This window comes from Pseudomonas sp. URMO17WK12:I6 (assembly GCF_003253625.1).
In the GTDB taxonomy this organism is placed as follows: domain Bacteria; phylum Pseudomonadota; class Gammaproteobacteria; order Pseudomonadales; family Pseudomonadaceae; genus Aquipseudomonas.
On sequence record NZ_QKYZ01000025.1, the window covers coordinates 1 to 57,435 of the forward strand.

A 57,435-nucleotide genomic window follows, 5' to 3' on the forward strand; every position below is an offset into this window, starting at 1 on the left:
CGAGCGTTAGCTCGCCTGCCGCTTTTGATCTTGATTCACCCGCCCCTTCGGGAGGCTGAGTGGAGGTGTTCATCTGGGGATTGGCGCGCAGCGCCGTTCGACGCAGTCGAACACATCGCATGTAGGTTGAAGCGAAGCCAACCGTAGGGCGATGCCCCCAGATGGATACCGGAGCGAAGGAACCCCGAGCCTTAGCGAGGGGCCGGACGCTTGGGGCGAGCGTTTTTTGCTTCCTTTTTTAGGCGCTTGTAAAAAAGGGAGTCGCCGTAAGGGCGAAACCATAAGCCGCCGTTACCGCAGAAATGGATATGTACACCACCAACAAGAACATGGTCGGCCCGAAGGCCGCCAAGATCAAACCGGTTCTTTTTTCACTCTGAACCAAGCCGCATACAACGCCGGCAAGAACAGTAACGTCAACGCCGTCGCCACAATCAGCCCGCCCATGATCGCCACCGCCATCGGCCCGAAAAACACACTGCGCGATAATGGAATCATCGCCAGCACCGCCGCCAGCGCGGTCAACACAATCGGCCGGAAACGTCGCACCGTCGCCTCGATGATCGCCTGCCAGGGCTTGAGCCCGGCAGCAATGTCCTGCTCGATCTGATCCACCAGAATCACCGAGTTACGCATGATCATCCCGGACAGCGCGATGGTCCCGAGCATGGCGACGAAACCGAACGGCTGACGGAACACCATCAAGAACAGCGTCACCCCGATCAACCCCAGCGGCGCTGTCAGAAACACCATGGCAGTGCGTGAGAAACTGCGCAGTTGCAGCATCAGCAACGTCAGCACCACCACGATGAACAGCGGCACGCCGGCCTTCACCGAGTTCTGCCCACGGGCCGAGTCTTCCACCGTACCGCCGACTTCCAGCAGATAGCCGTCCGGCAGTTCGGCGCGGATCGGATCGAGGGTCGGCATGATTTGCTGCACCAGTGTCGCCGGTTGTTCCTTGCCGTAGATGTCGGCGCGAACCGTCACGTTGGGCAGGCGGTTACGGTGCCAGATGATGCCTTCTTCAAAGCCGTATTCCAGCGTGGCAATCTGCGACAGCGCCACGCTGCGACCGTTGTCGGTCGGCACGGCCAGGCTCGGCAGCAATGCCAGTTCAGTGCGCTCATGCACCGTGCCGCGCAGCAGGATCTCGATCAATTCGTTGTCTTCGCGGTACTGACTGACACTGGAGCCGGTCAGCGAGCTTCGCAGGAACCCCGAGAGGTTCGCCGTGCTCACGCCCAGCGCCCGCGCGCGATCCTGATCGACGTTCAGGTACACGACTTTGCTCGGCTCTTCCCAATCCAGATGCACGTTGGCCACGTGTGGGTTCTCGCGAACCTTGGCCGCGACTTTACGTGCCAGGGCGCGGACGTCCGCAATGTTCTCACCGGTGACCCGGAACTGCACCGGATAGCCAACCGGCGGGCCGTTTTCCAGACGCGTGACCCGCGAGCGCAGGGCCGGGAATTGTTCATTGAGGGTTTCGATCAGCCAAGTGCGCAGGGCTTCGCGGTCTTCGATGGTTTTGGCCAGGACAACAAATTGCGCAAAGCTTGCAGCCGGAAGTTGCTGGTCCAGCGGCAGGTAGAAACGCGGCGAACCGGTGCCGACATAAGCCACATAGTTGTCGATCCCGGCGTGATCCTTGAGCAGGCCTTCGAGACGCTTGACCTCCTCGGCGGTGTTGCTCAGGGAGGCACCTTCGGCGAGTTTCAGATCAACCATCAATTCCAGTCGCCCCGATGCCGGGAAGAACTGCTGCGGCACGAAACGGAACAGCACCACGGACGCGACGAACATCACGATGGTCAGCACGATCACCGTTTTGCGTCGGCGCACGCACCACTCCACCAGCCGTCTGACGCGCTGATAGAACGGCGTGCCGTAAGGGTCGGGTTGGCCGTCGCCGGCGCCGTGTTTGGCGGCGTGAATTTTTGCCAGGTCCGGCAGAAGTTTCTCCCCCAGATAAGGCACAAAAACCACGGCGGCCACCCACGACGCCAGTAGCGCAATGGTCACCACCTGGAAGATCGAGCGGGTGTACTCGCCGGTGCCCGATTGCGCGGTGGCGATCGGCAGGAAACCGGCGGCGGTGATCAACGTACCGGTGAGCATCGGGAACGCGGTGCTGGTCCAGGCATAGCTGGCGGCCTTGATCCGGTCGAAGCCCTGCTCCATTTTGATCGCCATCATTTCCACGGCGATGATCGCATCATCCACCAGCAAGCCCAGCGCCAGCACCAGCGCGCCGAGGGAAATCTTGTGCAGGCCTATCCCTAAGTAATACATGCAGGCGAACGTCATCGCCAACACCAGCGGTATCGCCAGCGCTACGACCATGCCGGTGCGCACGCCGAGGGAGAAGAAGCTCACCAGCAACACAATCGCCAGGGCCTCCACCAGCACCTGAACGAACTCGCCCACACCGGTTTTCACCGCGGCGGGTTGATCGGAGACTTTGCGCAACTGCATGCCGGCCGGCAGGTTTTGCTGAATCCGGGCGAACTCGATTTCCAGCGCCTTGCCCAATACCAGAATATCGCCACCGTCCTTCATGGCCACCGCCAGACCGATGGCGTCTTCAGCCATGAAGCGCATGCGCGGCGCCGGTGGATCGTTGAAGCCACGACGAACGTCCGCCACATCACCGATGCGGAACGTGCGATCTGCAACGCGAATCGGGAAGTTCTTGATCTCGTCGACCGTCTGAAAATTCCCCGAGACCCGTAGCTGCAAACGCTCGCTGGTGGTTTCGAAGAAGCCGGCGGTGGACATCGCGTTCTGTTCTTCAAGTGCCTGCTGCACCGCCGCCAGCGGCACCCCGAGGGTGGCCAGTTTAACGTTGGAGAGTTCGATCCAGACCTTCTCGTCCTGCAACCCGAGCAGGTCGACCTTGCCCACATCCTTGACCCGTTGCAGCTGGATCTGGATGCGGTCGGCGTAATCCTTGAGCACTGCGTAATCAAAGCCCTCGCCGGTCAGGGCGTAGATGTTGCCGAACGTGGTGCCGAATTCATCGTTGAAAAACGGGCCCTGGATTCCCGGTGGCAGGGTCTGGCGAATATCGCCGATCTTCTTGCGGACCTGATACCAGAGGTCCGGGATATCCACCGAATGCATGGAATCGCGCGCCATGAACGTCACCTGGGACTCGCCCGGGCGGGAGAACGAGGTGATCCGTTCGTACTCCCCGGTTTCCATCAGTTTCTTTTCAATACGCTCGGTGACCTGGCGCGCCACTTCTTCGGCCGTGGCCCCCGGCCAGTTGGTACGAATTACCATGGCCTTGAAGGTGAACGGCGGGTCTTCGCTTTGGCCAAGCTTGGTGTAGGACAACGCCCCGACCACAGCCAGCAGGAGCATCAGGAACAGTACGATCTGGCGGTTACGCAGCGCCCATTCGGATAGATTGAAACCCATCGGGGATTACTCCTTGTGCGCCAGATTGACCACGCGATTGGAGCGATCCACCGGGCGCACTTGCTGCCCGTCGTGAAGCACATGAACACCGGCCGCCACCACCCAGTCGCTGGCGTTCAGTCCCTCGAGCACCGGCACGGTTTTCTCGCCAAATGCACCGACCCGCACCGGGACTTTTTTCAAGGTGTTGTTGGCGCCGACCACCCACACGTAGGTGGCGCCGTTTTCTGCGGTGAGGGCCGACAGCGGCACTGACAACGGCACCACTTCGGCAGTCTGGATGAACACCCGGGCGCTCTGGCCGAGTTCGGCGGGAACCTTGCCGGCGGTAAAAGCGATACGGGCGGCAAAAGTGCGGGATTTAGGATCGGCGGCAGGCGACAACTCACGGATCTGCCCAGGGAAACGCTGATCGGGTTGGGTCCAGAGCTCCACCGAGACCGGCTGACCGACCTTGAAGCGGCCGAAGCTCTGCTCCGGCAGGCTGATCAATACTTCGCGCTCGCCATCGGTGGCCAGGGTAAACACGGTTTGCCCGGCCGCCACCACTTGCCCGACTTCAACCGCACGCTTGGCCACCACGCCATCCTGCGGCGCACGCAGCACCGCGTAACTGGCCTGATTGGTCGAAACGTTGAATTCGGCTTTGATTTGCTTGAGGCGGGCCTCACCGGAGCGGTAGAGGTTTTCCGCGTTGTCGTACTGCGAACGGCTGACCATCTGCCGCTCCATCAGGGTCTTGTAGCGATCACGCTCGGCGCGCACCAGGTTCAGATTGGCTTCGGCAGCCGCGACCTGGGCACGGGTGGCTTCCAGTTGCAGGCGCACGTCCTGAGGATCGAGTTCCGCCAGGGGTTGGTCAGCCTTGACCCGCTGCCCTTCTTCGACCAGTCGTCGGCTGACTTTGCCGCCAATCCGGAAGGCAAGGTCCGGCTCATAACGCGCGCGAACTTCGCCGGGATAGCTTTCCATTCCCTGGGCCGAGGGCTCTGGCTGTACCACCATGGCCGGGCGCACGCTGACCGGAGGGGCTTCTTCATGGCCACATGCCGACAATAAAAAAGCCAGACTGACCGGCAACGCGAGGGGCAAGGCAAAGCGCAGCATGGTGAACGACCTTTCGCTAATGGTGCTTGGAATAATTATACTGACCAGTATGTTATTAATAGCAAACTCACCAGTCCAGTATTAAAAGCGAAGAATGTCAGACAATCTTTCCACCCCCAGCGGTCCGGGCCGTCCCAAGGATCTGGCCAAGCGCCGGGCAATCCTCGACGCGGCGAAAATCCTGTTTTTGAGTAAGGGATACGCCAACACCAGCATGGATGCCGTAGCGACTGAGGCCGGCGTGTCGAAGCTGACGGTCTACAGCCATTTCAACGACAAGGAGACGCTGTTCTCTTCCGCTGTCGTGGCCAAATGCGAGGAGCAATTGCCTCCGCTGGTTTTTGAATTGCCGGACGGCGTCGCCGTGGAAACCGTGCTGCTGAACATCGCACACGGCTTTCATCAACTGATCAACAGCGACGAATCGGTGAACCTGCACCGGCTGATGATGACGCTGGGCAGCCAGGACCCGAAACTCGCACAGATCTTCTTCGAGGCCGGGCCGGAACGCGTGCTGCACGGCATGGAGCGTTTGCTGAGCAAGATCGATCAGAGTGGCGTGTTGAGCATCGATAAACCGCGCAATGCCGCCGAACACTTCTTCTGCCTGCTCAAGGGCGCGGGGAATTTCCGCTTGCTGTATGGCTGTGGCGAACCGGTAACCGGGGATGCGGCCGAAGCCCATGTGCAGGAAGTGGTGGGATTGTTTATGCGGGCGTATCGGCCGGAGTCGGCCTGATAGATATTTGGCGTGATGATCGTTCCCACGCTGCGTGGGAACGATCAGTGAAGGCGACTCGATCTTAAGGCTTGAGCGCTTTCTTCGGATAAATGTCATACCGGCTGGACTTGCCGTCCAGCGCATGGCTTGGCTTCGGCCCATCGATGCACGGCGCCTTGCGCGGGCGTTTGACCACCACCCGGTGGCTGGCCAGGGCCAAGGCCGCTGCGAGCAGGGCCGGCGCATCCGGATCATCGCCGACCAGCGGCCGGAACAGACGCATTTCCTTCTTCACCAACGCGGTTTTCTCACGATGGGGAAACATCGGGTCGAGGTAGATCACCTGCGGCGGTTCGCCTTCCCAGTTGCGCATCACCTCGATCGAATTGCCCTTGAGCAAACGCATCCGCGCCACGATCGGCGCTACGTCGAAATCTTCCGCGCCGCGTGCCAGACCATCTTCAAGCAAGGCGCCGATCAGCGGCTGGCGCTCGATCAGGCTCATCTCGCAGCCCAGGCTGGCCAGCACGAACGCGTCCTTGCCCAGCCCGGCCGTGGCGTCCAGCACCCGTGGCCGCACGCCCTGGGCGATGCCGACCGCCTTGGCGATCATCTGACCGCTGCCGCCGCCGTACAACCGACGATGGGCCGCGCCACCCTCGACGAAGTCGACCCGCACCGGCCCCGGTGCATCCGGCCCCAGTTGTTGCAGTTGCAAACCCTGCTCGCCCACCTGCAGGGCAAACTCGCCGTCATCCACCTGCAACGGCAAACCCAGGCGCTCGGCCCATTGCTCGGCCTGTGGCTGGAACGTCGCGCCCAAGGCTTCGACATGGATGCGGCAGGCCGCAGGTTGCTCAATCATGGGAAAACACGCTCAAAAAATTAATGATCGGCAAAAACGGCCGATAACCAAACTATCGAGCATTTTGCCAGAGCTGAGCGTCGACCGAGAAAAATGTCAGGCATTCAACGCACATCGATAGGTTACATCTCGCCCCACGGCGATTTTGGCCTGCGAAATTCCCAAGCACTGAGCGGCGTCAGTCACCTGTGGCAGGATTTTTTTGCCCAGGCCCTGGCCGATCAGTCGGGCGATGTGGTGCCGGCGTCACTCAACTTTCCGCCGGTCGATCTCGACAGCCCGGTCGAACCGACCGTCGGCAGCGAGCTGCTGGCGCACATCATTTCCCAGCGCGAATGTGATGTGAAAGAAACCGAAGTCCGTCCGCCGGAGCCATTGTTCCTGCCAATTGCCGAGTTCGAAATGGACCTGGCCGATAAACCGTTCCCACCGTTCCCGCCGGAAGAAATCGTCGCGCAACAGAAACAGCAGGACTTCGAAAGCGGCTGGGTTCGCCCGATCGTGCTCACCGCCGGTCAACCGCTGCCCGAGCCTGGTGCCGCGCCGCAACCGCGTCCGCTGCACTTGCCAATCGCCGAGTTCGAACTCGACCTGCTGGACAAACCGTTCCCGCCGTTCTCACCGCAAGAACTGGTGGAACAACAGAAACAACTCGATTTCGATAACGGCTGGGCGCGCCCGATCGTTCTGCAAAACCTGCGCATCGCCGCATAACCCCTCAGCGGCGCAGCCATCACGGCCCGACCTCGTCAGCCTTTGAAGAATTGATTGGCCTTCTGGAACGGCATCGACCGGGAAGTGAAGCCAAAGGTCCCGTGTTGCTGGATTTCCTCGGCCGCGCGCAAGAACTCGCCATACGCTGCCAAAGCCAGGGCCGAACCGACGCTGATGCGCTTGACGCCCATTTCGCTCAACTGCGCAACCGTCAGCTTGAGCCCGCCGGACATCAACACATTCACCGGTTTCGGTGCCACGGCGCGAACCACCGCCAAGACCTCTTCGGCATTGCGCAGGCCTGGGGCGTAAAGCACGTCCGCGCCGGCCTCGGCGAATGCCCGCAAACGGCGAATGGTGTCGTCGAGGTCAGGATTGCCGTGCAAATAGTTCTCGGCACGCGCCGTCAACGTGAAGGGGAAAGGCAAACTGCGCGCTGCTGCGACAGCGGCTTCGATACGCGCCACGGCATGCTCGAAGCAGTAGATCGGACCGTCTTCACGCCCGGTGGCATCCTCGATCGAACCGCCTACGGCACCGGCCTGAGCGGCCCGCAGAATACTTTGGGCGCACTCGGCAGGAGCGTCGGCAAAGCCGTTTTCGAGATCCACCGCGACCGGCAAATCAGTGGCCGCAACAATCGCCTCAACGTTTGCCAGGGTATCGTCGAGCGTCAGCCCGCCATCAGGACGGCCCCGGGAAAAGGCATAACCGGCGCTGGTGGTTGCCAGTGCCTCGAAGCCCAGGCTGGCAAGCATTTTCGCTGAGCCGGCGTCCCAGGGGTTGGGAATGACAAAGGCGCCCTCGCGTTCGTGCAGTGCTTTGAACGCCTGGGCTCGAAGGGTTTGCGCATCCATTGGCAGACTCCTGAAAAAGGGAAAACCCGCTTCAGAGCAAACCAAGTTGCTCGGCGGCGGGTTCTCTGTATAGCTCAGGCAGCGGCGGCAGGCCAGGCAAACGCTGCATCAGTTGTGCGTGAAAACGTTGTGCCAGTTTCGCCGCCAGCAGGTTATCGGCGGTGTGCAGAAAGATATACGGCGTGCGGCCCTCTTCGATCCAGACGGCGATTTTCTCGACCCATGGCACCAGGAACGGATCGTTGGCTTCAAGTTCGGGGTGGCCGATGAAACGCACCTGTGGAAACTGAGTGAACGCCGCAGGGCGAGGCGGCACCCTGGGCTTTTTCGATTGGGCGTGGAGTACCGAAGGATTGGTCGAGGTGCAGCTGAACAGCGCGCGCGGATCGAGGCAGATGCGCTCGACGCCACGATCCAGCAGCAGGCGATTGAGCATTCGCTCGGCATCGCCCTTGGCAAAGAACTCGTCATGCCGCACTTCGACCGCCAAGGGCCGGTCCACCGCATCAATAAAACCGGCCAGCTCCGACAGTCGTTGCGGGGTAAAGCTTTTGGACAATTGCAGCCACAATGGCGAAACCCGCTCCCCCAGAGGGCTGAGCAATTGCAGGAAAGTTTCTGTGGCGGTCAATTGTTCGCGCAGGTCACCGCTGTGGCTGATGTCGCCGGGGAATTTGGCGGTGAAGCGAAAGTGTTCGGGCATGGTCTCGGCCCAGCGCTGCACGGTGGCGGCAGCCGGGCTCGCGTAGAAGGTCGTATTGCCTTCCACGGCGTTGAACACTTGAGAATAAAGATCAAGAAACTCGGCGGGCCTGGCGTCCTGTGGATACAAGTAGTCGCGCCAGGCGTTTTCGCTCCAGGACGGGCAGCCGAGGTAATAAGGCAGCATCAGATGTACAGGTCGAGACCCAGCACATCCGCATCCCAGTCGACAAAAGTGGCCGTGCTCAGGTAACTGGCCAGTGCCATCGCCACGCTTTTGCTCATGGCGCGGTGATAAATCATGTCTTGTTGACGCGCGGGAAGATTGCTCAGGCGTTGCGCGGAGGCTTTGGCGGCGCGGGCGGCCAATTGCTCTTCGGTAGGGAATTCCAGCTCGCCGTCGATATCGACGGAGTCATCCTCAGACACATGGCCTTTACGAGGCTTGCGCTTGATTGGGTAGGACTGGGAGGAAACGCCGTCTATACGCATAAGTGCATGCTCGGTATCGATGATGGCAGTTTAGTGGCGCATTACCCACTTCGCAAACCGCCGAGTGATAACTAGAACACAGAAAAGCGAAAAGGTTTAAAAGCGGCGGGCAGAAACTGATGATTAGCTGCGGTTGGAACACTTTGTGGCGAGGGAGCTTGCTCCCGCTGGGCTGCGAAGCTGCCCCCCACGCGCAGTCAGATACATCGCGCCGTCAGGTTCTACGGCTGCTCCGCAGCCGAACGGGAGCAAGCTCCCTCGCCACAGGACAACCGGGATCAACGCGCTTTCGGCGTCGCGACTTTATCGCGCAGATACACCGGCTGCGCCTGATCGGCCACGATCGCTTCACCGCGTTCCCAGGCGAAACGCGCCAGGGTCAGCAGATCCTCGGCGTGGGGCAGCATGCTCGCGTCCTGGCCGCTCAGGTTCACTGCAATACGCTCGGCATAACCCCAACCGGTGCCCGCGCCGAACCACTCGCCGCTGGCATCGACCGGCAACGCGGCGGCTTCCGGTGGCAATACCGCTTCGTTGCCCACCAGCCGCATCTCCCCCGCCGTTTCGCGGTAGCAGCCCCAATACACCTCATCCATACGCGCATCGATGGCTGCCGCGACCTGGCTGACGCCGTGTTCGCGATAAGCCCGCTGGGCGAGCACCGCGAGGTTGGAGACCGGCAACACCGGACGGTCCAGCGCAAACGCCAGCCCTTGCACCACGCCAATGGCGATCCGCACACCGGTAAACGCGCCCGGCCCACGACCGAACGCAATGGCGTCGACCGCTTGCAGCGTGGTCCCGGCATCGGCCAGCAGTTGCTGAATCATCGGCAACAGCTTCTGCGCATGCAGGCGCGGGATCACCTCGTAATGGCTCGTGACCTTGCCGTCATGCAGCAAGGCAACGGAGCAAGCTTCAGTCGCGGTGTCCAGGGCCAGCAAGGTGCTCATCGATGTATCCGTAAGAGAGATCAGAAAAAGTGCGCCAGTATAAACAACTACGGCCCGCAAGCGGGCCGTAGAAGATGAAGCCGATCAGACTTTTCAGCTCAGTGCTTCAAGCACCTTGCCGGTAATCGTCTCAACCGAGCCAACACCAGGAATATGGCTGTACTTCGGCTTGCCCTGAGCAGCGGCCAGGCCTTGGTAGAACTCCACCAGAGGTTTGGTCTGGGAGTGGTAGACCGACAGGCGATGACGCACGGTTTCTTCGGTGTCGTCCTTGCGCTGCACCAGCTCTTCACCGGTGATGTCGTCTTTACCGGCGATTTTCGGCGGGTTGTACACGGTGTGGTACACGCGGCCGCTGGCCTCGTGAACGCGACGACCGGCGATACGCTGAACGATCTCTTCGTCATCGACGGCGATTTCGACCACGTTGTCCAGTTCCACGCCAGCTTCTACCAACGCTTCAGCTTGCGGAATGGTGCGCGGGAAACCGTCGAACAGGAAACCGTTGGCACAGTCAGGCTGCGCGATACGGTCCTTGACCAAAGCGATAATCAGATCGTCGGAGACCAGACCACCGGCATCCATGATGCTTTTGGCTTTGATGCCCAGCTCGGTGCCGGCTTTTACAGCAGCACGCAGCATGTCACCGGTAGAGATTTGCGGAATGCCGAACTTTTCGGTGATGAACTTAGCCTGAGTACCTTTACCGGCCCCGGGAGCTCCCAGCAGAATGACGCGCATTAGATGTGCTCCTCAATTTTTTATTTAGAATTACTTAAACAAAACAAAGGATTCGCCTCGTAGGGCCAATCTCAAAAAATAGGGTCGTGACCGCCCAAACGGCCAAAGGCTGATCAAGATACACAGCAGGCCCTGCCCACACAAGCCGCCGAAAGTCGGAGAAACCTGCGCAGGACGTGCCCTTTCGAAGGGGTACCCCAAGTCGCAACCCCGTCATTAACTGTCGCCTGACAGACCTTCTCAACCGCTCGCCGACAGGCACTCGACGCTCGCGCCAGGTGCCTGTTCCCTATGACGAAAACCTTAGCCGGTATTTCGCAAACCGGCGGCAATCCCCGCCACAGACACCAGCAACGCCTGTTCTACCGGGCTGCCCTGCGCTTCATCCTGCTGCCGCGAACGGGCCAACAGTTCGGCCTGCAATAGATGCAGCGGGTCGAGGTAGGTGTTGCGCAGGCGGATGAATTCAAGGGTGTCTGGGCTATGTGCCAGTAGCTGGGACTGACCCGTCAGCCCCAGGACCACCGCACAGGCCTGCGACAATAGGTCGCGTAAATGCGCACCCAAAGGGAGCAGATCCGGCTCGACCAGACGCTCGTCGTAAGACTGGGCGATATCGGCGTCGGCCTTGGCCAGCACCATTTCCAGCATATCGATGCGGGTGCGGAAGAACGGCCATTGCTCGCGCATCTGCCCCAGCAGCTCCCCTTCGCCGCGCTCCAGCGCCTTGCTCAGCGCCGTTTCCCAGCCGAGCCAGGCCGGCAACATCAGGCGCGTCTGGGTCCAGCCGAAAATCCACGGAATGGCGCGCAGGCTTTCGATGCCGCCGGCGCGGCGCTTGGCCGGGCGGCTGCCCAACGGTAAGCGCCCCAACTCCTGCTCCGGGGTGGACTGGCGGAAATACTCGACGAACTGCGGATTTTCCCGCACCACGGCGCGGTAAGCCTTGACCCCATCGGCGGCCAGTTCGTCCATCAAATGGCGCCAGGCAGGCGTAGGAGGTGGTGGCGGCAGCAAGGTCGCTTCCAGCACCGCCGCCAGGTACAGATTGAGGTTTTGCTCGGCGATGTCCGGCAGGCCGAATTTGAAACGAATCATTTCCCCCTGCTCGGTGGTGCGGAAACGCCCTGCCACCGACCCCGGCGGCTGCGACAGAATCGCCGCGTGCGCCGGGCCACCACCTCGGCCCACGGTGCCGCCACGGCCGTGGAACAACAGCAGCTCCACTTGTTGCTCCCGGCAAATATCCACCAGACGCTCCTGCGCCCGATACTGCGCCCAGGCCGCCGCCGTAGTGCCGGCGTCCTTGGCCGAGTCGGAATAACCGATCATCACTTCCTGCGGCCCTTGCAGGCGCGAGCGATAACCCGGCAGCAACAACAGTTTTTCGATCACCGGGCCGGCGTTATCGAGGTCGGCGAGGGTTTCGAACAGCGGCACCACACGCATCGGCCGCAATACGCCGGATTCCTTGAGCAGCAACTGCACGGCCAGCACGTCGGAAGCAGCGCCAGCCATGGAAATCACATACGAGCCGAGGGAAGCCCCCGGAGCGGCAGCGATTTCCCGGCACGTCGCCAGCACTTCGGCGGTGTCGGCAGACGGCTTGAAGTAGGCCGGCAGCAACGGCCGGCGATTGTTCAGTTCGCGCATCAGGAAGGCGATGCGCTCCTCTTCGCTCCAGTCTTCATAACGACCCAGGCCGAGGTAATCGGTGATTTCGGTCATGGCCGCGGTGTGGCGCGACGAGTCCTGTCGCACATCGAGGCGCACCAGAAACAGCCCGAACGTCACCGCTCGGCGCAGGCAGTCGAGCAACGGGCCATCGGCGATAACGCCCATGCCGCATTCATGCAGCGAGTGGTAACACAGCTCCAACGGGTCCAGCAGGTCGCGGTTGTTTTGCAGCACATCGGCGGACGCCGGCGTGGTGGCCGTCAGGGAGGCCTGGGCCCAATTACGGGTTGCGCGCAGGCGCTCACGCAGCTGTTTGAGTACCGCGCGGTAAGGCTCGGCGCTGTCGCCAGCCTTGGCTTTCAGGGCGTCGCTGGCCTGTTGCATCGACAATTCGGCGGCGAGGTGATCGACATCGCGCACATACAAATCGGCAGCCATCCAGCGAGCCAGCAACAATACTTCGCGGGTCACGGCGGCGGTGACGTTGGGGTTACCGTCGCGGTCGCCGCCCATCCACGAGGCGAAGCGAATCGGCGCGGCCTCCAGCGGCAGGTGCAGGCCGGTGGCGGCATGTAGGGCCTGGTCGGCCTTGCGCAAATAGTTGGGAATCGCCTGCCACAGCGAATGCTCGATCACCGCAAAGCCCCACTTGGCTTCGTCTACAGGTGTCGGGCGGGTGCGGCGGATTTCTTCGGTGTGCCAGGCTTCGGCGATCAGGCGCTGCAAGGTGGTCTTGATCTGCTCGCGCTCGGCGCCGGTCAGGTCGCGATGATCCAGGGCCGCCAATTGCGCGGCGATCGCGTCGTATTTCTGGATCAGTGTGCGTCGCGCCACTTCGGTGGGGTGCGCCGTCAATACCAGCTCGATGTCCACCCGCCCCAATTGCCGGGCCAAGGATTCGGCGTCATGCCCCGCAGCCAACAGGCGAGTGAGCAGCTCCGGCAACACCCGGGCCTCGAACGGCGCGGGTTGTGACTCTTCGCGGCGGTGAATCAGCTGATATTGCTCGGCGATATTGGCCAGGTTGAGGAACTGGTTGAACGCCCGCGCCACCGGCAGCAATTCGTCCTCGCTCAACTGGTTGAGGCTGGCGCTGAGTTCGGCATCCATCGAACCGCGACGGTCGGCCTTGGCGCCTTTGCGGATTTGCTCGATCTTGTCGATAAAGCCATCCCCGTACTGCTCGCGAATGGTGTTGCCCAATAGCTCACCCAACAGGTGAACGTCCTCGCGCAAGCGTGCATCAATATCGGTCATCAGCAGTTCTCCAGCGAAAATCCGGGCGGCTATGCTTTGGTATTAGAGGCTTTGAAATAGAGAGTGCCGTTGTAAAGCGGTTCTTACAAGCAGAGGCAAGGAGACGTCAAACTTCAAGCCTTGCAGCTAGTCTCAACACAAGCCGTACAACGGCTTACCACCGGCCACCGCCGGACACTCACCCGGCCTGCCATGAGCAGGTGCGTAATGAGGTCATTATGAAAATCCGCGAGCTCGCCAAGCACTGGGAAGAAAACGCCAAGGGTCGCCTGACCGACACTGGCTATACGATTCGTCTGGACGTGGAAGCCGCCGCACGGCTGGCGGCGATTATCGATATGTACCCCAAGCGGCACCCTGAAGAACTGCTCGGAGAATTGATCGGCGCCGCCCTGGAAGAGCTCGAAGCGAGCTTTCCGTATGTGAAAGGGTCAACGGTGGTCGCCACCGATGAAGAAGGCGATCCGCTGTACGAAGACGTCGGTCCAACCCCGCGTTTTCTCGCCTTGTCCCGTCGTCATTTGCACGATTTGTCGACCGAAAACGACAAGCCAAAACACTGATTTGCGCGTCTTGCTCCCCTTCCGGAAATACGTATTTCCTGGCCCGTGCAGGGCCGGGAATACCCCTGCGTACGACTAAAGTTCCCGATTTAGAGCCTTGTCCGTCAGGTCAAAGTTTTTTCGGGCGAAAGGCCATTTTCTCTGAACTTTTAAAAAACGCCTCGGGTCAACCCAGTAACCACGCCTGGGACGGCCGTTTCAAAATGCTCTGGAAATCGAAGGTTGCGGCTCCTTGCCCAGGATGGATTCAGATGTATTTCAGGAGTTATCCAACGGAGTTGAAACCATGAAGACCAGCACTGCTTCATCCTCGTCCACCCACCTGCGCGGTCTCAAACTGGCGGCCCTGGCCATCGGCAGCAGTTTGGTTCTGGCCGGATGCGCCGGCAACCCGCCCACCGAGCAATACGCCGTGACTCAATCGACCGTGAACAGTGCCGTCAGCGCCGGAGGCACCGAATTCGCCGCAGTGGAAATGAAGTCCGCTCAGGACAAGCTCAAACAAGCCGAAATCGCCATGCACGACAAAAAGTATGACGAAGCCAAAATGCTCGCCGAACAGGCCGAGTGGGACGCCCGAGTGGCAGAACGCAAAGCCCAGGCGATGAAAGCCGAACAGGCTGTAAAGGACTCACAGAAAGGTGTTCAGGAACTGCGTCAGGAAAGTCAGCGCACCGTGCAGTGAGCGCGCATCCCGATTTTCAGGCCTGACACTTTTATCGATAGAAAGGACGAACCACCATGCGCAAACAACTGATGATACCCGCCCTCCTGGCCGCAAGCATTGCACTGGCTGCCTGCTCCACACCGCCCAACACCAACCTGGAGCAAGCCCGCACCAACTACGCCGGCCTGCAAGCCAACCCGCAAGCCAGCAAAGTCGCGGCACTGGAAACCAAAGACGCCAGCGATTACCTGGACAAGGCCGACAAGGCTTACCAGGACAAGGAAGACCAGAACAAGGTCGACCAACTGGCTTACCTGACCAACCAGCGTGTTGAAGTGGCCAAGCAGACCATCGCCCTGCGCACCGCGGAAAACAACCTGAAGAACGCCGCGGCTCAGCGAGCCCAGGCGCGTCTGGATGCCCGCGACCAGCAGATCAAACAATTGCAGGCCAGCCTCAACGCCAAACAGACCGATCGCGGCACGCTGGTAACGTTCGGTGACGTACTATTCGCCACCAACAAGGCCGACCTGAAACCCAGCGGCTTGGTGAACATCAACAAACTGGCGCAGTTCCTTCAGGAAAACCCCGACCGTAAAGTGATTGTCGAAGGCTACACCGACAGCACCGGCGCGGCGTCGTACAACCAGTCGCTGTCCGAGCGGCGCGCGACCTCGGTGCAAGTGGCCCTGATCAAGATGGGTGTCGACCCGGCGCGCATCGTGGTCCAGGGTTATGGCAAGGAATACCCAGTGGCCGAAAACACCAGCGTCTCCGGCCGTGCGATGAACCGTCGGGTGGAAGTGACCATTTCCAACGACAACCAGCCGGTGATACCGCGTTCGGCTATCAGCTCGAACTAAGTTTCACCTGCTGAAACACAAAAGCCCCGCCTGATCGGATCAGGCGGGGCTTCTTATTGATCGAACACTTGTCTTGGGTCCAAGCAACCCTGTGGCGAGGGGGCTTGCCCCCGTTCGGCTGCGAAGCAGTCGTGAAACCATCCCGCAAGGTGTACCTGACAAAACGCGAATGCAGGTTTTAGGGCCGCTTCGCGACCCAACGGGGGCAAGCCCCCTCGCCACAAGGGTTCATCATTGCCAATGGAGGTGGGATTTTACTGTTCGAGTTTTTGCGGGGTTTCCTGGCCCATGCAGCGCACGGCTTTTTTCTTGTTGTTGACCAGTACGCCGGTCAGGCCTTTCTGTTCGGTATCAAACATCACCAGTACGCCATCGATGCACTGCGCCACTTGCGCGGCCGGTTCCAGGGAGATTTTGTAGTCTTCGCCCGGCACGGTCTTGAGCATGGTGAAGTCGCTGAGCAGCAACGCATCCTCGGGTTTGGCGAAGTGCAGGTAGCCGTACCACCACAGGGCCCCGACGGTGCCGAGGATGCTGCAAATACCGGTGATGATCAGCGGGATGGCGTTACGTTCTTCACTCATTGCGGACTCTCTGGTGGTTCATCTTCAGAATTCGGGGGTGCCGGGTAATTCGGAATTTCACCCAGGCGGCGCAGGCCGTTGAAATGCTGCGGGTCTTCGAGGTAACGCAGCATGACTTTTCGCCAGACCGGGTCGGCGAAGGTTTGCACATGACCGCCCCGGGTCAGTTGCAGCACTCGCGGCGGCGGCGCAGCTTGATACAGTCGGATGCCGTTGGAAAGGGGCACCAGCTGATCATCGATACTGTGATAGATCAGTTTCGGTACACCATTGAGCTGCGTCATGGAACGGATCGCGCTATCGCCATCCGGCACCAGCCAGGACAACGGCACCTGGAACGGCCAGGTCATCCAGGAGGTGCTGAGGGCGAAACGCCCGACATCGCGGTAGCTGGCAGGCACGCCATCGAGCACGAAAGCCTTGAGTTGCCGCTGGCGCTCGGGATGCTGGGCCAGGTAATGCACGGCCATCGAACCGCCAAGGCTCTGACCGAGAAGGATCAACGGCTTGCCCTTGACCTCCGGCGCCTGGTCGAGCCATGTGAAGGCGGCGTCGATGTCCTGATAAATCTCCGGCAACGCCGGCTTACCTTCGGACAATCCGTACCCGCGATAGTCCACCAGCAACACCTGATAGCCCTGCTTCGGCAACCACCAGCTCGCACCCAGATGCCACGCCAGGTTGCCGCCGTTACCGTGCAGATGCAGCACAGTGCCTCTGACTTCGACGCCTTTTTTCGCCGGCAGCCACCAGCCATGCAGCTTGAGGCCGTCGGCAGTGGTCAGGGTAACGTCGCGATAGTCGAGCTTGGCTTTTTCCGGGGTGAATGGCTGGCCGGGCTCTGGGTAGAACAGCAAAGAGCTGCAACCGCCGAGGGCCAGGAGCAGGCAGAAAATGCCGAGGATTCTCATCCGGTGAAGCCTCAATGTGGGTGATCGTTCCCATGCTCCGCGTGGGAGTGCATACCGTGACGCTCTGCGTCACAGTGGACGCGGAGCGTCCATGGCGGCATTCCCACGCAGAGCGTGGGAATGATCTGAATCAAAGGATATTGGAGTAATCCGCTTCGATCCGGTCCAGGCTCAGGTGGTTGAGGAAGTTGGAGAAGCACATCCACGCCGACAACGCGTTCATGTCGCGGAACTGCTCGGGCAGGTACTTGGGCGGCACCACCAGGCCTTCGTCCACCAATTGGCGCAAGGTCCGCATGTCCTCCAGCGTAGTCTTGCCGCAGAACAACAGCGGTATCTGCTCCAGCTTGCCTTTGCGCACGGCCAACTGAATGTAGTTGTAAATCATGATAAAGCCCTTGAGGTAGGACAAGTCTTTGGTAAATGGCAGACCATTCGGCACCGAGCCGCGGAACACCCGACTGGCATTGCCGTAGCTTTCGGCCATTTCAAAGCCCTGAGCCCGGAAGAACTCAAAGATCTGCAAGAAGTCCGCGCCCTCCTCCACCATATGAATGGCGCGGGTGCGGTTGGTCAGTTTGCGCAAGCGGCTCGGGTAGGAGGCGAAGGTGATGATCTCCATCAGGATCGCCAGGCCCTCCTGAGTCACGGTGGACGACGGCGGGCCCTTGGACAGGAACGTACAGATCGGCTGATTCAGGCCGTTGAGGGTGGTGCCCACATGCACCAGCCCTTCATGGACTTCCAGCGCACGCACGTCGCGATTGTTGAACATCGCGTCGGTGCGGATCTTGATGTAGTCGGCGCCGGCCGCCGCGTCGGCGACGATCCCGTCGGACTCGAACACCCGGATGGTTTCCTCGTTTTCGCCAAACACCTTGTTCAACCGATGTTGCAGCAGGTCGACGGCTTCCTTGGCCGTGAGGACTTTCGGTTCGTCCTTGAGGTCGCCACGGCCGTCGATGTTGTTCAGGTAATCGGAGAGCATCAGCCCCAGGTCGGCCAGGGTCGGGTCGCCGGCGTGAAACGCATCGGACGCCGCGCCGTACAACTCCTGGGAAATCAACCCGAAATCCTCGGTGCCGCGCGCTTCAAGCATGCGCACCACCATGCGGTATTCCTTGCACATGCGGCGCATGATCTGCCCGACCGGGTTGAACTGGCCAAGTTGCCGAGTGATGTCGCGCTCGATGTTCTGGAACTCCAGCTTCACTTTGCTGGAGTCGAACGACAGCGGTCGATTGAGGTAGTAGTCGCGGTCCACGGCCGGCATTTCCTTGCCCTTGCCCTTGAGGAACCCCTTGCGAATACTGTCATCCCACTTGACCGCATCCAGAATGCGAATCGGCGTCTGCGCCAGCACTATGCGATCGGACAACATGCGTATCGTCTGCTGGTATTCGTCCACCCGAGACTCCTGTAGTAAAGCTCTTACGTGCTGGGTTTATTTGGTTTTGGCCAGGCGCTGATAGCGTACCGCTTCGACGAAGACATCGGAATTGGCCGGGTCGTCGAGGTAGGCGAATACCTGATCCAGGCTGTTGTTGATCAACACCCCATCGCCATCTTCAGTCTGAAAGCCTTCGCCACTGAGGGCTTCTTGCCCCATGGCCTGCCTGATCTGCTCAAGGTCGAGGTTGTAGACCACCAGTTCGTGCTTATCGTTGAGCTCGAAACCGGCGATGGTGAAATGCCCGCCGAACTGCGCCGGCACCTTCGCCGACAGGTACCAGCGATTGCCATGGCGCGACACCGTGAAAGGATAGGCTTCGCGCTCATGGGGTTTGGCCTTGAAGTAGCTGACTGCCTGGTAGTGATTGTCGCCGACGCGTGTCAGTTCCAGGTTCATCGGCTCGCCCCAGGCATTGGTGCTGGCCCATTTGCCGAGCAACCCTTTGGGCGCGGACTCGCTGGCGGGCAGCGACTCCTTGAAGGTCACCAGGCAGCCACTGAGCAGCAGGAACGACAAGGCGATCACCACGACACGCCAGGCTTTCATTCAACACTCCCTATCGACACACGATGCCCCCTACTGGCCACTCTCCCACAGGGTTGAGTCCCACAAGGGGTTACACCGACGCCAGTACCAGGTGCATGTAGCGGGTCAGGATGCCGAGCATTTCCTCTTCGGCAACAGGCTCGGCATCGTTGAGCAGGCCCTGATATTCCATCCGTCCGACAATCGCCGTCAACACTTTGGCATCTTGTTGTGGCTCGCGGGAACCCAATACTTCGAAAAGCTGGCAGGTGCCCTGCAAGAGAATTTGCTGATGGGAACGCACCAACAACGCCAGACGCGGGTTGAGCAACGCTTCCTGGCGGAAGGCTTGCTCGGCCATCAGGTGCTCGCGGCGATTGATCAGTTGCCGATGAACATAGTCAGCCATCAGCCGTGCGATATCGTCCGCCAGCTGTGAGCGCGACTCGGCGGTGCCATCACTGCTGACAACCATCTCGCGCAACAGGCCTTCGTTGCTGGCCCACAACCGGGCCATGTATGCCGCGCTGCGCTCCACGTATTGGGCGAAGGTATCGGTGAGCAGGTCATCGATGTCCTTGAAATAGTAAGTGGTGGCCGACAGCGGCACACAGGCCTCGGCTGCCACCGCACGGTGCCGCACGGCCCGCACGCCATCGCGCACGACAATGCGCATCGCCGCGTCGAGAATGTCCTGTCGACGCTGTTCGCTGCCCTGTCGGCTGGCCTTGCGGCCCTGGTACTGAACACTTTCAGCGACCGCAGTGGCGATATCCGCTGCACCTTCTTGAGCAATTGCACGATTCACGACAGGTATTCCTCTCTAACGTCAAAAGTAACCAATTGATACGTTTGTACCAGACAGGCAATAAAAAGCCGCCTGTTTTAGGCGGCTTTTTAATTGAAACATTTACGCTTGCGGGCGCATGTGCGGGAACAGGATCACGTCGCGAATCGACGGTGAGTTGGTCAGCAACATCACCAGACGGTCGATGCCGATCCCTTCACCGGCGGTCGGCGGCATGCCGTACTCCAGCGCACGAACGAAGTCGGCGTCGTAGTGCATGGCTTCATCGTCGCCAGCATCCTTGTCGGCCACCTGTGCCATGAAGCGCTCGGCCTGGTCTTCCGCGTCGTTCAACTCGGAGTAGGCGTTGGCGATTTCACGGCCGCCGATGAACAGTTCGAAACGGTCGGTGACGTTCGGGTTCTCGTCGTTACGACGGGCCAGCGGCGACACTTCGAACGGGTACTGGGTAATGAAGTGCGGCTGTTCCAGCTTGTGCTCGACCAGTTCTTCGAAAATCATCACCTGCAGTTTGCCCAGGCCTTCGAAGCCGAGCACCTTGGCGCCGGCCTTCTTGGCGATGGCGCGGGCCTTGTCGATGTCGTTCAGGTCGGCAGCGGTCAGTTCAGGGTTGTACTTGAGGATCGAGTCGAACACCGACAGGCGCACGAACGGCTCGCCGAAGTGGAACACCTTGTCGCCGTAAGGCACGTCGGTGCTGCCCAGAACCAGCTGCGCCAGTTCGCGGAACAGTTCCTCGGTCAGGTCCATGTTGTCTTCGTAGTCAGCGTGGGCCTGGTAGAACTCGAGCATGGTGAACTCGGGGTTGTGCCGGGTCGAAACGCCTTCGTTACGGAAGTTGCGGTTGATTTCGAAGACTTTTTCAAACCCGCCAACAACAAGCCGCTTGAGGTACAGCTCCGGCGCAATGCGCAAGAACATCTGCATGTCCAGCGCGTTGTGGTGAGTTTCGAACGGCTTGGCCGCCGCACCGCCCGGAATGGTTTGCAGCATCGGCGTTTCGACTTCCAGGAAGTCACGCTTCATCAGGAAGCTGCGGATGTGCGCAATCACTTGCGAACGCACGCGGAAGGTCTGGCGCACGTCTTCGTTGACGATCAGGTCGACGTAACGCTGGCGGTAGCGCTGCTCGGTGTCGGACAGGCCGTGGTGCTTGTCTGGCAGCGGGCGCAGGGATTTGGTCAGCAGGCGCACGTTGGTCATTTCAACGTACAGGTCGCCCTTGCCGGAACGGGCCAGGGTGCCTTCGGCGGCAATGATGTCGCCCAGGTCCCAGGTTTTCACCGCGGCCAGGGTCTCTTCGGACAGGGTTTTACGGTTGACGTAAACCTGGATGCGCCCGGACATGTCCTGAATCACCATGAACGAGCCACGGTTGAGCATGAGACGACCGGCAACCTTGACCGGGATCGCAGCCTCTGCCAGCTCTTCCTTGGTCTTGTCCGCGTACTTCTTCTGCAAGTCTTCGCAGTAGGCGTCGCGGCGGAAGTCGTTGGGGAAGGCCTGGCCCTTGGCGCGCTCGGCAGCAAGCTTTTCCTTGCGCAGGGCGATCAGGGAGTTTTCTTCCTGTTGCAGGGCTTGCGGGTCGAGTTGTAGGTCGCTCATGTCTTTAAAAATTCCATCACAGATTCGTTGCCCCCAGCCTTCGGCTGGGGATCGCTGTAGGGCGTGCCTTACAGCCCTTGTTTCAGGCTCGCCACCAGGTATTCGTCGATGTCGCCGTCGAGCACCTTGTCGCAGTCGCTGCGTTCGATGTTGGTGCGCAGATCCTTGATCCGCGAGGCATCGAGCACGTACGAACGGATCTGGTGACCCCAGCCGATGTCCGACTTGGTGTCTTCCAGGGCCTGGGAGGCGGCGTTGCGTTTCTGCACTTCCTGCTCGTACAAGCGCGCCCGCAACATTTTCATCGCGGTGTCTTTGTTGGCGTGCTGGGAGCGTTCGTTCTGGCAGCTGACCACGGTGTTGGTCGGTACGTGAGTAATCCGTACGGCCGAGTCGGTGGTGTTTACGTGCTGACCACCGGCACCGGAGGAGCGGTAGGTGTCGATGCGCAGGTCCGACGGGTTAATGTCGATTTCGATGTTGTCATCGATTTCCGGCGACACGAACACGGCCGAGAACGAGGTGTGACGACGGTTGCCGGAGTCGAACGGGCTCTTGCGCACCAGACGGTGCACGCCGATTTCGGTACGCAGCCAGCCAAAGGCGTATTCACCCTTGATGTGCACGGTCGCGCCTTTGATACCGGCGACTTCACCGGCCGACAATTCCATGATGGTCGCGTCGAAACCGCGTTTATCCGCCCAGCGCAGGTACATGCGCAGCAGGATGTTGGCCCAGTCCTGGGCCTCGGTACCGCCGGAGCCGGCCTGGATGTCCAGGTAGGCGTTGTTCTGGTCCATCTCGCCGCTGAACATGCGACGGAATTCGAGCTTCTCGAGGGCTTCGCGCAAGCGCTCCACTTCAAGGGCTACGTCGTCGACGGCGGCCTGGTCTTCTTCCTCGGCAGACATCAACAGCAGGTCCTTGGCATCGGCCAGACCGCTGGACATTTCATCGAGGGTTTCTACGATCTGGGCCAGCGCAGAGCGCTCGCGACCCAGGTTCTGAGCGTACTCAGGGTTGTTCCAGACACTCGGATCTTCAAGCTCGCGATTGACTTCGGTCAGACGCTCATGCTTTTGATCGTAGTCAAAGATACCCCCGAATAGTTTCGGAGCGCTCGGACAGGTCCTTGATACTGTTAAGGATCGGGTTGATTTCCATGGCGGGCAGCACTCGTTGGCGAACTTTTGAAAGCCGGCGAGTATAACGTAATCACGCTGTCAAGGCAGCCCGCCTGGCGGCTTTAGGGGCAAATGAACCTGCCGGTTCATTCTATTCCCACCTGATTGCGCCCATTGTTCTTCGCCAGGTACAGCCCCTTGTCCGCCGCCAAGATCAATTGCCGGCAGTCGCTGCCCGGCTGCGGGATCACGGTCGACAGGCCGATGCTGATGGTCAGGCACGAACCTTCGGTCGGGAAAACGTGCGGGATCTTCAATCCGACCACGGTCTGGCGCAGTTTTTCCGCCACCAGCCGCGCACCGCCCGGCGAGGTGTTGGGCAAGACCAGGACGAACTCTTCGCCGCCGTAACGGGCCGGCAGGTCCGATGGCCTGGCGCTGGCGTCGCGAATGGCCGTGGCGACTTTGCGCAGGGCTTCATCGCCTTCGAGGTGGCCAAAACTGTCGTTGTAGGACTTGAAATAGTCGACATCGATCATCAGCAACGACAATTGCGTCTGGTCACGCAACGAACGCCGCCACTCCAGTTCCAGGTATTCGTCGAAGTGCCGACGGTTCGACAGCCCGGTCAGGCCGTCGGAGTTCATCAAGCGTTGCAGCACCAGGTTGGTGTCGAGCAACTGTTGCTGGCTGACCCGCAACGCACGGTACGCCGCGTCACGCTGCAGCAGGGTCATGTAGGAGCGCGAGTGATAGCGGATGCGCGCCACCAGTTCGATGTTGTCCGGCAGCTTGACCAGGTAATCGTTGGCCCCGGCGGCAAACGCCGCGCTCTTGATCAGCGGGTCTTCCTTGGTCGACAGGACAATGATCGGAATGTCCTTGGTCGCCGGGTGATTACGGTATTCGCGCACCAGGCTCAGGCCGTCCAGGCCGGGCATGACCAGGTCCTGAAGGATCACCGTCGGCTTGATGCGGATCGCCTGGGCGATGGCCTGGTGCGGGTCGGCGCAGAAGTGGAAGTCGATGTTCTCTTCGTTCGACAGACCACGGCGCACCGCCTCGCCGATCATCGCCTGATCGTCCACCAACAACACCATGGCGGCGTTTTCGTCGGTTTTGAAGTCGTCGAGCTGTAATTCATTCATGTGCGGTCACCTGAGTACTGCTTGGGCCACGATTGCTGCTAATGATAGTCATTTTTGGAAAATCTCCAGCAAACGTGGCGCTATCTTGTCCAGTGGACGGATTTCCACGGCAGCGTCGATGGCTGCGGCCGCCTTGGGCATTCCGTACACGGCACTGCTGTTCTGGTCCTGAGCGATGGTCAGGTAGCCCTGTTGGCGCATGAGTTTAAGCCCCTGGGCGCCGTCACGCCCCATACCGGTCAGTAGAACGCCCACGGCATCACCGCTCCAGTAATTGGCCACACTCTCGAAAAACACATCGATCGAAGGCCGATAGATCTCGTTGACCGGTTCGGCGGTGTAGGCCAGCGTGCCGTTTTTCAGCAAGCGGATGTGGTGATTGGTACCGGCCAGCAGGATCGTGCCACTTTGCGGCGGTTCGCCTTCCTGGGCCAGGCGCACGTCCAGGCCGCTGGCGCTGGCCAGCCATTCGGCCATGCCGGCGGCGAACACCTGATCCACATGCTGGACCAGCACGATGGCCGCCGAAAAATCCCGGGGCAGGCCCTTGAGCAGCACTTCCAGCGCCGCCGGCCCGCCAGCGGACGAACCGATCGCCACCAGGTGCTGGCGCGAGGCCGAGTTGCGGTGCGGGCTCGGTGCCGATCGCTCCCGATTGCTGTGGTCACCGATCAACCAGCCAATGTTGAGGATCTTGCGCAGCAGCGGCGCAGCGGCTTCCTGAGGGTTACCAGCGCCCAGCGCCGGGGTATCGACCACATCCAGCGCGCCGTAGCCCATGGCTTCGAACACCCGGTGCACGTTCTGCTGACGGTCGACGGTGACGATGACGATCGCGCACGGGGTCTCGGCCATGATCCGCCGGGTCGCTTCCACGCCGTCCATCAACGGCATGATCAAGTCCATCAGGATCAGATCCGGGGTGTATTCGGTGCAACGTTGCACCGCCTCGGCCCCGTTGCTGGCAACCCAGACCACCTCGTGCGCCGGTTCGAACGCCAGGGCGCGGCGCAAGGCCTCTACCGCCATGGGCATATCGTTGACGATGGCGATTTTCATGCTCGCGCCCCTCCAATGAGCTCAACGACTGCATCCAGTAAGGCGTCATCATGAAAACTGGCCTTGGCTAGATAATAGTCGGCGCCGGCGTCCAGTCCACGACGACGGTCTTCTTCGCGGTCCTTGTAGGACACCACCATCACCGGCAGCGATTGCAGGCGATTGTCGCGACGCAATAAAGACACCAGCTCGATGCCGTCCATGCGCGGCATGTCGATGTCGGTGATCAGCAGATCGAAATCCTCCGAACGCAGGGCATTCCAGCCATCCATACCGTCCACCGCCACGGCGACGTCGTAGCCGCGATTGAGCAGCAACTTGCGCTGCAACTCACGAACGGTCAGCGAATCGTCCACCACCAGAATCCGTTTGCGCGCGGCCTCAACGGCCTGATTGGCGTGCCGGGCAATGCGCTCCAGACGCCCGGTATTGAGCAGTTTGTCCACCGAACGCAGCATGTCTTCGACGTCGACAATCAGCACCACCGAGCCGTCATCGAGCAAAGCCCCGGCGGAAATGTCCTGTACCTTGCCCAGACGCTCGTCCAGCGGCAGCACCACCAGCGTCCGCTCGCCGATAAACCGCTCGACCGCCACCCCGTAGATCGCCTCGCGCTCGCGCATGACCACGACTTTGAGGGTCTGCGCGCTGTTCTGGCTCGCCGGCCGATGCAACAGCTGACTGGCGGCGACCAGCCCGACATGCCGGCCTTCGTACCAAAAGTGCTGCCGGCCTTCGACCTGCACGATGTCTTCCGGCTCCAGGTCGCACATGCGCTCGATGTGCGCCAGCGGGAAGGCATACGCCTCGTCACCGACTTCCACCACCAGACTGCGCACCACCGACAGCGTCTGCGGCACTTCAAGATGGAAACGACTGCCCGCGCCCGCCGTCTGCTCCAGCACCACGGCGCCGCGCAACTGCCGGACCATGTGCTGAACCGCATCCAGCCCGACGCCGCGCCCGGACACTTCGGTGACCGTGTCGCGCAGGCTGAAACCCGGCAGAAACAGGAACGTCAGCAGCTCTTCTTCGCTCAACTGCGCGGCAGTCTCGGCTGGGGATAACTGCCGCTCGACGATCGTGCGGCGGACCTTTTCCAGGTCGACGCCATTGCCATCATCGCTCAGCTCCAGCACCAGCAGACCGGCCTGATGGGAGGCTCGCAAACGGATCACGCCTTCCTCCGGCTTGCCCGCCAAGCGTCGCTGTTCCGGGGTTTCGATGCCATGATCCACCGCATTGCGCAGCAGGTGTGTCAGCGGCGCTTCGAGCTTTTCCAGTACGTCTCGGTCGACTTGGGTCTTGTCGCCCTCGATCTCCAGCCGCACCTGTTTGCCAAGGTCGCGCCCAAGATCGCGGACCATGCGTACTTGACCGCTCAGCACGTCGGCGAACGGCCGCATGCGACAGGCCAGCGCGGTGTCATACAACACTTGTGCGCGCTGACTGGCGTGCCAGGCGAACTCGTCCAGTTCGGCGTTTTTTTCCACCAGCAATTGCTGGGACTCGGCCAGCAATCGGCGGGCATCGCCCAAGGCTTCCTGGGCTTCGAGGCTCAAGGCATGGTCCTTGAGATGAACGTTGAGGCTTTCCAGCGCCCGCAGGCCATTGCTCTGCATGCGTTTAAGGCGCTGCATGGTGGCCAGGTGCGGCTTGAGGCGCTGGGTTTCCACCAGGGATTTACTCGACAGGTCGAGCAGGCTGTTCAAGCGCTCGGCCGTGACACGCAATACGCGCTCGCCAGTGTCGGTGGCGCGCCTGGTCTTGGACGCAGGCTCGGCGGGCTCTGCCTGAGGTGTTTCAATGAGTGTTTCGACGGGTGTTTCGGCGGCACGAACGGGCGGCTCGACCCTGGGTGTCGACGGTTCGAGCTGAGGTTCTGCCATCGGCAGCGCGATGGGAACAGTCGCCATGTGCTCAAGCAGCCGTCCCATCAAAACAACGTAAGCGTCGATATCCGCAGGCGCCGGAGCATTGTTCGGCGTCGCAATCCGCATCAGCAGATCGGTGCCCTGCAACAGCGCATCAATGTGTTCGGGTCGCAGGTACAGGCGCCCTTCCTGGGCGCTGACCAGGTAATCCTCCATCACGTGGGCGACGCTGACCCCGGCATCGACGCCTACAATCCGCGCCGCGCCCTTGAGCGAATGGGCCGCGCGCATGCACAACTCGAGGTAATCGGCCTGGGTCGGATCACGCTCCAGCGCCAGCAGACCGGCGCTCAGCACCAGGGTCTGGGCCTCGGCTTCCAGGCTGAACAGCTCCAGCAAGGAGGCGTCACGCATTTGGTCGGGGGTCATGTGAGGCTCCGGGTCACGGCAGACAGCAGCTGCTCTTCATCCAGCCAACGCAGGCTGCGACCTTTGAATGGCAAGACTCCGCGGGTGTATTTGGCGCTGGCCTGGGTGCCGGACTGGGACGCGGCATCGAGAATGCGCTCGTCGATGGCGTGAATCCCGTCCACTTCGTCCACCGGCACCACCACCGGCCCGCCGTGGGCGGCGATGATCAGCATCCGCGGCGTTACCCGCGCGCCGGGCGCCACGCTACTGGTGTCGTCGAGCCCCAACAGCTCCACCAAAGACAGGCACGCCACCAAGGCACCGCGCACATTCGCCACGCCGAGCAATGCCCGGGAGCGCTGGTGCGGCAAGGAATGGATCGCTTGCAGCGGCGCCACTTCGACCAGGCTGCGAGTGGCCAGGCCCAGCCACTCTTCGCCGAGGCGAAACATCAGCAGCGAGCGGGTTTTCACCTCACTCTCGGCCACCGTGGAGATTTGCCCACGGTCACCCTGCGACAAGGCGTAGCGGTCGAGCAAGCGCGTGGCGGCAGCCGAATACACCGCGCAATTGCGGCAATGAATGTGCTCGCTCAGCAGCGGGCAGGACTGATCGCCGTGGATACCGATGCGGTTCCAGCAGTCGTCGATGGCCTGGGCATCTTCATGGGTGACGCTCAAGGTGTCGGAGGCGTTCATCGTTTACGCTCACTGTCAGCGGCGCGCTCGCTGCGGGCGGCGCGGGCCTGCAATCGTCTGGCACCCGCCGTGTCGCCCTGGGATTGCAACAAGGCAGCCAGGTGCATCAACGCGTCGGGGTGTTGCGGTTCGAGGTACAACGCCTTGCGATAAAAACCCTGGGCCTCCAGGGCACTGCCGGCGACATCGCTGAGCAGCCCCAGCCAATAGAACACTTGGGCCACCGGTTCGTGACTGCGTAAATAACTTTCGCATGCGGAGCGGGCCTCGGCACTTTTGCCTTCATTGGCCAGCGCGGCGATATTCGCCAACAGCGTGGCGGCGTCCGAAGAAGTGGCCGAAGGGATGGCGACAGCCTGAGGCATCGGCACGACCGTCGCAAAAGGCCGACTGCGCACAGGCGGCGGAGTCACGCTGCGCAACGGTTGCTGCACTGGCAGCGACATCGGCGTGAAAGTCGCAGGCGGCTCGAGCGCGCTCTGGCGACTGAAGGCAAACGACTGCGGGATACCGATCGAGCGCATGCCGAAACGGCCGAGCAGACTGCCCTCGGCCGGGCCGATAAATAGCACGCCATCGACGTGAGTCAGGCGCTTGAGCACTTCGAACACTTGCTGCTGGGTCGGCTGGTCGAAATAAATCAGCAGGTTGCGACAGAACACGAAGTCATAGGGCGGCTCGTTGACCAGCAAGGTCGGATCCAGCAGGTTACCGACCTGTAGACGCACCTGTTCGAGCACGCGCCCGCTGAGGCGATAGCTATCGTGTTCAGCGGTGAAGTGGCGCTCGCGAAACTCGAGGTCCTGGCCACGAAACGAATTCTTGCCGTACAGCGCGAGCCTGGCCTTTTCCACCGACAGCGGGCTGACGTCCATGCCGTCGACCTTGAACTGGTGCGGCGCCAGCCCCGCATCAAGCAATGCCATGGCGATCGAGTACGGTTCTTCGCCGGTAGAACACGGCAAGCTGAGAATCCGCAGGGCGCGCATGTTGTTGATCGCCGCCAGCCGCTTGGCCGCCAGCTTCGCCAGCGTGGCGAAGGATTCCGGGTAACGGAAAAACCAGGTTTCGGGGACGATCACCGCTTCGATCAGCGCCTGCTGTTCGTCGCGCGAGCCCAGCAAAGTGTGCCAGTACTCATCGGCCGTCCGCGCCCGAACCGCCGTAATGCGCTGGCGCACCGCGCGCTCGATGATCGCCGGGCCGACCGAGCCGACATCCAGGCCGATACGCTCCTTGAGGAAATCGAAAAACCGTTGATCGCTGCTCATCCCTGCTCCTCAAACTGCGCCAGGTCCAGCGGCGGCGAGGGAAACAATAAGGCGCGAACCTGTGCATCCAGTAAATCGGCAACCCGCACCCATTGCAGTAGCCCCTGGGCATCTTCGCGCACCGGGCCGAGGTATGGCGCCTGGCGATTGTCCAGGCCATAAGGCTGAAAGTCCGCCGGGTTGCAGCGCAACGTGTCGGTGACCTGCTCCAGAATCAGCCCGAGCAATTGCGCAGGCGTTGCCTCATCCGGCCGATAGTGCACCAACACCAGCCGCGTGCTGGTGCGGGCCTGGGCCGGTTGGCCAAACGTCAGCGCGCTGAGGTCGATCACCGGCACCACCGCGCCGCGATAGGCGAACACCCCCGCCACCCAGTCTGGCGCCCGGGGAATGGGTTTCAACGGCAGTTGCGGCAGCACTTCGGCCACCTCGATGGCCTGCAAGGCGTAGCGCTCGTTGCCGATGCGGAACACCAGAAACAACGACTGCTTCGCCGGCATCGCCACGCCGCGCCTGGCCGTAAGTTCGCTCATCAGACTTTGAATCGCGAGACACCGCCACGCAGCCCCACGGCCACCTGGCTCAGTTCGTCGATGGCGAAACTGGCCTGGCGCAGGGACTCAACCGTCTGGCTGCTGGCATCGCCCAATTGCACCAGCGCGTGGTTGATCTGCTCGGCGCCGGTGGCCTGGGCCTGCATGCCTTCGTTGACCATCAACACCCGTGGCGCCAGCGCCTGGACCTGATGAATGATCTGCGACAGCTGCTCGCCCACCTGCTGCACCTCGGACATGCCGCGGCGCACTTCCTCAGAGAACTTGTCCATGCCCATGACCCCGGCCGACACCGCCGACTGGATCTCGCGCACCATCTGCTCGATGTCGTAGGTGGCCACGGCGGTCTGGTCTGCCAGACGTCGCACTTCGGTGGCGACCACGGCAAACCCGCGACCATACTCGCCGGCCTTCTCGGCTTCGATCGCGGCGTTCAGGGACAACAGGTTGGTCTGGTCAGCGACCTTCACGATGGTCACCACCACCTGGTTGATGTTGCCGGCCTTCTCGTTGAGGATCGCCAGCTTGGCGTTCACCAGATCTGCCGCGCCCATCACCGAGTGCATGGTGTCTTCCATGCGCGCCAGGCCTTGCTGACCAGAACCGGCCAGCACTGAAGCCTGGTCGGCGGCGGTGGAGACTTCGGTCATGGTGCGCACCAGGTCGCGCGAGGTGGCGGCAATTTCACGGGATGTCGCACCGATTTCGGTGGTGGTGGCCGCGGTTTCGGTGGCGGTGGCCTGTTGCTGCTTGGAGGTCGCGGCGATTTCGGTGACCGACGTGGTGACCTGCACCGAGGAACGCTGGGCCTGGGACACCAACGAGGTGAGCTCGGTCATCATGTCGTTGAACCCGGTTTCCACCGCGCCGAATTCGTCCTTGCGATCCAGATTCAGGCGACTGCTGAGATCGCCGGTGCGCATGACTTCGAGGATATCCACAATGCGATTCATCGGCGCCATGATCGCGCGCATCAGCAGCAGGCCGCAGAGGCCGGCGGCGATGATTGCCACCAGCAAAGAGACGCCCATGCTGATTTTGGCGGCCGTCACCGCGTCACTGATGGCCAGCGTGGATTGTTCAGCCAGGGCGTGATTATTTTCAAGAAGGCTGTTCAATTGCATGCGCCCATTGACCCAGGCCGGCGTCAGTTTTTGCTCCAGGGCAAGCACCGCCTGGTCGTACTCTTTGCGCTGATAGAGATCGATAACGTTGTTCATCTCTTTGTTGTAGAGCTGATGACGCACTTCGAACTCCTCGAACAGAGCCCGATCGTCCTCCGTGAAAATGGTTTTACGGTAGTTGGCTATTTGCTCGTTCAAGCGCTCTTCGAAACTTTTGTACATGGTCTGGTCGGCGACGGTCATTTCACGATGCCCGGAAAGGCCGACAAGCTGTTGGGTGAGGTTAAAACTGTCGACCCACGCACCGCGGATCATCGAACTGTAATACACCCCCGGGACCGCATCGGTGCGAACCGATTCTGCGCCGGCGTCGATCTTCATCAGCCGAGAAAAAGACACCACAACCATCAGCAGCATGATTGCGATAATTACCGCAAAGCTCGCCAAAATGCGTTGGCGCAACGTCCAGTTCTTCACAGTCAGTCCTCGGTGCGGGTCAAATTGCGGGGGAGTATAGCTGAGGGCGATGTTTCATTTATAAGACGCTGAGCAGCGTTTCTCATCCCGCCAATAAAAAGCACGGACTCGGCAGAAACATCACGTCCCGCATTGGAAATTTGTCGACCGTGACATCGGGCACTAGTCTGGATAAACCCATGACACAGCCCGGCCTCGGTCAGCCTCCCACAAAGCGCACTACGCTAATAACAAGCCACTCGTGGCGAACTACCCCGTTCAACGCTGTCCCGACCCTAATTAAAGAAGAGGGAAACCCCATGTTCGAACACAAGACCGCACTGCTCAGTGCAATCGCCACGGCGCTTCTGGCCAGCGCCAGCCTGCAGGCCGCCGAACCGCTGAAAGCCGTCGGTGCCGGCGAAGGTCAGCTGGATATCGTTGCCTGGCCCGGCTATATCGAACGGGGCGAAAGCGACAAGGCCTACGACTGGGTCAGCGCTTTCGAGAAGGAAACCGGCTGCAAGGTCAACGTCAAGACGGCCGGTACGTCCGATGAGATGGTCAGCCTGATGGCCAAGGGCGGTTACGACCTGGTGACGGCGTCCGGCGATGCCTCCCTGCGCTTGATCGCCGGCAAGCGCGTCCAGCCGATCAACACCGCATTGATCCCCAACTGGAAGAATCTCGATCCGCGCCTGAAGGATGGGCCGTGGTACGTGGTCGACAAGCAAACCTATGGCACCCCGTACCAATGGGGGCCGAATGTGCTCATGTACAACACCAACGTGTTCAAACAGCCGCCGACCAGTTGGAGCGTGATACTCGAAGAGCAGAAGCTGCCCGACGGCAAATCCAACAAGGGCCGCGTGCAGGCGTATGACGGCCCGATCTACATCGCGGACGCGGCGCTGTACCTGAAAACCGCCAAGCCGGAACTGGGCATCAAGGACCCTTACCTGCTTGACGAAAAACAGTACAAGGCCGTTCTCGACCTGCTGCGCGCCCAGCAAAAGTTGATCCACCGCTACTGGCACGACACCACCGTGCAGATGAGTGACTTCAAGAACGAAGGCGTGGTGGCTTCCAGTTCCTGGCCGTATCAGGTCAACGGCCTGATGAACGAGAAACAGCCAGTCGCCTCGACCATCCCCAAAGAAGGCGCCACCGGGTGGGCCGACACCACCATGATGCACGCCGAAGCCAAGCACCCGAACTGTGCTTACAAATGGATGGACTGGTCGCTGACGCCGAAGGTCCAGGGTGATGTGTCCGCCTGGTTCGGCTCGCTGCCGGCGGTCCCGGCGGCGTGCAAGGCAAGCGAACTGCTGGGGGCCGAGGGGTGCAAGACCAACGGTTTCGACCAGTTCGACAAGATCGCCTTCTGGAAAACCCCGCAGGCTGAGGGTGGCAAGTACGTGCCTTATAGCCGTTGGACCCAGGACTACATCGCGATTATGGGAGGCAGGTAATACACCCCCTTGTGGCGAGGGAGCTTTGTGGCGAGGGGGCTTGCCCCCGTTGGGTGGCGAAGCCGCCCTGGAACCAGTCACCGCGGTCTAACAGATAAACCGCGCTCTCCTTTTCAGGGCTGCTACGCAGCCCAATGGGGCGGTGCGGCGGTCCGACAAGCCCCCTCGCCACAGTGAGCATTCCAGCTAAAAAAGCACACCGATTCAGCTTTTTCAGAAGTCCAGGCAGGGGCCGCTGTGATGGGCCCCCGCTTTTTGGGAGCACCGTATCCATGACGCTTGCAGTCCAGTTCACCAACGTTTCCCGTCAGTTCGGTGAGGTGAAGGCCGTTGACCGGGTTTCCATCGACATCCAGGACGGCGAGTTCTTTTCCCTGCTGGGCCCTTCTGGTTCGGGTAAAACCACCTGCCTGCGCCTGATCGCCGGTTTCGAACAGCCGAGCACCGGCTCCATCCGCATCCATGGCGCCGAAGCCGCCGGGCTGCCGCCGTATCAGCGCGACGTGAACACCGTGTTCCAGGATTACGCGCTGTTCCCGCACATGAACGTACTCGACAACGTCGCCTACGGTTTGAAAGTCAAAGGCGTCGGCAAGACCGAACGCCACAAACGCGCCGAAGAAGCCCTCGACATGGTCGCCCTCAACGGCTACGGCGAGCGCAAACCGGTGCAGCTGTCGGGCGGCCAACGCCAGCGTGTGGCCCTGGCTCGCGCGCTGGTCAATCGCCCTCGCGTGTTGTTGCTCGACGAACCCTTGGGCGCCCTCGACCTGAAGCTGCGCGAGCAAATGCAAGGCGAACTGAAGAAGCTGCAACGTCAGCTCGGCATCACCTTTATCTTCGTCACCCACGACCAGACCGAAGCGTTGTCGATGTCCGACCGCGTGGCGGTGTTCAACAAGGGGCGTATCGAACAGGTCGACACGCCGCGCCACCTCTATATGAAACCGACAACCACCTTCGTCGCCGAATTCGTCGGCACGTCCAATGTGATACGCGGTGATCTGGCCCGGCAGTTGAGCGGCAATCCTCAGCCGTTTTCGATCCGCCCGGAACACGTGCGTTTCGCCGAAGGGCCGCTGGCCAGCCATGAAATAGAAGTCAGCGGCGTGCTTCATGACATCCAGTATCAGGGCAGCGCCACCCGCTATGAACTGAAACTGGAAAACGGCCAGACCCTGAACATCAGCCAGGCCAACGTCCAGTGGCTGGACGTCAGTGCGCAACATCAGCCTGGGCAACGCATCAGCGCTCGCTGGGCACGCGAGGCGATGATCCCGCTGCACGACAATGTTGTAGGCGGGGTATGAGATGGACAGTGTGATCTCTCGAACCCCGGCCAACGGCTCGCCGCTGCGCCGGTTTTCCAACCTGCTGTACCGGCGGCCGAACCTGTATCTGTCGCTGCTGCTGGTGCCGCCGTTGCTGTGGTTTGGCGCCATCTACCTCGGCTCGCTGCTGACTCTGCTGTGGCAAGGCTTCTACACCTTCGATGACTTCACCATGACGGTCACCCCCGACCTGACCCTGGCGAACTTCGCAGCGCTGTTCCAGCCATCGAACTTCGACATCATCCTGCGCACCCTGAGCATGGCCATCGTCGTGTCGATCGCCAGTGCAATCGTGGCCTTCCCGATCGCCTACTACATGGCGCGCTACACCAGCGGCAACACCAAGGCGTTTTTCTACATCGCGGTGATGATGCCGATGTGGGCCAGTTACATCGTCAAGGCCTATGCCTGGACCTTGCTGCTGGCCAAGGGCGGCGTGGCCCAGTGGTTCGTTCAGTACCTGAACCTGGAGCCGGTGTTGCAGTTCGTACTCGGGATGCCGGGAGTGGGTGGCAGCACCCTGTCGACCTCGCACCTGGGGCGGTTCATGGTGTTTGTCTATATTTGGCTGCCGTTCATGATCCTGCCGATCCAGGCGTCACTGGAACGCCTGCCGCCGTCCTTGCTGCAAGCTTCGGCGGATCTGGGCGCCAAGCCGCGTCAGACCTTCATGCAAGTGATTCTGCCGCTGTCGATTCCGGGCATCGCGGCCGGTTCGATTTTCACGTTTTCACTGACACTGGGCGACTTCATCGTGCCGCAACTGGTGGGCCCACCGGGCTACTTCGTCGGCAGCATGGTCTACGCCCAGCAAGGGGCGATCGGCAACATGCCGATGGCGGCGGCCTTCACGCTGGTGCCGATCGTGCTGATCGCCATTTACCTGTCCATCGTCAAACGCCTGGGGGCCTTCGATGCGCTCTGACGCTTCCTCTCAAGACCGGGCATCCCTGGGCCTGCGCATCGCCGCCTGGGGCGGGTTGCTGTTCTTGCACTTCCCGATCCTGATCATCTTCCTCTATGCCTTCAACACCGAAGACGCAGCGTTCAGCTTTCCGCCCAAGGGCTTCACCCTGAAGTGGATCGCCGTGGCGTTCTCGCGGCCCGACGTACTGGAGGCGATCAAGCTGTCACTGCAGATCGCCGCCATCGCCACGCTGATTGCGCTGATCCTCGGCACCCTCGCCTCGGCGGCGCTGTACCGGCGGGACTTTTTCGGCAAGCAAGGCATCTCGCTGATGCTGATCCTGCCGATTGCATTGCCGGGGATCATCACCGGGATCGCGCTGCTGGCGACCTTCAAGACCCTGGGGATCGAGCCGGGGGTATTCACCATCGTGATCGGTCACGCGACCTTCTGCGTGGTGATCGTCTACAACAACGTCATCGCCCGATTGCGCCGCACGTCCTACAGTTTGATCGAAGCGTCGATGGACCTCGGCGCCGACGGCTGGCAGACCTTCCGCTACATCGTCCTGCCGAACCTCGGCTCGGCGTTGCTGGCTGGCGGCATGCTGGCGTTTGCCCTGTCGTTCGACGAAATCATCGTCACCACCTTCACCGCCGGCCACGAACGCACCCTGCCGTTGTGGCTGCTCAACCAGCTCAGCCGCCCTCGGGACGTGCCGGTGACCAACGTCGTGGCGATGCTGGTCATGATGGTGACCATGTTGCCGATTCTCGGCGCGTATTACCTGACCCGTGGTGGGGAGAGTGTCGCCGGTAGCGGCGGAAAATAACTGACCACTGGAAACCGGAACCTGTGGGAGCAGGGGCCAGTTCCCACAAAAAAGAAAACAACAGCTTCGGAGGACAAAGCCATGCAAACCAAACTCTTGATCAATGGCCAACTGGTCGCCGGCGACGGCCCCGCCCAAGCCGTGTTCAACCCGGCCCTCGGTCGCGTACTGGTGGAAATCAACGAAGCCAGCGAAGCCCAGGTCGACGCCGCCGTGCGCGCCGCCGATAACGCCTTCGAAGGCTGGTCGCAAACCACGCCGAAAGAACGCTCGCTGTTGCTGCTCAAACTCGCCGACATCATCGAAGCCCATGGCCAAGAGCTGGCCAAACTGGAGTCGGACAACTGCGGCAAACCCTACAGCGCCGCGCTGAACGACGAGATCCCGGCGATTGCCGACGTGTTCCGATTCTTCGCCGGGGCCAGCCGTTGCATGAGCGGTGCGCTGGGGGGTGAATACTTGCACGGCCACACCTCGATGATCCGCCGCGACCCGGTCGGCGTGATTGCCTCCATCGCGCCATGGAACTACCCGCTGATGATGCTCGCCTGGAAAGTCGCCCCAGCCCTGGCCGCCGGTAATACCGTGGTGCTCAAGCCGTCGGAACAAACCCCGCTGACCGCCCTGCGCCTGGCAGAACTGGCGTCGGAGATTTTCCCGGCGGGTGTGCTTAACCTGGTGTTCGGTCGTGGTCCTTCCGTTGGCACCCCACTGGTCACCCACCCGAAAGTGCGCATGGTGTCGCTGACCGGCTCCATCGCTACCGGCTCGAACATCATTTCCAGCACCGCCGGCAGCGTCAAACGCATGCACATGGAACTGGGCGGCAAGGCGCCGGTGATCATCTTCGACGATGCCGACATCGACGCCGCCGTGGAAGGCATTCGCACCTTCGGTTTCTACAACGCCGGGCAGGACTGTACTGCCGCTTGCCGCATCTACGCTCAGGCAGGCATCTATGACACCTTCGTCGAGAAGCTCGGCGCCGCGGTCAGCAGCCTCAAGTACGGCTTGCAGGATGATCCGTCGACGGAGCTGGGCCCATTGATCAGCGCGCAACATCGTGACCGCGTAACCGGGTTTGTCGAGCGGGCCATGGCGCAACCGCACATTCGGTTGATCACCGGCGGCAAGCCAGTGGAAGGCAATGGCTTCTTCTTTGAACCGACGGTGCTGGCCGACGCACAACAGGACGACGAGATCGTGCGCCGCGAAGTGTTCGGGCCGGTGGTATCGGTAACCAAATTCACCGATGAAGCGCAGGCCCTGGCCTGGGCCAACGACTCGGAGTACGGCCTGGCATCGTCAGTCTGGACCGCAGATGTCGGCCGCGCCCATCGCCTGTCTGCACGCCTGCAGTACGGCTGCACCTGGGTGAACACCCACTTCATGCTGGTCAGCGAAATGCCGCACGGTGGTCAGAAACTGTCCGGTTATGGCAAGGACATGTCCATGTATGGGTTGGAGGACTACACGGTTGTGCGGCATGTGATGTTCAAGCATTAAAAATGCTTCCCGGGTAAGCCTCGCTCCGAAATCAACCGTGCCCACATCTCTGTGGGCACGGTTGATGGTGTTAGATCGGCTGAGGCTTGGAGAGGGTTTCGAATTCATCCATCAGCAGATGGATTTCGGTGCTGGGGTTAGGTTCGCCGCTGATGTCGACGTCCTCGAGAATCTTGGGGGCCAAAGCTCTGGCTTTCTGAAAAGGCTCGCCCAATAGCTGAGCAAAATAGCTGATGTCTTTGCCCTTCTCGTACTTATCCATGTTCGGTTTTTCTCTGAGGCTCTTGGCTACCAAGTCGCCCGGAGAGTTTTTCCCGACAGCTCTAAATGGCTTTCGATTGAAGCCGAAGTGCAAAAGAAGCCAAAACTCGAAACAGGGAAATGACGCTATGACTTTGATTTTCGGATGAGGCTTCGCCAGATCTATCGCCCTCTCAAAACATAGATGTGTATCACGATCCAATGCACAAAATACCCTATCGAAACATTTCTGACGGGCTATGGCTCTTTCAACAATGCCGCTTGGATGCGTGACGCCGCAGTGGGCAATTTCAACCTGGGCCTTAGCACGAAAATGAAAGGCGGCCTCCTCCAGATACCGTTTTCCTGACTTGCTATCTTCACAGAGGACCAACACTTTGGGCTGAGGCTTGAATCTCGATTTCTTTCGATCAAATGATTTTGTCGAGCGCATCATGGTCACCTCAGCCTGATCAAAGGCAAACCGCGGTAACGGCCTTCAAAGTAGCGCTTCTCAATATCCTCCCCCTCTCGCCCTTCAAAATCGTGAACGGAAAAAATACTGGTTGCACCATTGGCATCGCGCTCAGTGATCCAGAACTGATCACGCCGCAGAATTTTTGCGTTCATTAGATGAGTGTCGTGAGTCGTAAAGATCAGCTGAGTATCCAACCCCCTATCAAGATGCTTCCCGAGCAGATCAGCAACTATTTCTGGATGAAGGCTACTGTCCAACTCATCGACAGACAGTATCCCGCTTCCATCTGCGCGATTGATCATGAACCAGGGCAACCAGAAACCAATCAGGTTTTTTGTTCCGCCAGACTCCTCTGAAAAATCAAACTCCGCTGCTCCCAAAAGACTTGTATGCGTCAGGGTCACCTTGTCTTTCTGGGCGGCGGCGAAGAATTCTTTTAACGTGAGCTTTTTCTTGGTCGGTACAGCATCCGCATCCTCAGTATTGAGTTGAATAGCAGACACCGGGATATCCACTTCCCTTAAAAACTCCTTCAAATCACCCGTGTAGTCCGAGGCAACCTGCAGAAACCTGATGGAGGCTGCAGACAGCCCCATCATGTTGTTCTGCTCAATGACAAGGAGGCCGGTTTGAAACCAGGTAAACGGTGCTCGCAACTGTGTCAGTTCTTCGCTGCTGTTCGCCACGGCCTGCGAAATAAACAAAACCTTCGGGCTCGTCAAACGCCGCCAAGCATTGTGGACATCTTTCCCACCCTCAAGACTTGAGCCAAAAACATACTGTTCTCCCTCGTCACCAAAACGACGCTCATACAGCAGCGTTTCTTTCCCTTTGGGATAGGAGACCAACTGCTCCTTGATTATCCGTTGCGAAGTAACGCGTAGAACAAACCGATATCGGAGCCCGTTTTGAATGAAGTTGTACTCAAAGGAACTGGGTTCGTTCTGGAGTTGCGGATCAAAACGAAACGGTGAAACCGGCAGTGGTTCGTCATTTGAGGAGGGTGTCGTTGCGAGCAGGCGTCCCATGATCCCCATCGCCTGGATAAGCGAAGATTTACCGGACGCGTTCGGCCCGTAGATCGCTGCCACCTTCAACAAATCAGGAAGCTTTTCGCCACTCACTGAAGGTTGGAAAACATTGCGTTTTTTACTCAGACGCGGGGTCGCCACCATGGACAGGGTTTGCGCCTCGCGGAAGGAGCGATAATTGGAAACCGAAAATTCAATCAACATGTAGAAATCCTGCACTTAATTTCCAAGAGCAGAATAAATATAGGAAAAAACATTCATTTGGCGCGGCTTCCCTGCACTTCGTGCAAAAACAGGAAATTCCTACAGATGGAGCCTTCCAGCAAAGGCAACGATTCCTACAACAAGCGTCGCCAGAGTAGACTTGGCGCCGCGAGCGCCTGAACGATAGGCTTCATCCCGTCGCTGCAAAATCAGCGGCCCGGGGTCGAAGCCGGTACATCATCGACATGGCGCATCCGCGCTCCCATATGAGTGGCGGCTCCCTTTTTTCATCCTGGAGTCGAAAAATGCTTAAGCACAACATCACAAATCCTGAAGTTTTCACAAAGTGCCATTCGCGGGAGGCAGGCCATGACCCATCCTCATTTCATCCCTACCGTCTTCACCCGCCACAACCGCTTCCTCCATGCCATCATGCAAGCCAACCAAGCCTGGTTCTGCGTTCAGGATCTAGGTCGCTTGATGGGTCGACCGCTGGACCAACGACTCACCCTGAAGCTCGACCCTGATCAACGCCAATATGTCTGGTTGCTGAAGAATGGCAAAACGGTCGAATCACTGATGGTCAGTGAATCAGGGATGTACGCCCTGCTCGTTCACCATTCGTCCCGGAAAATCGAAACCTGCGTCAATGGCTGAGCAATGAGGTCATGCCAATGCTGCGTGATTCGAATTCGGCGTCGTTGGAGAACGTTCCAAGTCTGGGTTCGTTGCAGTGGGCCGGAATCTCGGTGCCGCTGCTGCGTTGGCAGCATCAGTCCTGGATCAAATGGCGCGACATGCCTGATCTGATGCAAGCACAACGACCATTCACGATTGGTAGCCGATGATCTGATGCACAAAGGGACGGACTTTTGAGTCCGTCCCTTTGGTTTTCCAGCATTACTCCCCACCTTCAAAACCGCGAAACACTCCTCATCGCATCCACCAGATAGCGCATCGCAATCCGGTCACTCTCCGACAGCTCGCGATAGCGCTCCACCAACTTCAACTCCTCCGAACTGAGACGACGCCTTCGCCGCCCGGTGGCCAGGCAGGGAAAGAGTCCTAACATTTCAGTGATGCCTTGTACTTTCGACATGGACGATGTCCTTCTATACGTCAAAGAAAACTGCAAAACCGCATCGCCCTATCACTTTCAGCGGCCGTCTTGTGTGCACTGAACCCACCGGCCTGAAGGGCCGAAACCGGTCATGCCCATAGAATAGAAATTAAATCGGCGCTGAAAAGCGGTTTTTAGAGTAATTAGTCGAAAAAAGCAGATATGCCCTATAAATCAGAAAACGCTGTGAGAAACGTTACCTGACATGTCTTGTTTCATTGCCGCGCTGTCGCGGTGCTATCAATCATTTTTGCTCTGTAATCGAACGGTTTAAGCTATTTGGCATCTCTTTACAGTCCGTTGTGTTTGGCCAAGGCATGTCCGAACCGCTATTTCTGATCCAGCACGTGCCAGGAACGGCGCGGGATTGTTCACGACAGGTTGTACTTATGCACCGCAGGAATTTGCTCAAAGCGTCCATGGCCATCGCGGCTTACACCGGTCTCTCGGCCACCGGCCTGCTGGCCGCGAACGCCTGGGCCGGCAGTGGCACTGCCGATGGCGACGCCCAGGCGTTCGACTTCGAAGCGCTGAAAAACCAGGCCAAACAGCTCGCCGGCAAGCCGTATCAGGATACCAAACAGGTGCTGCCGCCGACGCTGGCAACCATGACGCCGCAGAACTTCAACGCGATCCGCTACGACGGCAATCACTCCCTGTGGAAGGATCTGAAAGGTCAGCTGGACGTGCAGTTTTTCCACGTCGGCATGGGCTTCAAGCAGCCGGTGCGCATGTACAGCGTCGATCCCAAGACTCGACTGGCGCGCGAGGTGCATTTCCGCCCGTCGCTGTTCAATTATGAAAAAACCACCGTCGATACCCAGCAGCTCAAGGGCGACCTGGGATTTTCCGGGTTCAAGCTGTTCAAGGCCCCGGAGCTGGATCAGCACGACGTCTTGTCGTTCCTCGGCGCCAGCTATTTCCGTGCGGTAGACGCCACCGGCCAGTACGGTTTGTCGGCCCGCGGCCTGGCAATCGACACCTACGCCAAGAAGCGTGAAGAATTCCCGGACTTCACCAAGTTCTGGTTCGAGACACCGGACAAGGACAGCACCCGATTCGTGGTGTACGCCCTGCTCGATTCGCCAAGCGCCACCGGGGCCTACCGTTTTGACATCGATTGCCAGGCCGAGCGCGTGGTGATGGAAGTCGACGCCCACGTCAATGCCCGCACCGCCATCGAGCAACTGGGCATCGCACCGATGACCAGCATGTTCAGCTGCGGCACCCACGAGCGCCGTATGTGCGACACCATTCACCCGCAAATCCACGACTCCGATCGCCTGGCCATGTGGCGTGGCAACGGCGAGTGGATCTGCCGTCCGCTGAACAACCCGGCCACCCTGCAATTCAACGCCTTCGCCGACACCGACCCGAAAGGCTTTGGCCTGGTGCAGACCGACCATGAATTCGACAGTTATCAGGACACCGTCGACTGGTACAGCAAGCGCCCGAGCCTGTGGGTAGAACCTACAACCGCGTGGGGCGAAGGCTCTATCGATTTGCTGGAAATTCCTACGACCGGCGAAACCCTGGACAACATCGTCGCGTTCTGGACGCCGAAGAAACCGGTCGCCGCCGGTGACTCCCTGAACTACGGCTACAAGCTCTATTGGAGCGCCCTGCCACCGACGGGTACGCCGCTGGCGCGGGTCAACGCGACCCGTTCGGGCATGGGCGGCTTTGTCGAAGGCTGGGCACCGGGTGAGCATTATCCTGAAGTCTGGGCACGCCGCTTTGCCGTGGACTTCACCGGCGGCGGGTTGGACCGCTTGCCCGAAGGCGCGGGGATCGAACCGGTGGTGACCTGCTCGAACGGTCAGGTGAAGGATTTCAACGTGCTGGTGCTCGATGACATAAAGGGCTACCGAATCACCTTTGACTGGTACCCGACCAATGACAGCGTGGCGCCGGTGGAGCTGCGGTTGTTCATTCGCACCAATGACCGCACGTTGAGTGAAACCTGGTTGTACCAGTATTTCCCGCCGGCGCCGGATAAGCGCAAGTACACCTGATATAGGCTGCGATCTTTTGGCGTTAAAAAGCCCCGGTCAACCCGACCGGGGCTTTTCGTTTTTACAGCGGCCTTCAGTCACGCAAATCCGATTCATGAATCGGCTGGTCACGATGGGTGGCCCGTTGGTATTGCGCCGGCCAGATCGCCTTGTGCCCACCCAGATCGTCATCGGCATGCAGCGGCCAATACGGATCACGCAACAACTCCCGGGCGAGGAAGATGATGTCGGCCTGACAGGTACGCAGAATATGCTCGGCCTGGGCTGGCTCGGTGATCATGCCTACCGTGCCGGTGGCAATGCCCGACTCTTTACGTACCCGCTCAGCAAATCGGGTCTGATAACCGGGCCCTGTAGGAATTTCGGCATTTACCGCCGTACCGCCCGACGAAACGTCGATCAGGTCCACACCCAGGTCTTTCAAGCGTCGCGCCAGCTCCACGGTTTCGTCGGGGTTCCAACCGTCTTCCACCCAGTCGGTGGCCGATACCCGTACAAACACCGGTAACTCTTCAGGCCACACAGCCCGCACCGCTTCGGTGACTTGCAGCACCAGCCGAATACGATTCTCGAATGAGCCACCGTACTGATCGCGCCGTTGATTGCTCAAGGGCGAAAGAAATTGATGTAGCAGATACCCATGGGCGGCGTGCACTTCGACCACTTTGAAACCGGCGATCAACGCCCGTTTGGCCGAATCGACGAAAGCCTGGACGACCTCGGCGATCTCACTTTCATTAAGCTGCTTGGGTGGTGTGTGCTGGGGGTCGAAAGCGATCGGCGAAGGGCCGACCGGGATCCAGCCGCCATCTTCCGGCTTGACGCTGCCATGCTTGCCCAGCCACGGCCGATGCGTGCTGGCCTTGCGCCCGGCATGGGCCAGCTGGATGCCGGCAACGGCGCCCTGAGCGGCAATGAAACGCGTAATACGTTGCAAGGGTTCGATCTGTTGATCATTCCAGAGACCTAGGTCCTGGGCGGTGATACGCCCATCGGCGGTGACCGCCGTGGCTTCGGTAAATACCAGACCTGCGCCGCCGATCGCGCGGCTGCCGAGATGGACCAGATGCCAGTCATTAGCCAGCCCATCGACGCTGGAGTACTGGCACATCGGTGACACCGCGATGCGGTTAAGCAGGGTCAATTGACGAAGGGTATAGGGTTCAAGCAGCAGACTCATGGGGCACCTCTCAAATCAGTGGGCAGGCTCCAGGGTTCTGTTTGAATAGTCGACGAGTGACAGGAAAAAGGTGCAGCACCCGCCCCCGCGGGCAAAAAATTCGACAAGACGTCACAAGGATAATCAAGCAGTGCTTAGAGCCTAGTCGACATCGCGGGATCAGGGAGGGTTCAAGAAATGAAACACCGCCAATTTGAGGTCAAACCAAAACCACAACAGCAGTTAGACATTATCGCGGTTCGATGTGGGCAATCATCAACTGTACAGTCTCGTTCCCACGAAACTCGTTGAGGTCGAGCTTGTAGGCCAATTCGACCCACTTGATGGTCGGATTCGGCCAGATGTCCCGGTCGATCCCGAAGGCGATGCCATCCAGCTTCACCGAGCCGCATTCACTCTTGAGCACCACTTTGAGGTGCCGCTCGCCAACGACTCGTTGCTCGACCAACTGGAACACCCCGTGAAACAACGGCTCCGGAAAGTGTTGCCCCCAAGGCCCGGCGTGGCGCAGGGCGCGGGCCAGTTCCAGGTGAAACTCCTCGACCGCCAGGGTGCCGTCCGACAGCAGTCGCCCGGTCAGGTCTTCTTCGCGCATTTGCCTGCGCACTTCGGCGTCGAAGGCTTGCGCGAACAACGGAAAATTCGCTTCCGGCAAGGTCAGGCCGGCCGCCATGGCGTGGCCGCCGTATTTGCTGATCAGGTTCGGATGTTGCGCCGCGACCACGCTCAAGGCATCGCGAATGTGAAAGCCCTGAACCGAACGCCCCGAGCCCTTGAGCAAGCCATCGCCAGCATCGGCAAAGGCGATAGTCGGACGGAAATAACGCTCTTTCATACGCGAGGCGAGGATACCGATCACCCCCTGGTGCCACTCGGGATCGAACAGGCACAGGCCGAACGGCATCGATTCCACCGGCAGATCCTTGAGTTGGGCCAGCGCCTCGCGCTGCATGCCCTGCTCGATGGATTTACGGTCCTGGTTCATGCCATCCAGCTGAGCCGCCATTTCACGGGCAGCGCCAGCGTCTTCGGTGAGCAGGCACTCGATGCCCAGGCTCATGTCATCCAGCCGCCCTGCCGCGTTCAGACGCGGGCCGAGGATAAAGCCCAGGTCAGTGGAGGTGATGCGCGAATGATCACGCTTGGCCACTTCAAGGATCGCCTTGATCCCCGGCCGCGCGCGCCCGGCGCGAATTCGCTCCAGGCCCTGATGCACCAGAATCCGGTTGTTGGCATCCAGCGGCACCACGTCGGCGACGCTGCCCAGCGCCACCAGGTCGAGCAATTCGCCAATGTTCGGCTGCGGCTTGCTCTCGTACCAGCCCAGGCTGCGCAAACGCGCACGCAGGGCCATCAGTACATAGAAAATCACCCCGACACCGGCCAGGGCTTTGCTCGGGAACTCGCAACCCGGCTGGTTCGGATTGACGATGGCATCGGCCAACGGCAGCTCGTCGCCGGGCAAGTGGTGATCGGTGACCAGCACCTTGAGTCCGGCCTTTTTCGCCGCTGCCACGCCTTCGACGCTGGAAATGCCATTGTCCACGGTGATCAGCAACTGCGGCTCGCGGGTCAGCGCCACTTCGACGATTTCCGGGGTCAGGCCGTAGCCGTACTCGAAGCGGTTTGGCACCAGATAGTCGACATGCGCCGCGCCCAACAGGCGTAACCCCAACATGCCCACGGTACTGGCCGTCGCGCCATCGGCGTCGAAGTCGCCAACGATCAGAATCCGCTGACGCTGCTCCAGCGCCGTTACCAGCAAATCCACCGCCGCCTCGATGCCTTTGAGCTGCTGGAACGGAATCAGCCGCGCCAGGCTCTTGTCCAGTTCAGCCTCGGACTGCACGCCCCGCGCCGCGTAAAGGCGGGTCAGCAGCGGTGGAATATCACCGAGGAATGGCAGGGTGTCGGGCAACAGGCGAGGTTCGATGCGCATGGGGTGACAGGTGCTTCTCTTGAATACGTAGGATAAAACCGGGGGGACGCGGCCAAGCGGCGAATAATCAGCCGCGTTCGCCGGCCAGCCATTGCAACTGGACTTCGTGCTGACCACGGTCGTCGGTGACGAAAATCGTTCCTTCGCTGATCATCACGTCCCACTTGATAACGCGCGGCATGTCCTTGGCCAGGGTTTCCAGCACTTCCTGGGGCACGGCGGCGATGTTGACGTTTTTCAGGGTCTTGATCGCCGGGATCACTTTGCCTTCCCAGACACGCAGGCTGCCGTAGGCCAGCAGGCTGGTGCGTTCGGTGCGGCGCGAGCACCAGGTCAGGCGGTCGGCGTCTGGCTGGCCGACTTCGATCCAGTGCAGGACACGGTCGTCCAGGCTCTTTTCCCACAGCGCCGGCTCATCCACGTCTGACAGACCGCGGCCAAAAGACAGCTGCTCGTTGTACCAGAAGGCGTAGGCCAGCAGCCGCACGGTCATGCGCTCTTCGGTTTCCGAAGGGTGACGGGCGATGGTCTGCTTCACGTTCTCGTAGACGCTGCGGTCGAGGTCGGTGAGGTTCAGTTCAAACTTGTAGGTCGTGGACGGCTGGGCCATGAACGGGCTTCTTGATACGGGGAAAGGCGGCAAGTCTAACCGATGCAAGAGGGCAATCAACGAATTGAAGGCGAATCAACTTTGGGCGATGGATGTCGGCCTATGATAAAACGCTGTATTCGCTCAGCCTTTGTCCTACAGGATTTCGCATGCCGTTCTCCAATAAACCGCTCTCGGGTCTGAAAGTCATCGAATTGGGTACGTTGATTGCCGGGCCGTTTGCCTCGCGTATTTGCGGCGAATTCGGCGCCGAAGTGATCAAGATCGAGTCACCGGACGGCGGTGATCCGTTGCGCAAATGGCGCAAGTTGTATGAAGGCACCTCGCTGTGGTGGTTCGTTCAGGCGCGCAACAAGAAATCCCTGACCCTGAACCTGAAACACCCCGATGGCCTGGCGATCCTGAAACAGCTGCTCAGTGAAGCGGACATCCTGATCGAGAATTTTCGCCCCGGCGTGCTGGAAAAGCTCGGCCTGGGCTGGGAAGTCTTGCACGCACTGAACCCGAAACTGGTGATGGTGCGGCTCTCGGGCTTTGGCCAGACCGGCCCCATGAAAGATCAGCCGGGCTTCGGTGCGGTCGGTGAGTCCATGGGCGGCCTGCGCTACATCACCGGGTTCGAGGACCGGCCGCCAGTGCGCACCGGGATTTCCATCGGCGACTCGATTGCCGCGCTCTGGGGCGTGATCGGCGCACTGATGGCCTTGCGTCATCGCGAGGTCAACGGCGGTTTGGGGCAAGTGGTGGACGTGGCGCTGTATGAAGCGATCTTCGCCATGATGGAAAGCATGGTCCCGGAGTTCGATGTGTTCGGCTTCATCCGCGAACGCACCGGCAACATCATGCCGGGCATCACACCCTCCTCCATCCACACCAGCGCCGATGGCAAACACGTGCAGATCGGCGCCAACGGCGATGCGATCTTCAAGCGATTCATGCTGATCATCGGCCGCGAGGATCTGGCCAACGACCCAGTGCTGGCCAGCAACGACGGGCGTGACAGCCGTCGCGACGAGATTTACGGGGTGATCGATCGCTGGGTCAACTCACTGCCACTGGACGCGGTGATCGAGCAATTGAACCAGGCCGACGTTCCCGCCAGCCGGATCTTCAGCGCCGAAGACATGTTCAGCGATCCGCAATACCTGGCCCGGGAAATGTTCCTGCAAGCCAAGCTGCCCGACGGCAAGGACTTCAAGATGCCCGGCATCGTACCGAAGCTTTCCGAGACACCCGGCACCTCGGAATGGGTCGGGCCGCAGTTGGGTGAACACAATGCGCAAGTCCTCCACGATCTGGGCTACGACCCGGCACAGATCGCACGACTGCGTGAAGACGGGGCCATCTAAGCTGAATCGCCTGCTTTCATCTGTCCTCGATTACGCCGGCATCGGGCGCCTGCTGGCGGCGCTCGGGCTGTTGTCGGGCCTGATATCCCCGGCCCTGGCGCAACCTAAGGAGCATTTGTTCTGGCTGTTGCGCGACCTGCCGCCACTGACGATCTTCGAAGGCCCGAAAAAAGGCCAGGGCGTCATTGACCAATTGATGCCCCTGCTGATCGCCGGTATGCCGCAGTACGAACACACCCTGATACGGGTCAATCGCGCCCGCGGCATACAGATGCTTCACGAAGAATCCTTTACCTGCGACCCCTCGCTGGTCTGGAGCAGGGAGCGCGAACAGTGGATCACGTATTCCATTCCGGCCTTCCGGGTGGTCAGCAATGGGCTGGTGATCCGACGTGAAGATCGGTCGGTGCTGGAGCCGTTTCTTTCCAACGGTGCAGTCGATCTGGCGGCCCTGTTGGCCAGCGGTCGACAGAAAGTCGGTGTGATCGCCGAGCGCCGTTACGGTGAGTTCCTCGACACACTGCTGCAACAGGCGCCAGCCGGCGCGCTGACGCCCCACTATGGCAATGACGCCCTCGGCAGCCTGCTGCAGATGCAACGCTTGGGTCGTTTGCAGGTGGTATTGGGTTACTGGCCGGAAATCCGCTATCAGGCCCATCAGGAAAACCTGGCCGATGAGCAACTGGAGTTCTACCCGGTCAAAGGCACGGGCAACTACATGCCCGTGTACATCGGTTGCTCGAATACGCCCCTGGGTCGACAGGCGATCAGTGAAATCAACCGACTATTGCGCGCCCTGCCCCGCGAGCACCTGGACCCGTTGTATGCCGACTGGCTCGACCCGCAAAGACGCAAGAATTACCTGGAAGAAACCAAGGCCTTTTTCGAGCATCAGGCCACGCAATGACAAATCGCAGGCAAAAAGAAACCCCGAGAAGTGGGGAGACAACTCGGGGTTAAACGTGGCCTGTATTACAGACCCGTAGCAGCAAGCTACAAGCACCGGAGCACAATGCTTGATCCTGCCGTTACATGGTCTGACTGACCTTGGCGCAGGAAGGTTCCCACAAAAAACACTTCAATTTCGGCTGGCCAGGCGCTTGTCCTGAGCAGCATTGCGCAACGCCGCGATAACACAGGGCTCCAGGCGTCCTTCAGCGATCAGCACGTCACGGTGCAAGCCGTCGACGACATCCGTCAGCAGACGTTTATCGGTTAACTGGGCCTGATTGAACAGCCGTTCGACCACGATAGCGCCGGTCGCACTCTTGAGCGTCACCAGGCATTCGCCATGGGCACCCGATGGGGTCAACGTGACTTGGTACGGGCTCAGAGCCTCGCCGAGCAATAGACTGATACTTTCCATCTCGATCACCACTCAATAGTCCGTAAACAAAGTGCCTGGGGCGTATCCACAGTAATTGACCCCAGGCCCGAGAAGAAAGTTCTGGATTCCAACGGCAGGCGCACCGGCGCCTCTGGTGGATAAAGCATGCCCGGAAAAGATGACAGTAAAAAAACAGCCGCGTTTAAACCCTTTCACCCAAGACGCATTCCTTGTAGCAGCTGCCGAAGGCTGCGTTCGGCAGCTGCTACAGGCATTGCGCTTTACAACTGCCTTGTCCGCTTGGCCAGATCGGTCCATCCGCCCAGCAGTCCTCGCAATTGACCATCGGCACTGTAAAACGGCACCGTCCACTGATAGATGTCCCTGACGCCGTCCTTGAACATCAACTGACGTTCGCTGAAGCGGGTCTTGCGCGTACCGAGCTGGGCCATGAACTCGGCGTGCAGTTGCTCGGCGGTTTCTTTGGGCAAGACATCGAGCTCGATCAGTCGACGCCCCTGAATCTGGTCGAAACGGGTCGACAACCCCTCTTCATAACTCTTGTTGCACATGATCAAGCGCCCTTCCAGATCACGCACGAACATCGGATCGGGCATGGCGTCTATCAAGGCATGCTGGAAGGCGAGCTGGTCATTGAGGTCTTTTTCGGCGTCCCGACGTTGCTGGATCAACACCGTGAGTCGCCGGTTCCACAGCAGGGATAGCAGCGCAAAAACACTGGCGAAAAAAACGCTCCAACAGCCCCATTCGGTTATTTGCTGCCAGGTCGAAGGCGTCTGTACAGGAACAATGCCATCGAGCCACTTCAAGCGAATCGCGCGTAACTCGGCAGGCGGAAACGCTTCGAGCGCCTTGTTGAGGATGCTCAACAATTGCGGCTGCCCTTTGCGTAGCGCCAGATGATCAGCTTCCCATTTACCCTCCACCGTATCGCCCACCTTGAGCTGCCCTGACGGATAGAGCTGCGCCCCGGTTTCATTCTCGATGGTGGCGTAGGCTTCGCCGCTTTCGACCAACGCCCTGGCCTCGGCGTAGGTTTTGACCGAACGTAGCTCGATGGCCGGATAGTCGCGACGAATGGTCGCCTCCAGCGCATGCCGGGCTGGCAGCACCAGTACTCTTTTCGACAGTTGCTGCATGGATTGCACCGTTGGCGCGCCCGCTCGCCCGACGAACACCCAGCCCGCACCACCGAACGCATGACTGAAATCCAGGAACTCCTTGCGCTCCTCACTCATTGCCAGTGTGGTGCTAATGTCTGCCGCGCCGCTTTCCAGCCGCTCCAGCAATTGATCGGTGGAAAACGTCTCTTCATGGAGGAACTTCAGCCCTGTCATGGCGCTGATGCGGTTGAGCACATCGTTGTTCAACCCGCTCCAGTGTCCATGCTCATCCTTGAACAGATACAACGGGTACTGCGCCGACGCGACGGTGACCGTCGGATGTTCCGCAATCCATTGCAGCTCCTGAGCGTCTAGCCCGATAGCGGCCTCGGCGACCGCCCCCCGGGGCTCATAAGCCGCCAATTGCGCCGCCAGCCCCCATTGAGCAACGCTCATGGCGCCGGCCAGAAATACCCAGCACGCAGCTGGTTTAAACCCTCTAAAAAACAGCATTGCCACTTCCTTGGTGATCGTCTCGCCCGCCCTTCATGGGCGGCTCTTCATTTACGAAACCCGACAAGTGTGGCATGCAGAAATGAGAAAGCCCGTCAGGAGACGGGCTTCAAAATGTGACAGCTTTTACCGGTTACAGTGGCTTGCCGCGGTTGCCATGCTGACTGACAAAGGCCTGCACGGCTTTCAGGTCATTCGGCAACACGGTGCAACGCTCGTCTCGCTCAAACAAATCAGAAAGATGTGCAGGTAGTTCGAGTGCTTTTCCTACACCAGCTTTTTCCACCGCGTCCGGGAATTTGACCGGATGAGCCGTGCCCAGGATCACCATCGGGATATCCAGGCTGCGACGGCATTCGCGCGCGGCCTTCACGCCGATGGCGGTGTGCGGGTCCAGCAGCTCGCCGGTTTGCTCGAAGACTTCGGCAATGGTTTCGCAGGTTTGGGCGTCATCCACGGCCAGCGAATCGAACAGCTTGCGCGCCTCGGTCCAGCGTTCCTGCTCGACGCTGAAACCGCCGCCCTGCTTGAAGGTGTCCATCAAACCGGCAATCGCCGCGCCGTTGCGACCGTGCAGGTCGAACAGCAGGCGTTCGAAGTTCGACGAGACCATGATGTCCATGGACGGCGACAGCGTGGCGTGCAGGGTTTCCTTGACGTACTGATTGCCGCTCATGAAGCGGTGCAGGATGTCGTTGCGGTTGGTGGCGACGATCAACTGGTTGATCGGCAGGCCCATGTTGCGCGCCAGGTAACCGGCGAAGATATCGCCGAAGTTGCCGGTCGGCACCGAGAACGATACCGAACGCGCCGGGCCACCCAGTTGCAGGGCTGCGTGGAAGTAATAAACGATCTGGGCCATGATTCGCGCCCAGTTGATCGAGTTCACCGCTACCAGGCGAGTGCCCTTGAGGAAGCTCTGGTCGGCGAAGCTCGCCTTGACCATTTCCTGGCAGTCATCGAAGTTGCCTTCGATGGCGATGTTATGGATGTTCTCGCCGAAGATGGTGGTCATCTGGCGACGCTGCACTTCGGACACGCGGTTGTGTGGGTGCAGGATGAAGATGTCGACGTTTTCGCAATGCTTGCAGCCTTCGATGGCCGCCGAACCGGTGTCACCGGAGGTAGCGCCGACGATCACCACGCGCTCACCGCGTTTTTCCAGTACGTAGTCGAGCAGGCGACCGAGCAGTTGCAGGGCGAAGTCCTTGAACGCCAGGGTCGGGCCGTGGAACAGCTCCAGCACCCATTCGTTGCTGTTCAGCTGACGCAACGGCGCCACGGCGTTGTGGGAAAACACGCCGTACGTTTCTTCAAGAATCTTTTTGAAATCGGCATCGGGGATGCTGCCGGTGACGAACGGGCGCATCACCCGGAAGGCCAGTTCGTGATACGGCAGGCCGGCCCAGGAAGCGATTTCTTCCTGAGTGAAACGTGGCAGGTTTTCCGGGACGTACAGACCGCCGTCGGTGGCTAGACCGGCCAGCAGGACGTCTTCGAAATTCAGGGCCGGTGCCTGGCCGCGGGTACTGATGTAACGCATGACTGACTCCAATGGACAGTGTTCGCAATGCCGGGCCCGCGTGCGGGCCCGGTGAACGATAACGGCTTAGTTCAGGTGCTCGACGCGGATCCGTACAACCGGACCGACCACGCCCGCCAAGGCTTCCAGGGCAGCGATCGCATCGTTGATGTGCTGTTCCAGCACACGATGGGTCAGCAGGATCATCGGCACCAGGCCGTCGTGTTCCTCGACTTCCTTCTGCATGATCGATTCGATGTTGATGCCGCGCTCCGACAGGATGCTCGCCACCTGGGCCAACACGCCCGGATGGTCCTTGGCCTGAATGCGCAGGTAGTAAGCGCTTTCGCAGGCTTCGATCGGCAGGATCGGGTGGGCCGACAGCGAATCCGGCTGGAAGGCCAGGTGCGGTACACGGTTTTCCGGGTCGGAGGTCATGGCGCGAACCACGTCCACCAGATCGGCGATTACCGACGAAGCGGTCGGTTCCATACCGGCGCCAGCACCGTAGAACAGGGTCGAACCGGCAGCATCACCGTTGACCATCACCGCGTTCATCACGCCGTTGACGTTGGCGATCAGGCGATCGGCCGGGATCAGCGTCGGGTGCACGCGCAACTCGATACCGGCCGCGGTGCTGCGCGCCACGCCCAGGTGCTTGATGCGATAGCCCAGCGCTTCGGCGTAGTTCACGTCAGCGGTGGTCAGCTTGGTGATGCCTTCGGTGTAGGCCTTGTCGAATTGCAGCGGAATGCCGAACGCGATGGACGCCAGGATCGTCAGCTTGTGGGCGGCGTCGATGCCTTCGACGTCGAACGTCGGGTCGGCTTCGGCGTAACCCAGGGCCTGCGCTTCGGCCAGCACGTCTTCGAAGGTCCGGCCTTTTTCACGCATTTCGGTAAGGATGAAGTTACCGGTGCCGTTGATGATGCCGGCCACCCAGTTGATACGGTTGGCGGACAGGCCTTCACGGATCGCCTTGATCACCGGAATGCCGCCGGCCACGGCCGCTTCGAACGCAACGATCACGCCCTTCTCGCGAGCCTTGGCGAAAATTTCATTACCGTGAACGGCAATCAGTGCCTTGTTCGCGGTGACCACATGCTTGCCATTCTCGATGGCCTTGAGTACCAGCTCGCGGGCAACGGTATAGCCGCCCATCAGCTCTATGACGATGTCGATCTCAGGGTTCGTGGCCACTTCGAAGACATCGTTGGTAATCGCAATACCGGTCGTCTGGAACTGAGGCTTTGGCGTGCGCATGGCAATTTGTGCCACTTCGATTCCACGCCCGGCACGACGAGCAATTTCCTCGGCGTTGCGCTGAAGTACGTTGAAGGTACCGCCACCGACGGTCCCTAACCCACAGATGCCTACTTTGACCGGTTTCACTGTGAACTCCCCATAAAACGGCCGACTCGAGGCCGGCCGTGAAAACAGCCGCAGGTTCGCGGCTCTCTATTGATGGCCCGGCAAATGTTGCCGCCGGACCACGCTCGTCAAAGGCTGGCCGTGACGATGCGAATTTACTTCGCGCCCAGTGCCAGTTTGGCGACTTGTGGCGCAGGCTGGTAGCCCGGAATGACCTGACCGTCAGCCAAAACGATGGCCGGTGTACCGTTCACGCCAATCGACTGACCGAGGGCAAACTGCTTGGACACCGGGTTATCGCACTTGGCGGCCTTGATTTCCTTGCCATCGACCATTTTGTCCATGGCGGCTTTCTTGTCTTTCGAACACCACACGGCTTGCAGTTGCTCGTCACCCGGCGAGCCCAGGCCCTGGCGCGGGAACGCAACATAACGCACTTCGATGCCGCGTTTGTTCAGCTCAGGCACTTCGGCGTGCAGCTTGTGGCAATACGGGCAAGTGGTGTCGGTGAACACGGTGATGTGCGACTTGGTTTCGCCGATGGCCGGGTAGACCACGGTTTCAGCCACAGGAATGCCATTGATCAGTTTGGCAATGCCCAGGCGTTCGGTCTTCTCGGTCAGGTTGACCGGTTTACCGTCCTTGAGCTGGAACAGGTAGCCCTGAACCACGTATTGGCCGTCGGCGCTGGCGTAAAGCACGCGGCTGCCCTTGAGCTTGACTTCGTACAGACCTGGCAGCGGGCTGGCGGTGATGGTTTCGACCGGCACGTCGAACTGGAGGTTTTCCAGGCTTTTACGAATGGCTTGGTCGGCCGCGTCATCGGCGACGGCAAAGGTGCTGACCAACGCAATGGCTGCAGCGGCGAAAATCTGGGTCAGACGCATGAGAACTCCTGAAGGCGGACAAATGGGACGATCAGAACGCCCGTGCCGAAACACCGGGTCATAACCGCCCATCGTGCAAACCGGCAAAGCCTACCACATAAGGCCCGTGTGGCGAGGGGGCTTGCCCCCGTTGGGTTGCGAAGCAGCCCCTCTTTGGCGATCCCTATCCGACATATGGACCGAGGCGTGAGGCTTGACGACTGCTGCGCAGCCGAACGGGGGGCAAGCCCCCTCGCCACAGGGTTTGTAACCATCCCGCATTGATTAGCCTCTGGGGTGATGCTTGGCATGCAGATCCTGCAAGCGCGCCCGGGCGACGTGAGTATAGATCTGGGTGGTGGAGAGATCGCTGTGGCCGAGCAACATTTGCACCACCCGAAGGTCGGCACCGTGGTTGAGCAGGTGCGTGGCGAAGGCATGACGCAAGGTATGTGGCGACAGCGACTTGCCGATCCCGGCGACCTTGGCCTGGTGCTTGATGCGATGCCAGAAGGTCTGGCGGGTCATCTGCTCACCGCGCTGGCTGGGGAACAGCACATCGCTGGGACGCCCGCCCAGCAACTCGCCACGGGCATCGCGCATGTAACGCTCGACCCAGACAATCGCCTCCTCGCCCATCGGCACCAGCCGTTCCTTGCTGCCCTTGCCCATCACCCGCAGCACGCCTTGGCGCAGGTTGACCTGCTCCAGCGTCAGGCTGATCAGCTCCGTCACCCGCAAGCCACACGCGTAAAGCACCTCAAGCATGGCGCGATCACGCTGACCGATGGCCTCGCTCAAGTCCGGCGCGGCCAGCAAGGCCTCCACATCGGCTTCCGACAAGGATTTAGGCAATGGTCTACCCAGTTGCGGCATATCCACGCGCAGGGTCGGATCCACGGCAATCAGCTTTTCCCGCAACAAATAGCGATAGAAACCACGCACGCCGGAGAGGAATCGCGCCGTAGAACGGGGCTTGTAGTTTTGCTCCAGGCGCCAGGCCAGGTGATCGAGGATCAACTCGCGCCCGGCGTTGATCAGCTCCAGGCCCTTCTCCTGCAACCAGCCGTTGAACAAAGCCAGGTCGCTGCGATAGGCATCGCGGGTGTTATCGGAAAGGCCTTTCTCCAGCCACAGGGCGTCGAGGAACTGGTCTATCAGGGGATGATCGATGGCAGGCATGGGGGCTCAGGACTGGCGGGCAAAAGGCCGCAAAAATGAAGAGTCTTGCATAACACGTTGAAGGTGACACATGAAATTCGGGCACAAAAAAAGCATCCCTTGCGGGATGCTTCTTTTTGAGTAGACGCTCAGCTCATTACCGGGCCGGTTCGTTCTGCCCCAGGATCAGCTTGCCATCCTTGTCGACCGGAATCTGATTGCCCGGATCGCGATCCATCCGCACCTTGCCTTCCTTGCCGTCCAGCGAATAACGAACGTCGTAGCCTACGACCTTGTCGCTGATGTCATTGACCGTGTTACAGCGAGTCTGAGTCGTGGTGTAGGTGTCACGCTCCTGCATGCCTTCCTGCACCTTGTTACCCGCATAACCGCCGCCGACCGCACCGGCCACTGTGGCGATTTTCTTGCCTGTACCGCCGCCGATCTGATTGCCCAACAGGCCACCAGCCAGGGCGCCGACCACCGTACCGGCGATCTGGTGTTGGTCTTTCACCGGCGCTTGCCGGGTCACCGTAACGTCCTTGCACACTTCACGTGGAGTCTTGATTTGTGTCTTGACCGGTTCAACGGCCAGCACTTGTGCATACTCAGGGCCGCTTTTAACCAGTTTGTAGGTGGCAACAGCACCACCGGCAGTCACACCGACAGCACCCAATACCGCACCAACCAGCAACGACTTGTTCACATGAACCTCCTGGCTATAACAGACGGGACAAACCCGCGCTTCTCCCAGCCTTGGAGCATGAAAAAAGGCGCGAGTTCAACACTCGCGCCTTCTCGGCTTGCAGCAGGAAAAAGATAACCGTTATGGACGGTCGTCGACTTCCTTCTCGCTCGTCGCCACAGGAATCAGGTCTTCGCTGTTCAGGTTCAGCCAGATCAGCACCACGTTCGCGATGTAGATCGAGGAGTAAGTACCCGCCAGAACACCGATGAACAGGGCAATGGAGAAACCGAACAGGTTGTCGCCACCGAAGAACAACAGGGCCGCGATCGCCAGCAAGGTGGAGATCGACGTCGCCATGGTCCGCAGCAGGGTTTGCGTGGTCGAGATGTTGATGTTCTCGATCAGGCTGGCCTTGCGCAGGACGCGGAAGTTCTCACGAACCCGGTCGAATACCACGATGGTGTCGTTGAGCGAGTAACCGATGATCGCCAGTACCGCCGCCAGCACCGTCAGGTCGAAGGTGATCTGGAAGAACGACAGGATACCGACGGTCACGATCACGTCGTGGATCAAGGACACGATCGCACCGACCGCAAACTTCCACTGAAAGCGGAAAGCCAGGTAGATCAGGATGCCGCCCAGCGCCATCAGCATGCCGAGGCCGCCCTGGTCGCGCAGTTCTTCACCCACCTGCGGGCCGACGAACTCGACACGCTTGACCTGAGCCGGGTTGTCGCCGCCGACTTTCTGCAGCGCTTCAGCCACCTGGTGACCCAGTTGCGGATCTTCGCCAGGCATGCGCACCAGAAGATCGGTAGTCGCACCGAAGTTCTGTACGATGGCTTCGTGATAACCGGCTGTAGCCAGTTGCTCACGCACCTTGGTGACATCGGCCGGACGCTCGTAGGTCAGCTCGATGAGCGTACCGCCGGTGAAGTCCAGGCCCCAGTTCATGCCCTTATGAAAGACACTGAACATTGCCAGCGCGGTAAGGAACAATGTGACGCCGAACGCAAAGTTGCGAACGCCCATGAAGTTGATTGTACGTAACATGGCAGCCCCTTAAATCCACAACTTCTTGAAGTCACGACCGCCGAAGATCAGGTTGACCATCGCGCGGGTCACCATGATGGCCGTGAACATCGAGGTAAAGATCCCGAGGGACATGGTCACGGCGAAACCCTTGACCGGGCCGGTGCCCATGGCAAAGAGAATCCCGCCCACCAACAAGGTTGTCAGGTTGGCGTCGAGAATCGCGGTGAATGCCCGGCCGAAGCCTTCGTTGATTGCCCGTTGTACGGTCATGCCGGCCGCGATCTCTTCACGTATCCGCGAGAAGATCAGGACGTTGGCGTCGACCGCCATACCCATGGTCAATACGATACCGGCGATACCCGGCAGGGTCAGCGTTGCACCCAGCAGCGACATCAAGGCCAGCA

General features: G+C 60.2%; 51 protein-coding genes and 1 pseudogene (1 of these 52 only partly in view). 14 read left to right on the forward strand and 38 right to left on the reverse strand.

Features of this window, described 5'->3' with window-relative positions; translation table 11 throughout:
* Positions 1-354: 354 nt before the first annotated feature.
* Positions 355-3,426: an efflux RND transporter permease subunit gene (locus tag F475_RS28500; RefSeq protein ID WP_111455320.1), complete on the reverse strand. Its 3,072-nt coding sequence runs from the start codon at positions 3,424-3,426 to the stop codon at positions 355-357.
* Positions 3,427-3,432: 6 nt separating this feature from the next.
* Positions 3,433-4,533 carry an efflux RND transporter periplasmic adaptor subunit gene (locus F475_RS28505; RefSeq protein ID WP_111455321.1) on the reverse strand — a complete coding sequence of 367 codons (1,101 nt, stop codon included), beginning with the start codon at positions 4,531-4,533 and terminating at the stop codon, positions 3,433-3,435.
* A 94-nt stretch (positions 4,534-4,627) separates the two neighbouring features.
* Here F475_RS28505 and F475_RS28510 point away from each other — a divergent pair, with 94 nt between their 5' ends.
* Complete coding sequence (locus F475_RS28510; RefSeq protein ID WP_018926667.1) at positions 4,628-5,272, forward strand: TetR/AcrR family transcriptional regulator; 645 nt, start codon at positions 4,628-4,630, stop codon at positions 5,270-5,272.
* A 64-nt stretch (positions 5,273-5,336) separates the two neighbouring features.
* Here the strand turns inward: F475_RS28510 and F475_RS28515 are convergent, their stop codons facing one another.
* Entirely contained in the window at positions 5,337-6,119 is a 783-nt protein-coding gene (locus F475_RS28515; RefSeq protein WP_086946360.1) for a class I SAM-dependent methyltransferase, read from the reverse strand.
* Between the two features lie 93 nt (positions 6,120-6,212).
* Between F475_RS28515 and F475_RS28520 the strand changes: the two genes are divergently transcribed.
* The gene (locus tag F475_RS28520; protein ID WP_019581603.1) at positions 6,213-6,833 is read left to right on the forward strand and encodes a hypothetical protein; all 621 of its coding nucleotides are present in this window, start codon (positions 6,213-6,215) and stop codon (positions 6,831-6,833) included.
* A 35-nt stretch (positions 6,834-6,868) separates the two neighbouring features.
* Here F475_RS28520 and F475_RS28525 read toward each other — a convergent pair whose 3' ends face one another.
* From F475_RS28525 to ppc, 6 genes are all read right to left on the reverse strand, one after another.
* Positions 6,869-7,690 carry an oxaloacetate decarboxylase gene (locus F475_RS28525; protein WP_064616258.1) on the reverse strand — a complete coding sequence of 274 codons (822 nt, stop codon included), beginning with the start codon at positions 7,688-7,690 and terminating at the stop codon, positions 6,869-6,871.
* A gap of 31 nt (positions 7,691-7,721) precedes the next feature.
* Positions 7,722-8,582 (reverse strand): DUF72 domain-containing protein, encoded by an 861-nt coding sequence (locus F475_RS28530; protein ID WP_111455322.1) that lies wholly within the window; start codon positions 8,580-8,582, stop codon positions 7,722-7,724.
* Positions 8,579-8,884, reverse strand: a complete 306-nt coding sequence (locus tag F475_RS28535) for a hypothetical protein (protein ID WP_007940187.1) — start codon at positions 8,882-8,884, stop codon at positions 8,579-8,581. The genes F475_RS28530 and F475_RS28535 overlap by 4 nt, the downstream gene beginning before the upstream one ends.
* A gap of 278 nt (positions 8,885-9,162) precedes the next feature.
* Entirely contained in the window at positions 9,163-9,837 is a 675-nt protein-coding gene (gene tsaB, locus F475_RS28540) for a tRNA (adenosine(37)-N6)-threonylcarbamoyltransferase complex dimerization subunit type 1 TsaB (RefSeq protein WP_018926673.1), read from the reverse strand.
* Between the two features lie 93 nt (positions 9,838-9,930).
* Positions 9,931-10,578: an adenylate kinase gene (adk, locus tag F475_RS28545; RefSeq protein ID WP_018926674.1), complete on the reverse strand. Its 648-nt coding sequence runs from the start codon at positions 10,576-10,578 to the stop codon at positions 9,931-9,933.
* 303 nt (positions 10,579-10,881) lie between these two features.
* A complete protein-coding gene (gene ppc, locus F475_RS28550) occupies positions 10,882-13,512 on the reverse strand; it encodes a phosphoenolpyruvate carboxylase (RefSeq protein ID WP_111455323.1) in 2,631 nt (876 codons plus the stop codon).
* A gap of 218 nt (positions 13,513-13,730) precedes the next feature.
* Between ppc and F475_RS28555 the strand changes: the two genes are divergently transcribed.
* The 3 genes from F475_RS28555 (at position 13,731) to F475_RS28565 (ending at position 15,605) form a co-directional block, all read left to right on the forward strand.
* A complete protein-coding gene (locus F475_RS28555; RefSeq protein ID WP_018926676.1) occupies positions 13,731-14,075 on the forward strand; it encodes a hypothetical protein in 345 nt (114 codons plus the stop codon).
* A 286-nt stretch (positions 14,076-14,361) separates the two neighbouring features.
* Positions 14,362-14,760, forward strand: coding sequence for a DUF4398 domain-containing protein (locus F475_RS28560; protein ID WP_018926677.1), 399 nt, complete (start codon positions 14,362-14,364; stop codon positions 14,758-14,760).
* Between the two features lie 56 nt (positions 14,761-14,816).
* Positions 14,817-15,605, forward strand: coding sequence for an OmpA family protein (locus tag F475_RS28565; RefSeq protein ID WP_111455324.1), 789 nt, complete (start codon positions 14,817-14,819; stop codon positions 15,603-15,605).
* 254 nt (positions 15,606-15,859) lie between these two features.
* On the opposite strand, the gene F475_RS28570 is transcribed toward F475_RS28565, so the two are convergent.
* The 14 genes from F475_RS28570 to F475_RS28635 all read right to left on the reverse strand — a co-directional run bounded on the left by F475_RS28570 (position 15,860) and on the right by F475_RS28635 (position 31,231).
* A complete protein-coding gene (locus F475_RS28570; RefSeq protein WP_007940182.1) occupies positions 15,860-16,189 on the reverse strand; it encodes a hypothetical protein in 330 nt (109 codons plus the stop codon).
* Entirely contained in the window at positions 16,186-17,100 is a 915-nt protein-coding gene (locus tag F475_RS28575; protein WP_111455325.1) for an alpha/beta hydrolase, read from the reverse strand. The genes F475_RS28570 and F475_RS28575 overlap by 4 nt, the downstream gene beginning before the upstream one ends.
* A gap of 130 nt (positions 17,101-17,230) precedes the next feature.
* Positions 17,231-18,481, reverse strand: a complete 1,251-nt coding sequence (locus F475_RS28580; protein ID WP_172901247.1) for a flavohemoglobin expression-modulating QEGLA motif protein — start codon at positions 18,479-18,481, stop codon at positions 17,231-17,233.
* 63 nt (positions 18,482-18,544) lie between these two features.
* A complete protein-coding gene (locus F475_RS28585; protein ID WP_064616250.1) occupies positions 18,545-19,099 on the reverse strand; it encodes a hypothetical protein in 555 nt (184 codons plus the stop codon).
* A gap of 70 nt (positions 19,100-19,169) precedes the next feature.
* Positions 19,170-19,886, reverse strand: coding sequence for a TetR/AcrR family transcriptional regulator (locus F475_RS28590; RefSeq protein WP_064616248.1), 717 nt, complete (start codon positions 19,884-19,886; stop codon positions 19,170-19,172).
* Between the two features lie 102 nt (positions 19,887-19,988).
* Positions 19,989-21,491 carry a lysine--tRNA ligase gene (lysS, locus tag F475_RS28595; protein WP_018926680.1) on the reverse strand — a complete coding sequence of 501 codons (1,503 nt, stop codon included), beginning with the start codon at positions 21,489-21,491 and terminating at the stop codon, positions 19,989-19,991.
* A gap of 68 nt (positions 21,492-21,559) precedes the next feature.
* Positions 21,560-22,655, reverse strand: a protein-coding gene (gene prfB, locus F475_RS28600; RefSeq protein WP_096481021.1) for a peptide chain release factor 2 whose coding sequence is annotated in 2 segments (ribosomal slippage) — positions 21,560-22,582 and positions 22,584-22,655 — 1,095 coding nt in all. Because the reading frame shifts where the segments join, the coding sequence is not laid out codon by codon here.
* A 106-nt stretch (positions 22,656-22,761) separates the two neighbouring features.
* A complete protein-coding gene (locus F475_RS28605) occupies positions 22,762-23,763 on the reverse strand; it encodes a PleD family two-component system response regulator (protein WP_018926681.1) in 1,002 nt (333 codons plus the stop codon).
* Positions 23,764-23,811: 48 nt separating this feature from the next.
* Positions 23,812-24,822, reverse strand: a complete 1,011-nt coding sequence (locus F475_RS28610) for a chemotaxis response regulator protein-glutamate methylesterase (protein ID WP_018926682.1) — start codon at positions 24,820-24,822, stop codon at positions 23,812-23,814.
* Complete coding sequence (locus F475_RS28615) at positions 24,819-27,125, reverse strand: hybrid sensor histidine kinase/response regulator (protein ID WP_111455326.1); 2,307 nt, start codon at positions 27,123-27,125, stop codon at positions 24,819-24,821. Before F475_RS28615 ends, F475_RS28610 begins: the two co-directional genes overlap by 4 nt.
* A complete protein-coding gene (locus F475_RS28620; RefSeq protein WP_018926684.1) occupies positions 27,122-27,805 on the reverse strand; it encodes a chemotaxis protein CheW in 684 nt (227 codons plus the stop codon). The genes F475_RS28615 and F475_RS28620 overlap by 4 nt, the downstream gene beginning before the upstream one ends.
* Positions 27,802-29,076 (reverse strand): protein-glutamate O-methyltransferase CheR, encoded by a 1,275-nt coding sequence (locus F475_RS28625; protein ID WP_111455327.1) that lies wholly within the window; start codon positions 29,074-29,076, stop codon positions 27,802-27,804. The genes F475_RS28620 and F475_RS28625 overlap by 4 nt, the downstream gene beginning before the upstream one ends.
* A complete protein-coding gene (locus F475_RS28630; protein ID WP_018926686.1) occupies positions 29,073-29,609 on the reverse strand; it encodes a chemotaxis protein CheW in 537 nt (178 codons plus the stop codon). The genes F475_RS28625 and F475_RS28630 overlap by 4 nt, the downstream gene beginning before the upstream one ends.
* On the reverse strand, positions 29,609-31,231 hold the full coding sequence (locus F475_RS28635) for a methyl-accepting chemotaxis protein (RefSeq protein WP_018926687.1): 1,623 nt from the start codon (positions 31,229-31,231) through the stop codon (positions 29,609-29,611). The genes F475_RS28630 and F475_RS28635 overlap by 1 nt, the downstream gene beginning before the upstream one ends.
* Before the next feature lie 299 nt (positions 31,232-31,530).
* On the opposite strand from F475_RS28635, the gene ydcS reads away from it, so the two are divergent.
* From ydcS to F475_RS28660, 5 genes are all read left to right on the forward strand, one after another.
* Complete coding sequence (ydcS, locus tag F475_RS28640) at positions 31,531-32,682, forward strand: putative ABC transporter substrate-binding protein YdcS (RefSeq protein WP_018926690.1); 1,152 nt, start codon at positions 31,531-31,533, stop codon at positions 32,680-32,682.
* A 272-nt stretch (positions 32,683-32,954) separates the two neighbouring features.
* Complete coding sequence (locus F475_RS28645) at positions 32,955-33,992, forward strand: ABC transporter ATP-binding protein (RefSeq protein ID WP_111455328.1); 1,038 nt, start codon at positions 32,955-32,957, stop codon at positions 33,990-33,992.
* A 1-nt stretch (position 33,993) separates the two neighbouring features.
* Complete coding sequence (locus F475_RS28650) at positions 33,994-34,938, forward strand: ABC transporter permease (protein ID WP_019581622.1); 945 nt, start codon at positions 33,994-33,996, stop codon at positions 34,936-34,938.
* Positions 34,928-35,752 carry an ABC transporter permease gene (locus F475_RS28655; protein WP_019581623.1) on the forward strand — a complete coding sequence of 275 codons (825 nt, stop codon included), beginning with the start codon at positions 34,928-34,930 and terminating at the stop codon, positions 35,750-35,752. The genes F475_RS28650 and F475_RS28655 overlap by 11 nt, the downstream gene beginning before the upstream one ends.
* An 81-nt stretch (positions 35,753-35,833) precedes the next feature.
* Entirely contained in the window at positions 35,834-37,258 is a 1,425-nt protein-coding gene (locus F475_RS28660; RefSeq protein WP_111455329.1) for a gamma-aminobutyraldehyde dehydrogenase, read from the forward strand.
* Between the two features lie 70 nt (positions 37,259-37,328).
* Here F475_RS28660 and F475_RS28665 read toward each other — a convergent pair whose 3' ends face one another.
* On the reverse strand, positions 37,329-37,955 hold the full coding sequence (locus tag F475_RS28665) for an RloB family protein (protein WP_111455330.1): 627 nt from the start codon (positions 37,953-37,955) through the stop codon (positions 37,329-37,331).
* 2 nt (positions 37,956-37,957) lie between these two features.
* Positions 37,958-39,211 (reverse strand): ATP/GTP-binding protein, encoded by a 1,254-nt coding sequence (locus F475_RS28670; RefSeq protein ID WP_111455331.1) that lies wholly within the window; start codon positions 39,209-39,211, stop codon positions 37,958-37,960.
* Between the two features lie 369 nt (positions 39,212-39,580).
* On the opposite strand from F475_RS28670, the pseudogene F475_RS28675 reads away from it, so the two are divergent.
* Positions 39,581-40,059, forward strand: a pseudogene (locus F475_RS28675) (Bro-N domain-containing protein).
* Positions 40,060-40,124: 65 nt separating this feature from the next.
* On the opposite strand, the gene F475_RS28680 reads toward F475_RS28675, so the two are convergent.
* Positions 40,125-40,310: a hypothetical protein gene (locus F475_RS28680; protein WP_007940616.1), complete on the reverse strand. Its 186-nt coding sequence runs from the start codon at positions 40,308-40,310 to the stop codon at positions 40,125-40,127.
* Between the two features lie 410 nt (positions 40,311-40,720).
* Here F475_RS28680 and F475_RS28685 point away from each other — a divergent pair, with 410 nt between their 5' ends.
* Positions 40,721-42,346 (forward strand): glucan biosynthesis protein D, encoded by a 1,626-nt coding sequence (locus tag F475_RS28685; protein WP_018926695.1) that lies wholly within the window; start codon positions 40,721-40,723, stop codon positions 42,344-42,346.
* 73 nt (positions 42,347-42,419) lie between these two features.
* On the opposite strand, the gene F475_RS28690 is transcribed toward F475_RS28685, so the two are convergent.
* The 3 genes from F475_RS28690 to F475_RS28700 all read right to left on the reverse strand — a co-directional run bounded on the left by F475_RS28690 (position 42,420) and on the right by F475_RS28700 (position 46,075).
* Positions 42,420-43,526, reverse strand: coding sequence for an NADH:flavin oxidoreductase/NADH oxidase (locus F475_RS28690; RefSeq protein ID WP_018926696.1), 1,107 nt, complete (start codon positions 43,524-43,526; stop codon positions 42,420-42,422).
* A 229-nt stretch (positions 43,527-43,755) separates the two neighbouring features.
* Positions 43,756-45,465: a single-stranded-DNA-specific exonuclease RecJ gene (gene recJ, locus F475_RS28695; RefSeq protein ID WP_064616237.1), complete on the reverse strand. Its 1,710-nt coding sequence runs from the start codon at positions 45,463-45,465 to the stop codon at positions 43,756-43,758.
* A 67-nt stretch (positions 45,466-45,532) separates the two neighbouring features.
* The gene (locus tag F475_RS28700; protein WP_007940622.1) at positions 45,533-46,075 is read right to left on the reverse strand and encodes a YaeQ family protein; all 543 of its coding nucleotides are present in this window, start codon (positions 46,073-46,075) and stop codon (positions 45,533-45,535) included.
* Between the two features lie 149 nt (positions 46,076-46,224).
* Here F475_RS28700 and F475_RS28705 point away from each other — a divergent pair, with 149 nt between their 5' ends.
* Complete coding sequence (locus F475_RS28705; protein WP_018926698.1) at positions 46,225-47,424, forward strand: CaiB/BaiF CoA-transferase family protein; 1,200 nt, start codon at positions 46,225-46,227, stop codon at positions 47,422-47,424.
* Positions 47,405-48,331 (forward strand): TIGR02285 family protein, encoded by a 927-nt coding sequence (locus tag F475_RS28710; protein WP_111455332.1) that lies wholly within the window; start codon positions 47,405-47,407, stop codon positions 48,329-48,331. The genes F475_RS28705 and F475_RS28710 overlap by 20 nt, the downstream gene beginning before the upstream one ends.
* 171 nt (positions 48,332-48,502) lie before the next feature.
* Here F475_RS28710 and F475_RS28715 read toward each other — a convergent pair whose 3' ends face one another.
* From F475_RS28715 to secD, 9 genes are all read right to left on the reverse strand, one after another.
* A complete protein-coding gene (locus F475_RS28715; RefSeq protein ID WP_019581629.1) occupies positions 48,503-48,790 on the reverse strand; it encodes a DUF3509 domain-containing protein in 288 nt (95 codons plus the stop codon).
* 242 nt (positions 48,791-49,032) lie between these two features.
* Complete coding sequence (locus tag F475_RS28720; protein WP_111455333.1) at positions 49,033-50,388, reverse strand: transporter substrate-binding domain-containing protein; 1,356 nt, start codon at positions 50,386-50,388, stop codon at positions 49,033-49,035.
* 133 nt (positions 50,389-50,521) lie between these two features.
* Positions 50,522-51,931, reverse strand: coding sequence for a threonine synthase (thrC, locus tag F475_RS28725; protein ID WP_019651847.1), 1,410 nt, complete (start codon positions 51,929-51,931; stop codon positions 50,522-50,524).
* Positions 51,932-51,997: 66 nt separating this feature from the next.
* Positions 51,998-53,302, reverse strand: a complete 1,305-nt coding sequence (locus F475_RS28730; protein ID WP_018926703.1) for a homoserine dehydrogenase — start codon at positions 53,300-53,302, stop codon at positions 51,998-52,000.
* A 134-nt stretch (positions 53,303-53,436) separates the two neighbouring features.
* A complete protein-coding gene (locus tag F475_RS28735; RefSeq protein WP_111455334.1) occupies positions 53,437-54,168 on the reverse strand; it encodes a DsbC family protein in 732 nt (243 codons plus the stop codon).
* 264 nt (positions 54,169-54,432) lie between these two features.
* A complete protein-coding gene (gene xerD / locus F475_RS28740) occupies positions 54,433-55,329 on the reverse strand; it encodes a site-specific tyrosine recombinase XerD (protein ID WP_007934017.1) in 897 nt (298 codons plus the stop codon).
* Between the two features lie 136 nt (positions 55,330-55,465).
* On the reverse strand, positions 55,466-56,014 hold the full coding sequence (locus F475_RS28745) for a glycine zipper 2TM domain-containing protein (protein WP_018926705.1): 549 nt from the start codon (positions 56,012-56,014) through the stop codon (positions 55,466-55,468).
* A 120-nt stretch (positions 56,015-56,134) separates the two neighbouring features.
* On the reverse strand, positions 56,135-57,049 hold the full coding sequence (gene secF / locus F475_RS28750; RefSeq protein ID WP_018926706.1) for a protein translocase subunit SecF: 915 nt from the start codon (positions 57,047-57,049) through the stop codon (positions 56,135-56,137).
* Between the two features lie 9 nt (positions 57,050-57,058).
* Positions 57,059-57,435: the end of a protein translocase subunit SecD gene (gene secD, locus F475_RS28755; RefSeq protein ID WP_018926707.1), read on the reverse strand. Its footprint extends 1,492 nt past the window's final position; only the last 377 of its 1,869 coding nucleotides appear in the window; its start codon lies off the right edge, out of view; its stop codon occupies positions 57,059-57,061.

What these genes read in the sequence shown, in the direction of transcription:
- secF (WP_018926706.1), bottom strand. Translation starts at nt 57,049, where the DNA reads ATGTTACGTACAATCAACTTCATGGGCGTTCGCAACTTTGCGTTCGGC.
- F475_RS28720 (WP_111455333.1), bottom strand. Translation starts at nt 50,388, where the DNA reads ATGCTGTTTTTTAGAGGGTTTAAACCAGCTGCGTGCTGGGTATTTCTG.
- F475_RS28585 (WP_064616250.1), bottom strand. Translation starts at nt 19,099, where the DNA reads ATGAAAGCCTGGCGTGTCGTGGTGATCGCCTTGTCGTTCCTGCTGCTC.
- F475_RS28680 (WP_007940616.1), bottom strand. Translation starts at nt 40,310, where the DNA reads ATGTCGAAAGTACAAGGCATCACTGAAATGTTAGGACTCTTTCCCTGC.
- thrC (WP_019651847.1), bottom strand. Translation starts at nt 51,931, where the DNA reads ATGCGTTACATCAGTACCCGCGGCCAGGCACCGGCCCTGAATTTCGAA.
- F475_RS28535 (WP_007940187.1), bottom strand. Translation starts at nt 8,884, where the DNA reads ATGCGTATAGACGGCGTTTCCTCCCAGTCCTACCCAATCAAGCGCAAG.
- F475_RS28705 (WP_018926698.1), top strand. Translation starts at nt 46,225, where the DNA reads ATGCCGTTCTCCAATAAACCGCTCTCGGGTCTGAAAGTCATCGAATTG.
- F475_RS28620 (WP_018926684.1), bottom strand. Translation starts at nt 27,805, where the DNA reads ATGAACGCCTCCGACACCTTGAGCGTCACCCATGAAGATGCCCAGGCC.
- F475_RS28655 (WP_019581623.1), top strand. Translation starts at nt 34,928, where the DNA reads ATGCGCTCTGACGCTTCCTCTCAAGACCGGGCATCCCTGGGCCTGCGC.
- F475_RS28715 (WP_019581629.1), bottom strand. Translation starts at nt 48,790, where the DNA reads ATGGAAAGTATCAGTCTATTGCTCGGCGAGGCTCTGAGCCCGTACCAA.
- F475_RS28685 (WP_018926695.1), top strand. Translation starts at nt 40,721, where the DNA reads ATGCACCGCAGGAATTTGCTCAAAGCGTCCATGGCCATCGCGGCTTAC.
- lysS (WP_018926680.1), bottom strand. Translation starts at nt 21,491, where the DNA reads ATGAGCGACCTACAACTCGACCCGCAAGCCCTGCAACAGGAAGAAAAC.
- F475_RS28520 (WP_019581603.1), top strand. Translation starts at nt 6,213, where the DNA reads ATGTCAGGCATTCAACGCACATCGATAGGTTACATCTCGCCCCACGGC.
- F475_RS28625 (WP_111455327.1), bottom strand. Translation starts at nt 29,076, where the DNA reads ATGAGCAGCGATCAACGGTTTTTCGATTTCCTCAAGGAGCGTATCGGC.
- F475_RS28525 (WP_064616258.1), bottom strand. Translation starts at nt 7,690, where the DNA reads ATGGATGCGCAAACCCTTCGAGCCCAGGCGTTCAAAGCACTGCACGAA.
- F475_RS28665 (WP_111455330.1), bottom strand. Translation starts at nt 37,955, where the DNA reads ATGATGCGCTCGACAAAATCATTTGATCGAAAGAAATCGAGATTCAAG.
- F475_RS28575 (WP_111455325.1), bottom strand. Translation starts at nt 17,100, where the DNA reads ATGAGAATCCTCGGCATTTTCTGCCTGCTCCTGGCCCTCGGCGGTTGC.
- F475_RS28650 (WP_019581622.1), top strand. Translation starts at nt 33,994, where the DNA reads ATGGACAGTGTGATCTCTCGAACCCCGGCCAACGGCTCGCCGCTGCGC.
- F475_RS28570 (WP_007940182.1), bottom strand. Translation starts at nt 16,189, where the DNA reads ATGAGTGAAGAACGTAACGCCATCCCGCTGATCATCACCGGTATTTGC.
- F475_RS28660 (WP_111455329.1), top strand. Translation starts at nt 35,834, where the DNA reads ATGCAAACCAAACTCTTGATCAATGGCCAACTGGTCGCCGGCGACGGC.
- F475_RS28580 (WP_172901247.1), bottom strand. Translation starts at nt 18,481, where the DNA reads ATGTTGTCCGATCGCATAGTGCTGGCGCAGACGCCGATTCGCATTCTG.
- recJ (WP_064616237.1), bottom strand. Translation starts at nt 45,465, where the DNA reads ATGCGCATCGAACCTCGCCTGTTGCCCGACACCCTGCCATTCCTCGGT.
- adk (WP_018926674.1), bottom strand. Translation starts at nt 10,578, where the DNA reads ATGCGCGTCATTCTGCTGGGAGCTCCCGGGGCCGGTAAAGGTACTCAG.
- F475_RS28565 (WP_111455324.1), top strand. Translation starts at nt 14,817, where the DNA reads ATGCGCAAACAACTGATGATACCCGCCCTCCTGGCCGCAAGCATTGCA.
- F475_RS28605 (WP_018926681.1), bottom strand. Translation starts at nt 23,763, where the DNA reads ATGAATGAATTACAGCTCGACGACTTCAAAACCGACGAAAACGCCGCC.
- F475_RS28735 (WP_111455334.1), bottom strand. Translation starts at nt 54,168, where the DNA reads ATGCGTCTGACCCAGATTTTCGCCGCTGCAGCCATTGCGTTGGTCAGC.
- ydcS (WP_018926690.1), top strand. Translation starts at nt 31,531, where the DNA reads ATGTTCGAACACAAGACCGCACTGCTCAGTGCAATCGCCACGGCGCTT.
- xerD (WP_007934017.1), bottom strand. Translation starts at nt 55,329, where the DNA reads ATGCCTGCCATCGATCATCCCCTGATAGACCAGTTCCTCGACGCCCTG.
- F475_RS28610 (WP_018926682.1), bottom strand. Translation starts at nt 24,822, where the DNA reads ATGAAAATCGCCATCGTCAACGATATGCCCATGGCGGTAGAGGCCTTG.
- F475_RS28645 (WP_111455328.1), top strand. Translation starts at nt 32,955, where the DNA reads ATGACGCTTGCAGTCCAGTTCACCAACGTTTCCCGTCAGTTCGGTGAG.
- F475_RS28515 (WP_086946360.1), bottom strand. Translation starts at nt 6,119, where the DNA reads ATGATTGAGCAACCTGCGGCCTGCCGCATCCATGTCGAAGCCTTGGGC.
- F475_RS28690 (WP_018926696.1), bottom strand. Translation starts at nt 43,526, where the DNA reads ATGAGTCTGCTGCTTGAACCCTATACCCTTCGTCAATTGACCCTGCTT.
- F475_RS28505 (WP_111455321.1), bottom strand. Translation starts at nt 4,533, where the DNA reads ATGCTGCGCTTTGCCTTGCCCCTCGCGTTGCCGGTCAGTCTGGCTTTT.
- F475_RS28670 (WP_111455331.1), bottom strand. Translation starts at nt 39,211, where the DNA reads ATGTTGATTGAATTTTCGGTTTCCAATTATCGCTCCTTCCGCGAGGCG.
- F475_RS28510 (WP_018926667.1), top strand. Translation starts at nt 4,628, where the DNA reads ATGTCAGACAATCTTTCCACCCCCAGCGGTCCGGGCCGTCCCAAGGAT.
- tsaB (WP_018926673.1), bottom strand. Translation starts at nt 9,837, where the DNA reads ATGAGCACCTTGCTGGCCCTGGACACCGCGACTGAAGCTTGCTCCGTT.
- F475_RS28630 (WP_018926686.1), bottom strand. Translation starts at nt 29,609, where the DNA reads ATGAGCGAACTTACGGCCAGGCGCGGCGTGGCGATGCCGGCGAAGCAG.
- F475_RS28500 (WP_111455320.1), bottom strand. Translation starts at nt 3,426, where the DNA reads ATGGGTTTCAATCTATCCGAATGGGCGCTGCGTAACCGCCAGATCGTA.
- ppc (WP_111455323.1), bottom strand. Translation starts at nt 13,512, where the DNA reads ATGACCGATATTGATGCACGCTTGCGCGAGGACGTTCACCTGTTGGGT.
- F475_RS28555 (WP_018926676.1), top strand. Translation starts at nt 13,731, where the DNA reads ATGAAAATCCGCGAGCTCGCCAAGCACTGGGAAGAAAACGCCAAGGGT.
- F475_RS28560 (WP_018926677.1), top strand. Translation starts at nt 14,362, where the DNA reads ATGAAGACCAGCACTGCTTCATCCTCGTCCACCCACCTGCGCGGTCTC.
- F475_RS28700 (WP_007940622.1), bottom strand. Translation starts at nt 46,075, where the DNA reads ATGGCCCAGCCGTCCACGACCTACAAGTTTGAACTGAACCTCACCGAC.
- F475_RS28615 (WP_111455326.1), bottom strand. Translation starts at nt 27,125, where the DNA reads ATGACCCCCGACCAAATGCGTGACGCCTCCTTGCTGGAGCTGTTCAGC.